Origin of the sequence: Aquabacterium sp. A3, from assembly GCF_038069945.1 — a bacterium.
Classification (GTDB): domain Bacteria; phylum Pseudomonadota; class Gammaproteobacteria; order Burkholderiales; family Burkholderiaceae_C; genus Aquabacterium.
This window is the reverse complement of the sequence record NZ_JBBPEV010000001.1, coordinates 1649121-1704968: the sequence shown is the minus strand read 5'-3', so window position 1 is coordinate 1704968 and position 55848 is coordinate 1649121. Positions and strand designations below refer to the sequence as shown.

The 55848-nt window shown below is 66.0% G+C and carries 53 protein-coding genes (2 of these 53 running past the window's edge); 29 read left to right on the top strand and 24 right to left on the bottom strand.

The annotated features are described in order from the left end of the window. From hemE to WNB94_RS07505, 11 genes are all read right to left on the bottom strand, one after another. On the bottom strand, nt 1-360 hold the beginning of the coding sequence (hemE, locus tag WNB94_RS07555; protein WP_341389430.1) for a uroporphyrinogen decarboxylase. It extends 750 nt beyond the left edge of the window; only the first 360 of its 1110 coding nucleotides appear in the window; the start codon lies at nt 358-360; the stop codon falls past the left edge of the window. A gap of 54 nt (nt 361-414) precedes the next feature. Then, on the bottom strand, nt 415-1155 hold the full coding sequence (locus tag WNB94_RS07550) for an START domain-containing protein (RefSeq protein ID WP_341389429.1): 741 nt from the start codon (nt 1153-1155) through the stop codon (nt 415-417). A gap of 90 nt (nt 1156-1245) precedes the next feature. Continuing rightward, on the bottom strand, nt 1246-2850 hold the full coding sequence (locus tag WNB94_RS07545; protein ID WP_341389428.1) for a methyl-accepting chemotaxis protein: 1605 nt from the start codon (nt 2848-2850) through the stop codon (nt 1246-1248). 29 nt (nt 2851-2879) lie between these two features. After that, entirely contained in the window at nt 2880-3374 is a 495-nt protein-coding gene (locus WNB94_RS07540; RefSeq protein ID WP_341389427.1) for a Cache 3/Cache 2 fusion domain-containing protein, read from the bottom strand. Between the two features lie 171 nt (nt 3375-3545). After that, nucleotides 3546-4616: a CapA family protein gene (locus tag WNB94_RS07535; RefSeq protein ID WP_341389426.1), complete on the bottom strand. Its 1071-nt coding sequence runs from the start codon at nt 4614-4616 to the stop codon at nt 3546-3548. A 3-nt stretch (nt 4617-4619) separates the two neighbouring features. After that, nucleotides 4620-5753, bottom strand: a complete 1134-nt coding sequence (locus WNB94_RS07530; RefSeq protein WP_341389425.1) for an ABC transporter permease — start codon at nt 5751-5753, stop codon at nt 4620-4622. A gap of 8 nt (nt 5754-5761) precedes the next feature. Continuing rightward, nucleotides 5762-6700: an ABC transporter ATP-binding protein gene (locus WNB94_RS07525; protein ID WP_341389424.1), complete on the bottom strand. Its 939-nt coding sequence runs from the start codon at nt 6698-6700 to the stop codon at nt 5762-5764. Beyond that, complete coding sequence (locus WNB94_RS07520; RefSeq protein ID WP_341389423.1) at nt 6697-7680, bottom strand: HlyD family secretion protein; 984 nt, start codon at nt 7678-7680, stop codon at nt 6697-6699. Before WNB94_RS07520 ends, WNB94_RS07525 begins: the two co-directional genes overlap by 4 nt. Nucleotides 7681-7741: 61 nt before the next feature. Continuing rightward, nucleotides 7742-8842 carry a GNAT family N-acetyltransferase gene (locus WNB94_RS07515; RefSeq protein WP_341389422.1) on the bottom strand — a complete coding sequence of 367 codons (1101 nt, stop codon included), beginning with the start codon at nt 8840-8842 and terminating at the stop codon, nt 7742-7744. A gap of 23 nt (nt 8843-8865) precedes the next feature. After that, nucleotides 8866-10494 carry a GH3 family acyl-acid amido synthetase gene (locus WNB94_RS07510; RefSeq protein WP_341389421.1) on the bottom strand — a complete coding sequence of 543 codons (1629 nt, stop codon included), beginning with the start codon at nt 10492-10494 and terminating at the stop codon, nt 8866-8868. A gap of 1 nt (nt 10495) precedes the next feature. Further along, a complete protein-coding gene (locus WNB94_RS07505) occupies nt 10496-11398 on the bottom strand; it encodes a hypothetical protein (protein WP_341389420.1) in 903 nt (300 codons plus the stop codon). 433 nt (nt 11399-11831) lie between these two features. Here WNB94_RS07505 and WNB94_RS07500 point away from each other — a divergent pair, with 433 nt between their 5' ends. From WNB94_RS07500 to ilvA, 11 genes are all read left to right on the top strand, one after another. After that, the gene (locus WNB94_RS07500; protein WP_341389419.1) at nt 11832-12356 is read left to right on the top strand and encodes an ATP synthase subunit I; all 525 of its coding nucleotides are present in this window, start codon (nt 11832-11834) and stop codon (nt 12354-12356) included. 13 nt (nt 12357-12369) lie between these two features. Next, nucleotides 12370-13251, top strand: coding sequence for a F0F1 ATP synthase subunit A (atpB, locus tag WNB94_RS07495; protein ID WP_341389417.1), 882 nt, complete (start codon nt 12370-12372; stop codon nt 13249-13251). Between the two features lie 69 nt (nt 13252-13320). Further along, nucleotides 13321-13578, top strand: coding sequence for a F0F1 ATP synthase subunit C (gene atpE, locus WNB94_RS07490; protein ID WP_161648757.1), 258 nt, complete (start codon nt 13321-13323; stop codon nt 13576-13578). 49 nt (nt 13579-13627) lie between these two features. Continuing rightward, on the top strand, nt 13628-14098 hold the full coding sequence (locus WNB94_RS07485) for a F0F1 ATP synthase subunit B (protein ID WP_341389414.1): 471 nt from the start codon (nt 13628-13630) through the stop codon (nt 14096-14098). Nucleotides 14099-14100: 2 nt separating this feature from the next. Next, a complete protein-coding gene (locus WNB94_RS07480; protein ID WP_341389412.1) occupies nt 14101-14634 on the top strand; it encodes a F0F1 ATP synthase subunit delta in 534 nt (177 codons plus the stop codon). Nucleotides 14635-14752: 118 nt separating this feature from the next. Then, nucleotides 14753-16306: a F0F1 ATP synthase subunit alpha gene (atpA, locus tag WNB94_RS07475; protein ID WP_341389411.1), complete on the top strand. Its 1554-nt coding sequence runs from the start codon at nt 14753-14755 to the stop codon at nt 16304-16306. 11 nt (nt 16307-16317) lie between these two features. Next, a complete protein-coding gene (gene atpG, locus WNB94_RS07470) occupies nt 16318-17184 on the top strand; it encodes a F0F1 ATP synthase subunit gamma (protein ID WP_341389410.1) in 867 nt (288 codons plus the stop codon). Between the two features lie 35 nt (nt 17185-17219). Further along, nucleotides 17220-18632 (top strand): F0F1 ATP synthase subunit beta, encoded by a 1413-nt coding sequence (gene atpD / locus WNB94_RS07465; protein WP_341389409.1) that lies wholly within the window; start codon nt 17220-17222, stop codon nt 18630-18632. 169 nt (nt 18633-18801) lie between these two features. Next, nucleotides 18802-19218, top strand: a complete 417-nt coding sequence (locus tag WNB94_RS07460) for a F0F1 ATP synthase subunit epsilon (protein WP_341389407.1) — start codon at nt 18802-18804, stop codon at nt 19216-19218. A gap of 222 nt (nt 19219-19440) precedes the next feature. Then, nucleotides 19441-20721: an oxygenase MpaB family protein gene (locus tag WNB94_RS07455; RefSeq protein WP_341389406.1), complete on the top strand. Its 1281-nt coding sequence runs from the start codon at nt 19441-19443 to the stop codon at nt 20719-20721. A gap of 41 nt (nt 20722-20762) precedes the next feature. Beyond that, a complete protein-coding gene (gene ilvA / locus WNB94_RS07450) occupies nt 20763-22331 on the top strand; it encodes a threonine ammonia-lyase, biosynthetic (protein ID WP_341389404.1) in 1569 nt (522 codons plus the stop codon). A 25-nt stretch (nt 22332-22356) separates the two neighbouring features. Here ilvA and WNB94_RS07445 read toward each other — a convergent pair whose 3' ends face one another. Beyond that, entirely contained in the window at nt 22357-22941 is a 585-nt protein-coding gene (locus tag WNB94_RS07445) for a hypothetical protein (RefSeq protein WP_341389402.1), read from the bottom strand. A gap of 165 nt (nt 22942-23106) precedes the next feature. Between WNB94_RS07445 and gspG the strand changes: the two genes are divergently transcribed. The 12 genes from gspG (at nt 23107) to WNB94_RS07385 (ending at nt 34693) form a co-directional block, all read left to right on the top strand. Next, nucleotides 23107-23565, top strand: a complete 459-nt coding sequence (gene gspG, locus WNB94_RS07440) for a type II secretion system major pseudopilin GspG (protein WP_341389401.1) — start codon at nt 23107-23109, stop codon at nt 23563-23565. Beyond that, on the top strand, nt 23540-24043 hold the full coding sequence (locus tag WNB94_RS07435) for a pilus assembly FimT family protein (RefSeq protein ID WP_341389400.1): 504 nt from the start codon (nt 23540-23542) through the stop codon (nt 24041-24043). Before gspG ends, WNB94_RS07435 begins: the two co-directional genes overlap by 26 nt. Further along, nucleotides 24030-24410 (top strand): type II secretion system minor pseudopilin GspI, encoded by a 381-nt coding sequence (gspI, locus tag WNB94_RS07430; protein ID WP_341389398.1) that lies wholly within the window; start codon nt 24030-24032, stop codon nt 24408-24410. The genes WNB94_RS07435 and gspI overlap by 14 nt, the downstream gene beginning before the upstream one ends. A 1-nt stretch (nt 24411) precedes the next feature. Next, nucleotides 24412-25113, top strand: a complete 702-nt coding sequence (locus tag WNB94_RS07425) for a PulJ/GspJ family protein (RefSeq protein WP_341389397.1) — start codon at nt 24412-24414, stop codon at nt 25111-25113. A gap of 3 nt (nt 25114-25116) precedes the next feature. Continuing rightward, on the top strand, nt 25117-26145 hold the full coding sequence (gene gspK, locus WNB94_RS07420; protein WP_341389395.1) for a type II secretion system minor pseudopilin GspK: 1029 nt from the start codon (nt 25117-25119) through the stop codon (nt 26143-26145). A gap of 144 nt (nt 26146-26289) precedes the next feature. Then, the gene (gene gspL, locus WNB94_RS07415) at nt 26290-27573 is read left to right on the top strand and encodes a type II secretion system protein GspL (protein WP_341389394.1); all 1284 of its coding nucleotides are present in this window, start codon (nt 26290-26292) and stop codon (nt 27571-27573) included. Beyond that, on the top strand, nt 27570-28082 hold the full coding sequence (locus WNB94_RS07410) for a type II secretion system protein M (RefSeq protein WP_341389392.1): 513 nt from the start codon (nt 27570-27572) through the stop codon (nt 28080-28082). The genes gspL and WNB94_RS07410 overlap by 4 nt, the downstream gene beginning before the upstream one ends. Nucleotides 28083-28094: 12 nt before the next feature. After that, complete coding sequence (gene gspN, locus WNB94_RS07405) at nt 28095-29012, top strand: type II secretion system protein N (RefSeq protein WP_341389390.1); 918 nt, start codon at nt 28095-28097, stop codon at nt 29010-29012. 3 nt (nt 29013-29015) lie between these two features. Next, a complete protein-coding gene (gene gspD, locus WNB94_RS07400; RefSeq protein ID WP_341389389.1) occupies nt 29016-31271 on the top strand; it encodes a type II secretion system secretin GspD in 2256 nt (751 codons plus the stop codon). Between the two features lie 19 nt (nt 31272-31290). Further along, entirely contained in the window at nt 31291-32709 is a 1419-nt protein-coding gene (gene gspE, locus WNB94_RS07395) for a type II secretion system ATPase GspE (RefSeq protein WP_341389981.1), read from the top strand. A gap of 54 nt (nt 32710-32763) precedes the next feature. After that, the gene (gene gspF, locus WNB94_RS07390; protein ID WP_341389388.1) at nt 32764-33987 is read left to right on the top strand and encodes a type II secretion system inner membrane protein GspF; all 1224 of its coding nucleotides are present in this window, start codon (nt 32764-32766) and stop codon (nt 33985-33987) included. A gap of 4 nt (nt 33988-33991) precedes the next feature. Further along, nucleotides 33992-34693: a response regulator gene (locus WNB94_RS07385; RefSeq protein WP_341389387.1), complete on the top strand. Its 702-nt coding sequence runs from the start codon at nt 33992-33994 to the stop codon at nt 34691-34693. Nucleotides 34694-34801: 108 nt separating this feature from the next. Here WNB94_RS07385 and WNB94_RS07380 read toward each other — a convergent pair whose 3' ends face one another. Next, on the bottom strand, nt 34802-37228 hold the full coding sequence (locus tag WNB94_RS07380; RefSeq protein WP_341389385.1) for an ATP-binding response regulator: 2427 nt from the start codon (nt 37226-37228) through the stop codon (nt 34802-34804). Nucleotides 37229-37392: 164 nt separating this feature from the next. Between WNB94_RS07380 and WNB94_RS07375 the strand changes: the two genes are divergently transcribed. After that, nucleotides 37393-38400, top strand: a complete 1008-nt coding sequence (locus WNB94_RS07375; protein ID WP_341389384.1) for an AAA family ATPase — start codon at nt 37393-37395, stop codon at nt 38398-38400. A 52-nt stretch (nt 38401-38452) separates the two neighbouring features. On the opposite strand, the gene WNB94_RS07370 is transcribed toward WNB94_RS07375, so the two are convergent. Together WNB94_RS07370 and WNB94_RS07365 are read right to left on the bottom strand one after the other, a co-directional pair. Next, nucleotides 38453-39265 (bottom strand): PEP-CTERM sorting domain-containing protein, encoded by an 813-nt coding sequence (locus tag WNB94_RS07370; protein ID WP_341389383.1) that lies wholly within the window; start codon nt 39263-39265, stop codon nt 38453-38455. A gap of 122 nt (nt 39266-39387) precedes the next feature. After that, nucleotides 39388-40179 (bottom strand): PEP-CTERM sorting domain-containing protein, encoded by a 792-nt coding sequence (locus tag WNB94_RS07365; RefSeq protein ID WP_341389382.1) that lies wholly within the window; start codon nt 40177-40179, stop codon nt 39388-39390. 208 nt (nt 40180-40387) lie between these two features. On the opposite strand from WNB94_RS07365, the gene WNB94_RS07360 reads away from it, so the two are divergent. After that, the gene (locus tag WNB94_RS07360; RefSeq protein WP_341389381.1) at nt 40388-41350 is read left to right on the top strand and encodes a 5'-nucleotidase; all 963 of its coding nucleotides are present in this window, start codon (nt 40388-40390) and stop codon (nt 41348-41350) included. After that, on the top strand, nt 41331-41654 hold the full coding sequence (locus WNB94_RS07355) for a hypothetical protein (protein ID WP_341389380.1): 324 nt from the start codon (nt 41331-41333) through the stop codon (nt 41652-41654). The genes WNB94_RS07360 and WNB94_RS07355 overlap by 20 nt, the downstream gene beginning before the upstream one ends. A gap of 13 nt (nt 41655-41667) precedes the next feature. Here the strand turns inward: WNB94_RS07355 and WNB94_RS07350 are convergent, their stop codons facing one another. From WNB94_RS07350 to WNB94_RS07335, 4 genes are read right to left on the bottom strand one after another with little or no spacing between them, the layout of a single operon-like run. Further along, nucleotides 41668-42276 (bottom strand): MOSC domain-containing protein, encoded by a 609-nt coding sequence (locus WNB94_RS07350; RefSeq protein ID WP_341389379.1) that lies wholly within the window; start codon nt 42274-42276, stop codon nt 41668-41670. Between the two features lie 37 nt (nt 42277-42313). Next, the gene (locus WNB94_RS07345) at nt 42314-43471 is read right to left on the bottom strand and encodes an ATP-binding cassette domain-containing protein (RefSeq protein ID WP_341389378.1); all 1158 of its coding nucleotides are present in this window, start codon (nt 43469-43471) and stop codon (nt 42314-42316) included. Beyond that, nucleotides 43468-44187: an ABC transporter permease subunit gene (locus tag WNB94_RS07340; protein WP_341389376.1), complete on the bottom strand. Its 720-nt coding sequence runs from the start codon at nt 44185-44187 to the stop codon at nt 43468-43470. Before WNB94_RS07340 ends, WNB94_RS07345 begins: the two co-directional genes overlap by 4 nt. A gap of 5 nt (nt 44188-44192) precedes the next feature. Next, complete coding sequence (locus tag WNB94_RS07335) at nt 44193-45023, bottom strand: hypothetical protein (RefSeq protein ID WP_341389375.1); 831 nt, start codon at nt 45021-45023, stop codon at nt 44193-44195. A 295-nt stretch (nt 45024-45318) separates the two neighbouring features. Between WNB94_RS07335 and WNB94_RS07330 the strand changes: the two genes are divergently transcribed. After that, a complete protein-coding gene (locus WNB94_RS07330; RefSeq protein ID WP_341389374.1) occupies nt 45319-47178 on the top strand; it encodes a phosphoenolpyruvate carboxykinase (GTP) in 1860 nt (619 codons plus the stop codon). A 95-nt stretch (nt 47179-47273) separates the two neighbouring features. On the opposite strand, the gene WNB94_RS07325 is transcribed toward WNB94_RS07330, so the two are convergent. Beyond that, nucleotides 47274-48542: a pectin acetylesterase-family hydrolase gene (locus tag WNB94_RS07325; RefSeq protein WP_341389372.1), complete on the bottom strand. Its 1269-nt coding sequence runs from the start codon at nt 48540-48542 to the stop codon at nt 47274-47276. Nucleotides 48543-48753: 211 nt separating this feature from the next. Here WNB94_RS07325 and WNB94_RS07320 point away from each other — a divergent pair, with 211 nt between their 5' ends. Beyond that, on the top strand, nt 48754-49572 hold the full coding sequence (locus tag WNB94_RS07320; RefSeq protein ID WP_341389370.1) for a substrate-binding periplasmic protein: 819 nt from the start codon (nt 48754-48756) through the stop codon (nt 49570-49572). Nucleotides 49573-49590: 18 nt separating this feature from the next. Here WNB94_RS07320 and WNB94_RS07315 read toward each other — a convergent pair whose 3' ends face one another. From WNB94_RS07315 to WNB94_RS07305, 3 genes are read right to left on the bottom strand one after another with little or no spacing between them, the layout of a single operon-like run. Next, a complete protein-coding gene (locus WNB94_RS07315) occupies nt 49591-52416 on the bottom strand; it encodes an ATP-binding protein (RefSeq protein WP_341389368.1) in 2826 nt (941 codons plus the stop codon). 57 nt (nt 52417-52473) lie between these two features. Further along, nucleotides 52474-53799 (bottom strand): pectin acetylesterase-family hydrolase, encoded by a 1326-nt coding sequence (locus WNB94_RS07310; RefSeq protein ID WP_341389366.1) that lies wholly within the window; start codon nt 53797-53799, stop codon nt 52474-52476. Between the two features lie 5 nt (nt 53800-53804). Continuing rightward, a complete protein-coding gene (locus WNB94_RS07305; protein ID WP_341389365.1) occupies nt 53805-55037 on the bottom strand; it encodes a DAPG hydrolase family protein in 1233 nt (410 codons plus the stop codon). 77 nt (nt 55038-55114) lie between these two features. On the opposite strand from WNB94_RS07305, the gene WNB94_RS07300 reads away from it, so the two are divergent. Next, complete coding sequence (locus WNB94_RS07300; protein WP_341389363.1) at nt 55115-55714, top strand: TetR/AcrR family transcriptional regulator; 600 nt, start codon at nt 55115-55117, stop codon at nt 55712-55714. Here WNB94_RS07300 and WNB94_RS07295 read toward each other — a convergent pair whose 3' ends face one another. Further along, nucleotides 55715-55848, bottom strand: the 3' portion of a protein-coding gene (locus WNB94_RS07295) for a hypothetical protein (protein ID WP_341389362.1). It continues 601 nt past the right edge of the window; 134 of the gene's 735 nt are visible here — the last part of the coding sequence; its start codon lies beyond the right edge, outside the window; the stop codon is at nt 55715-55717.

The window sequence follows — 55848 nt, the reverse complement described above, 5'->3', positions numbered from 1 at the left end:
CAGTTTGGCCACGGCGGCCTCGTCGCGCACCACGTGGGCAAACTTCGGTCCTTCGCCCGCCGCAAAGCTCAGGCCCAGGCCCATGGCGTCGGGCACGGTCAGGATGTCGGAAAACAGGATGGCTGCGTCCAGGTCGTAGCGGCGCAGCGGCTGCATCGTCACCTCGCAGGCCAGCTCGGGGTTGGTGGCCAGGCCCATGAAGCTGCCGGCCTGATCGCGCGTGGCGCGGTACTCGGGCAGGTAACGACCGGCCTGCCGCATCAGCCACACCGGGGTGCAGTCGGTGGGCAGGCGCAGACAGGCGCGCAGGAAGCGGTCGTTGTGCAGCGGGGGCAGGGGGGCAGCGGGATGAGCGTTCATCCCTGGATTGTAGGCAGCGTCATCCCTTGTCTGCCGCCGCCGCCTTCATCTGCATCAAGGTGTGCTGGTTTTGAGGTGGCCGGCAGGCACAAAGGGCGCCGGCCCATCAAACAGGTGCATGGCCATGTCTTTGAGTGTGCGCTTCTGGTAGGCCGGCTTGGGCAACTGCGCGCGGATGCCCTGCAAGGTCAGCAGGGGCGCGCGCGTGGACACCAGGTTGGCCAGCCAGGTGGGCACGTGTCCGCCCAGGTCCACCTGCGTCTGGAACTCGATCCGGGTCCATTCACCAGGCATCGGGGTGAGGGTGAAGGTGTTGCTCAGCATGGGCATGCGCACACGGTCCGGGTCGGGTGGCAGGCCGTCCACGGCTTCGCTGCGCACGTGCACGATGCCATCGGGGGTCTGGCTCACGCGGGTGCGCAGCAACACGTCGCGCGGCGACGCCGGCCAGATGCCCTTGAACTGCAGGTACATGCGGTCGGCGGGCAGGCCTTCGGGGGACGATGAGGTGCTGCACTGGAACACCCAGTGCTTCATGTTGGGCACATCGGACAACAGCGCCAGCACCGACAGCACGGAGTACGGCACCTCGGTCTCGCCCCGGAACTGGTTGACCGCCTGGCCCGGCACCGAGCGCGACCAGGTGCGGATGCCCTCGCGCCCTTCGCCTTGTTCCAGCGGCTGCCAGGCCTGCGCGCAGGCGACCGACATGGACAGCGCGCCCAGGCCGCCGACGATCCATTGGCGGCGGGTGAGGGCACGGGTGAAGGGGTGGGGCGTGGTGGTGTTGCGCATGAGATTCCTCCTGAAGGTGGCCGCATCGGGCCTTGGAGGCATCCTAGGCCCCGGGGCGCTCGACGTCAGCCCCGCAAGCCCCGTGAAGTCTCATGCATGGGTTGAATGTGCGTCGCTGTCGCTCACGCGGAACACCGCCACGGCGCGCACGAGGGCATCGGCTTGCTGACGCATGCTGTCTGCTGCCGCAGCGCTTTGTTCAACGAGGGCGGCGTTTTGCTGGGTGCTCTGGTCCATCTGGCTGATGGCATGGCCCACCTGCTGCACGCCGTCGCTCTGGTCCTTGCTGGCCATGCTGATCTCGTTGACGATGCTGGAGACCTGCTGGATGGCGCGCACCACCTGTTGCATGGTGTCGCCCGCCCGGTCGACTTGGGTGCTGCCCGCCTGGATCTGCTCCACGCTGGTGGAAATCAAGGCCTTGATTTCTCGTGCCGCGGTGGCGGACCGCTGGGCCAGGCTGCGCACTTCGGCGGCCACGACCGCGAAGCCGCGTCCCTGCTCGCCGGCACGTGCAGCCTCCACGGCGGCGTTGAGCGCCAGGATGTTGGTCTGAAACGCGATGCTGTCGATCACGCCCGTGATGTCGGCGATGCGCCTTGAACTGTCGTTGATGCCCTTCATCACGGCCACCACTTCATTGACGGCCTCGCCGCCTCGCTGGGCCACCGTGCTGGCTTCCTGAGCCAGGGTGTCGGCGTGGCGCGCACTGTCGGCGTTTTGCACCACGGTCGATCCCAGTTGCTCCATCGATGCGGCGGTTTGCTGCAAGGCACTGGCTTGCTGCTCGGTGCGCGACGACAGGTCGCTGTTGCCCTGTGCGATTTCCGCGCTGGCGGTGGCCACGTGCTCGGAGCCCTGGCGCACATTGCGCACCACGTCGGCCAGCGCCTGCTGCATCGCCTGGAGGCTGGCCATCACGCTGTCGTGATCGCCGGGCTTCAGCTCGATCCGCTGGGCCAGCTGGCCCTGGGCTACCCGCTTGAGCACCTGGGCCACGGCCGTGGGCTCACCGCCCAGTTGCCTCAGCAGGTTGTGCGTCAGCGCCCAGGCCAGCAAGCCCCCCGCACACAAGGAGATCATCAGCACGGCCGCCAGCGCCACCAGGGTGCGGCTGTAAACCGCGTGCGCGTTATGGCCATCTTGCCTGGCTTGTTCGAAGGTGTAAGCCGACAAGCGGTCCAGCGCCAGGATGGCATCGTCCATGTTGGACTTGCCCGCGCCTTCGCTGATGTCGCGGGCATCGTCTTGCAAAGACTGCCTCCCCAGGGTGAGCACCTTCTGGTGGGTGTCCTTGTAGGCCGACCAGGCCTTGTCAAGGGCGCCTCTCAGCTCGCGCTCTTCCGCACCTTCCAGCAGGGCGTGGTGTGCCTCAAAGGCCTCTGTCACCCGGGCCATGGCGCTGGCCGTCTTTTCTTCATATTCCTCCATGTAGCCTTCGTCTTCGGCGCGCGTGTGGCGCACTTCGAAGTCGCGTGTCTCCAGCATGGCAATGCGCGCTTTTTCAAGGTGGCTCAATGAAGGCAGCCAGCGCTGTGCCAGGTGCTGCGCATCCTGGTTCACACGCTCAAGCGCCCACAACCCGGCGGCGCCCAGCGCCCCTGTCAGCATGATCATGACGGCGAAGGCCGCCCCCAGCTTGGACGCTGTGCTCATCCGGTCCAGCGTCTGACCGATTTGCCGCAGGGGCTTCATGGCTGTCTCCGCGTCAGGTCAACCGATCATCACTTCTTGTAACCCACGTAGGTCAGGCCGATCACCTGGCCGGCGCCATCCTTGATCGGGTTGTAGCAAGTGCTGAAGGCGGTGCCCAGCACATCGGCATCGCCGCAGTACGCCTGGCCTTTGCTCACGGCCTCGTACACCTTGTTGCGTGCCAGCTGGGTGCCCACGCCACGCTTGCCTTCGGGCGTCAGCACGTTGGTGCTCACGCGCACGAACTCGTCGCCGTCTTTCACGAACACGGTGGCCGTGGCGCCCGACTTTTTCTTGATCTCGTCGACCACGTCGTAGTTGCCATTGATCTTGCGCTTGCCAAAGAAGATCACCGGGGCTTCGCGGTCGCCCACTTTGGTCACTCCATCCAGGCGGGCCGCCCCCAGCTTGTTCAGCCGGGCATCCAGCTCGGCTATGGTGGCTTTGGGGTCGTTGGCGTATGCCCCAGTGCAGGTGAAGGACAGGGTCAGTGTGGCGATGCTCAACAGGCGCAGTTTCATCATGGGCTCCTCAGACGCGAAAGTGGGTCGTGAGGACTCTTTCGGTCAGTGGCGCCGCAGGCTGAGAGGGTGTGCCCACGCCGCCGCGCACTTTTTCAGTGGCGGCGCGCAGGAATGCACAGGCTTTTGCCGGCGCGCACCTTCACGGTGCGTGCCCTGCCTGGGCCAGTCTGATCAGGCCGAGGGGATCAGCTCAGGCGCAAAGAACTTGCAATGCTCCACCAGCCGCGTCTCGAAGCCAGCCTTCTTGGGCAGCGGAGAGCATTCGACAAATGACCATGTCAGATCACCAATGGCCCATTGATCGGGCCGGTCCACCAGCGGGCCGATCGTCACGCGGGCGATCGCACCCAGGGTCAACTGGCTCAGGCCGGGCACATGCCGATAGGCCATGCCAAACGCCAGGTTGCCCAGTGAATAGGCCGCCAGTTTCCGCACGCCCGAGGCATCGGTCTCTGCGGTGATGGGCTGGGGGTTGTGGCTGTGGTGGCCCAGCACGGCGTCGAAGTGTCCCAGCCACGAGCGCATCAGCGCCACCATGCTGGGCCGTGGGAACAACTCCAGCTCGTAGCCGCAGTGCGGGAACAGCACATTGAACGCGCCGGGGCGCACGTGTCGCTCGACCCCGTCGAGCCAGGCCAGGTGCGGCCCCTTGCGGTTGCTCCACTGCGTGCCGGTGGTGATGCGCACCTGGGGCGACAGGTCGATGAACGGCGTGTCGATCACGCCGAAATGGGTGAAGCCTTCGCGCTCCAGCAGCTTCAGGCATCGGCGGCACTCGGCTTCGCCATAGTCGGCCGTGTGGTTGTTGGCCATGGACAGCACCAGCTTGTCCTTGGGGGCCAGTTGCGCCAGCGAGTCCAGCACGGGGCGGGTGTGCTTTTGATCGGGGGCGTACTGCGCGTGGTCGGTGATCACGCCTTCAAAGTTCAGGATGACGTGATCACAGGGCGCGAAGAAGTCCACCACCCCACGGTCAAACCGCAGCGGCTTGCCCCACATGGACATGGCATCGCCCGTGAAGCCCAGCGTGGACTGGGGCGTGATGCGGTTGAGCTGCACCTGCCGTGGCAGAAAGCGCAAGCCCTCGGGGTTGGCCTTGCTGCCACCGATGACGAAGCGCCACATCATGTGCAGCCCCTCGGCCAGCGTCGGGTAGGGGTTGGCCGTGAAAGGGCGCACCATGCGCTGATGGAACCATGACGGGTTCCAGTCGTCCGTCGGTGAAGGATCTGTGCGTGACATGGGTCAGCTCAAGGTGCGTTTGTAGCTCTTGACGGCCAGCAAGGTGAAGACCAGCCCGGCCAGCATGATGGGCCACAGGTGGGGCCACATGTCCATCATCGTGAACTCTTTGAGGAACACGCCCCGTGAGCCCACCACGAAGTACGACATGGGCAGCCCCTTGGAGATGACCTGGGCCCAGCCCGGCATGCCGCTGTAGGGGAACATGAAGCCCGACAACAGGATGGAGGGCAGGAAGTAGAAGAACGACAGCTGCATGGCCTGCATCTGCGACAGGGCCAGGGTGGAGATCAGGATGCCCACCGACATGGTGGTGATGCCATACGCCAGCAGCAGCACCAGCAGCGCCAGCGGATCGCCGGTCAAGGGCAGCTTGAACAGACCGAAGGCGATGACCAGGATCATGATCACCTGCGCCACACCCGCCAGGAAGGTCGGGATGGACTTGCCGATGATCATTTCCCACGGCCGCAGCGGCGTCACCAGCAGGAACTCCATCGTGCCCTGTTCTTTTTCCTTGGTGATCGACATGGCCGTCATCATCAGCACCGACACGTTCAGGATCATGCCCACCAGCCCTGGCACGATGAAGAACGTCTGTTCACCCTGGGGGTTGAAGCGCCGCTGTACCCGCACTTCCAGTTGCGGGCTGCCATCCATGGCGGGCTCGATCCCGTCTTGCCGAAACACGTGGGCCGCCGTCATGCGGGCCACCTCGCTGGTGGAGCTGATCGCCCCGTTGAGCGACACCGGATCGGTGGCGTCGGCCTCCACCAGGATGGTGGCGGGCAGGCCGCGCATCAGGTTGCGCGTGAAGTCGGGCGGGATCTCGATCACCACCGAGGTCTGCGCCTTGCGCAGCATCTCGCTGGCCTGATCGGACGTCAGTTGCCGGGGGTCGATCTCCAGGTAGACCGACTCTTGCAGGGCCGCCCTGTACAGCCGCGAGAACTCGCTCTTGTCGTGGTCGACCACCACGGTGGGAATGTGTCGCGGATCGGGGTTGATGGCGTAGCCGAACACGACCACGTACAGCACGGTCATCAGCATCAACGAGCTGAAGGTGAGCCGGTCACGCACCATGTGGTGCATTTCTTTGGTGGCGATGGCGCGGATGCGCTTGAACGACGAGAGCATGGCCTACCTCAGAACCGCGTACCTTCACCCTGCTGGCGCAGCGTGAGGTAGAAAAACACATCTTCCAGTCCTACATCGATGTCGATGGGCGTGCCGACCTGGTCGCCCAGGTCGCGGCACCACGAGCCGATGTCTTCGTGGCTGCGTGCCACCACGCGCAGGCTGTTGCCTTGCAGGGACAGGCGCACCACCCTTGGGTCGTGCGACATGGACCGGTCATTGAACGGCCGGGTCAGCGGGATCTGCGCCGCCACCAGCTCTGACTTCTGCAGCACCAGCTCCGGCGCATCGTCCACCAGCAGCCGGCCGTACAACATGTAGGCAATGCGGTTGGAGCGCATGGCCTCATCCATGTAGTGGGTGCTCACCAGCACCGACACGCCCGAGGCCGCGATGTCTTGCAGAATGTCCCAGAAGGCCTCACGGGCCTTCGGGTCCACGCCGGCGGTGGGTTCGTCCAGCAGCAGGATGCGCGGGCGGTGCGCCATGGCACAGGCCAGCGCCAGACGCTGTTTCCAGCCGCCCGACATGGTGCCCACACGCTGGTTTTCTCGACCCTCGGTGTTGAAGGCGAACTGCTTGACCAGTTCATCGACGCGAGCCTTCGGGTCTCGCAGCCCGTACAAGCGCGAGACGAACAGCAGGTTCTCGCGCACCGTCAGGTCCTTGTACAGACTGAAGTGCTGCGTCATGTAGCCCAGCAGCGGCTTGATCTTGTCGGCCTGACGGGCGATGTCGAAGCCCAGGCAGTGGCCCTGACCCGAGGTGGGCGGCACCAGGCCGCACATCATGCGGATGGCCGTGGTCTTGCCCGAGCCATTGGGGCCCAGGAAGCCATACAGCTGGCCCGGCGCAATCTGCATGTCCAGCTGGTCGACCACGGTCTTGTCACCGAAGGTCTTGGTCAGGTCCTTGACCTCGATGATGTTCTCGACGGCGGCGGTCACGATGCCTGCTTCCCCTGCTGCGGCACCAGCACACCCACCGGCGTGCCCGGCGGGGCCGTGCAGGTGGAAGACGCGGCCAGTCGGGCTTCGGTCAGGAAGCTGAGGCGGTCACGCAGATCTTGGCTGAACATCATGGGTTGTGTGTATTCGGGGCGTGCGCTCACCCGGGTGATGGTCGCCTCCAGCGGCGTGTCGCACCCCGAGATGCTCACCTTCACCTTGGCGCCGGGCAGGTACTGAGGCCGCAGGTCGTTGGGCACAAAGAACCGCACCCGCAGCGTGTCGCTGTGCAGGATGGTCATGGTGGTGGCGCCTGGCTGCGCGTACTCGCCCTGCCGCACATACAACTCCTGCACCACGCCGGCCACTGGCGCCGTGACCTGCTTTTGCTTGAGCAGCCACTCCACCTGCGCCACCCCGGCCGCGGCAGCGTCCACGCCGGCGTCGGCTGCGGCGCGTTCATCTTCACGGGCGGCCTGTTGGGCCGTGCGCAGGGCGGCATTGGCGTCTTCCACCTGGGCTTGGGCCAGTTGCACCTGGGTGCGCTCTTGCAGGCTCTGGATGTCCGACACGAAGCCGTTGTTGCGCAACTGTTCGGTGCGGCGCAGCTGCGTGCGTGCCTGCTCCAGTTGGGCTTCGGCATAGCGCACCTTGGCGCGCAGTTGTTCGATCTCGGCCGCGCGCGCGCCCTTGCTCAGGTTGCGGCTCTGGGCGGCCGCCTGGGCCTTGACGGCCTGGGCTTCTGCCAGCTTGGCCTCTTCCTGGGCAGACTCCAGTACATACAGCAGATCGCCTGGCTTGACCAGTTGCCCTTCTTTGACCTGCATCTGCTGCAGCGTGCCCGCCACCGGCGTGGCCACCGCCGTGATGTCGGCCTCCACATAACCGGGCAATTCCAGGGTGGGCGCCCCTTCCAGGCAGCCCGTCAGGCTCAGGCACAGGCCAGCGGCCACGGCCGTGGTCGCTGCGGTGCGGTTCATGATTCGGTACTTCATCGTCGGCCTTTGAGGCATGTGCATGTGTTCTGTGGGCCCGGCGGACTCAGAGCCGGCCCAGCTCCATGTAGAGGGGTCGATCATCAATGCCGGGGCGTGGATCGTCGTCACCGAAGGTCAGCCACAGGTGCTCGGAAAACAGCTTCTGGCGCTTGTAGCCGCGAGGCACCTCCACCAGCGGGTCGCCATGCGTCACACAGGTGGCCAGGGCATCCACCTTCTTGCCCTGGTGGGCCATCACCCAGTCGATCAAGGCCTGGTAGATGGCCGGCTCGTCCTTGGCGATCAGCACGTTGGCCAAGGTCAGGTAACTCAGGATCCCGCCGACGGGCGGCAGCTTGAAGCCGCCCACCACCCCGACGTACAGGTTGTACAGCGGGCGCAGCACGCGTGCCGCCGGATGAAAGCCCATGATGCGGGTCTGTTTATAGGCTTTCTGGTTCCAGGCCGCCAGCATGCCCACGATCTGCCCGTCGCGCAGCGCGAGCGTGTAATCACCAATCGACAGGCCCGCATAGTACGGATCGCCCGCCATCAGCTTGCTGAAGTCATACGCCGGGTAGCCATGGCGGCGAGGGGCCTCACGGTCTTGAAATGCCTGCATGGCCGGCACATCCGCGGCCGTCGCGGCACGCAGCGTCACGCCCGCCGGCACACGGGGCGCGCCCTTGCGGATGAACATGAAGCTGGTTTCGATGGTGTGGGTCAGCCAGAAGTCGAAGATCTTGTTGTCGGCCACGCGGCGGCCTGCTTCCAAGGCCCGGGAGTTGCCCTTGATGATCACGCCTTGCACCAGGTCGGTGGGCTGGTGGTGCTTTTTCTGCTCGACGAACATGCCCCCGCCGATGCCTCTGCGGCGGTAAAAGGGGTCCACCCGGGTGTCGCCCGAGTAGTACACGTAACGCTTCTCGCCGTTGATGAAGACGTGGCGCCCGGAGATCACCGTGAGGCCGGCCAGGGCATCGGGGCGCTCATCGTCGTCCACCACCACGATGGTTTGCGATTCACCGATCACCTTCGCCCCGATGAAAAAGTCGGGCTGGCGTTGAAAGCACATCTCGGCCGGGCCGGGCATGGTGATCTTGGCCACCAGATCCTGCATGCGGGGGTTGTCGGACGGTTGGGCCAGTCGGTAGGTCAAGGCCATGAAAAAAACTCCTCGGAAGCAGGTCAGGCACGCAAAAGCGGCCGCAGTGAGTCAGGCAGGGTGCCAGGCCAGTGTCGCAGGGGCTCGACCTTGATGTTGCCCTCGATCATGCCGCGCTGGCGACACAAGTCCAGGTACAACTCACGCATGTCGGCGCACAGCAGGCATTGTGCCGGTTGCAACTGCCCCAGCTCGCGCGCCAGTTTGTAGTGAAAATGCCCTTGCAGGGCAGACTCCAGATGGTCTGACAAGGCTTGCGCTTTCGTCGCAACCGCTTGGTTCCCAAAGCTCTCGGCCAGCAGCACATAGCCCGGTCGCCCGCCCTCCATCTGATCGATGGCCAGCAGGGTGACGGGCAGCACGCTGTCGTCTTCGGGCAGCCCGTCCAGGATGGACTGCGCCGTGGTGGCGCTGATCTTCTCGCCCACCAGGTCCACCCCATCGTTGCGGCCCAGGAAGGTGAAACACGGCACCTGGCCGAGGAAGTCGCTCACGCGCAGCACATCGTTCATGCGGTAGCGTGCCAGGCCGCTGCCGGTGGTGAACACCGGAATCACGTCCTGACCCTCGCGCAACTGCCAGGGCGCCAGCACGCGCTCGTCCTGCGCATCGATGAACTCGTAGACGTGGCTCAGGTAGGCCAGCGGGTACTTGCCCTGGAAGGGGAAGGTCACCACGCCTTCGGTGGCCCACAGGCCCTTGCCCTGGAAGCCCGCGTGGGGCAGCTTGTTCTGCAAGGCCTTGGCCCAGGGGGCCGCCGCGGCCGTGTCCCAGGCGCTGACCACCGCCAGCTTGGGCCACAAGGCCTGGAAGAACCCTGGGTCCAGCTCGCCATTCCATTGGCGCAGCAGCCGAGCGGCGCGGTCGGACCGGGGGCAGCGCACCCCGGCCATCCGTGCGGTGCGCGCGCCCCACTGCCCATGCAACAGCGCTTCGGCCAGCTCCTGGCGCCAGGCCGACATGTGCTCCAGCAGGTTGAGCCCGAAGGTCGGGCTCCACACCGAAATGAACCCCAGGCTCTCATCGGCGCACAGGTACGCCACCGTGGCAAACAGCGAGTCTTCCAGCGTCTCCGCCAGGGCCACTTCCTGTGGCACGGCTTGTGTCAGGTAGGCCAGCGCACGCTTGCCCCACGACAACATCTTCATGTCGTCGTTGATGTCACCGGCCGTCTGGGCGCGCAAGGCGGTGGGGATCCATGACAGCGACCAGTAATGGGTGCCACCGGCTTGCCCCGGGTACTGCGCGTACAGGTCGCCCACCCATGCGCTGATCACCTGGTCCAACTCGTCCAGGAACAGCTTGGTGTAGGGAATCCACTTCACGGCCGATGTCGAGCCGCTGGTGGGCTGATAACGGGCCACCGGCGAATCGATCAGCCAGGACTGCTGGCGCTCGCGCTGCTCGGCCAGCCCCTCGGCGTAGTCGGCGTAGGTGGAGATGGGAATGCGACGGACAAACTCTTCCCACGACCAATCGGCGCGCAGGCCGTGCTTCTGCCAGGCCGGGGCGCGCGATGCTGCCGCCAGCCAACGGCTGAGCCTGGCGCGCTGCACCGATTCCAGTTCACCCAGGTGCCGCTCGAAGCGTTGGCGACCCGGGTTGACCAGCAGTTTGAGGAGGTGGTGTCCGAAGGTGATGCCGGCCCCCATCTCAGGAGGCCCCACCTTGCTTCAGGCTGTCTTCGTCGTCTGCCAGCCAATCGGCCTGGGCGGGGGCGGGAGACTTGGCGGCGGCGCGGTTGCGTGCCAGCTTGGGGTCCAGCTCGGTGCCAGGGCGGCGGTGCGTGCCCAGGATGTGCTTCTTGATCCACTTCCATGGCACATCGACGATCGAGCGGAACAGGCTTTCGTAGTCGCAGGCCGCCAGGCAAGGCACCTCGTGGCCCTCGCGCCAGCCCGGATTCACCTTGTCGAAGAAGCCGATGTGCTTGTTGGCGGCGGCCAGCTCGGGCGTGATGTCGGCCACGTCGCCCTTCAGGCGCACATAGGTGTTGCCGAAGTCCAGCACCATCTTCTCGCGGTCAAAGGCCTCCGGGAACAGGGCTTCGCAGTAGGCCTCGGTGATGCGGCGGAAGCGCTCGTCCATGCCAGGGCGGTTGCCGTTGACCTTGGGGTAGTAGTTGTAGAAGTTGTTCGTCATCAGCAAGTAGGTCTTGTAACCCTTGGAGATGAGGAACCAGTAGAAGGGCACGAACGGCTGCTTGATGCGCTCGATGATCAGGCGGCGATAGAACGTGTTGGCCAGGGCATTGTTGCCCCAGTAGGCGGGCTCGACGATGGTGTCGCCACTGAAGATGCCGCGCACGCGCTTGCCATCGACCACCAGGTTGAAGAAGGTCTGCGTGGAGAAGCCCACGATGCGGTTGTCTTCCTTGCGCGACACCAGGATCACGCCGGACTTCTTGGCCAGGTCGGTCAGGAAGATGTCCAGCGAGGTGTTTTCATAGAATGAAGAGTACAGCCCATACATCTGCTGAATTTCGCGCGCCCCGATGCGGTCGATGGGGCAGAAGTAAGTGCGGACGGGATCTTTCTTGGCCTGGACGGTAGACATGCTGTACTCCTGGTGCACGCCGGTGGGGGTTGCTCAGCGGGCGGTGCCTGAGGGTGGGGCGCAAAGCGCTGAACAATCAAAGAAGGCGTTGGTGACGTGTGCCCATTGTTTGGTGTGCGATGCCGCAAATGTCACCGGGCTTGCCCTAGAGCTCCCTTACATGGGGGATGTGTAACGGTTTGGGTTAACCCCTGTTTGTGGTCCCTGGGCCACGCTGATGTCGCCCGGTGACCCGCACATCCGGGGGTGTTTGCGTCCGTTTGGGTGTAGGGGCTTGGTGTCTTGCGGGTAAGTGCTTATAATCTTTAGGTTTTGCCGACGCGTGGTCGGCGTTTTTGTGTCAGTTCGCCAGCGTGGGCGTGCCGTCACCCGGTTGAATATCGGGTTGAGGTGCTTGCGCTGGAGGGCGGATCGTTCAGCGGTTACCAAGCGCATGCAGCAGCCTCCACAGCACAACGCCGCGGCTGGCCAGGGCAGGCAGCGTTGGCAGACCTTTGAAGAATCCGACCTGGACGACTGGCACAAGGATGCCGAAACCCCGGTCCGGCCGCTGACGCGGTCAGAGGCGCAAGCCTTGATCGCCAAGCACCCTCGAGTGTCGGTGTGGCGCGTGATCGCCATGCAAGCCGCCTTCGGGGTGCTGGTCGCGCTGGTGTGGGGGGCGCTCACGAATCGGGCCGAGGCCGTGCTGTCTGCGTTGTACGCGGTGGGCGTGGTGGTGCTTCCCAGCCTGTTGATGGCTCGGGGGGTGTTTGGCCCGAATGCGGGGCGCAGCGTCGGTGGCCTCCTGTTCTGGGAGGTGGCCAAGCTGGGGTTGTCCGGCGCCTTGCTGGCGCTGGCGCCGGTGGTGCTCAAGCCCGTCGACTGGGCTGCGCTGCTGGTCACCCTGATCTTGTGCCTCAAGGTTGTGGTGGTGGTGCTGCTCTTCGGGCTGCGCCGCTCAAAGAATTCGGTTTGACTAGAGTTTGACGATGGCTTCTGAACACGCACCTACCGCGCCCGAGTACATCGGGCACCACCTGCGCCACTGGCAGAACCACGCTGAGCCCCAGGCCATCGTGGACTGGTCGTACATCAACTACGACTCGGTTTTCTGGTCTTTCGTCATGGGTGCACTGGCTGTCTTCCTGTTGTGGCGTGCCTCGCGCAAGGCCACCTCCGGCGTGCCGGGCAAGTTCCAGGGCTTTGTCGAGCTGCTGGTCGAGATGGTCGACACGCAAGCCAAGTCCATCATTCCCAACGCCACGTCGCGCAAGGCCGTGGCACCGCTGGCCCTGACCGTGTTCGTGTGGATCTTCTTCATGAATGCCATGGACTTGATCCCGGTGGACCTGCTGCCGCGCCTGTGGACCGAGTACTACGCCGCCACCGGCCACGACCCGCACCATGCCTACATGCGTGTGGTGCCCACCGCCGACCTGTCCATCACCCTGGGCATGTCCATCTCGGTGCTGCTGGTCTGCCTGTACTACAACATGAAGATCAAGGGTGTGGGCGGCTGGATCAAAGAGCTGTTCACCGCACCGTTCCACGCGCACGGCGCCGTGGGCACCATCTTGCTGATCATCCCCAACTTCTTCCTGAACATGGTGGAGTTCGGCGCCAAGACCATCTCTCACGGCATGCGGCTGTGGGGCAACATGTACGCAGGTGAGCTGGTGTTCATGCTGATCGCCCTGCTGGGTGCGGCTGTGGGCACGGCCCTGACAGCCGGCGGCGCTGGCCTGTGGGTCCTGCACCTGCTGGCCGGCTCGGCCTGGGCGATCTTCCACATCATGGTCATCACCCTGCAAGCCTTCATCTTCATGATGCTGACCCTGGTGTACATCGGTCAGGCTCACGAAGGCCACTGATCTCTGTTTCTCTCGTTTTCTTTCCTGTCCCTTTCCTTTTCTTAACCAACCTTTCTTTTAGGAGCAATCATGGAACTGGTGTTGGCAAACGTCGCTCTGGCTTGTGGTCTGATCATCGCCCTGGGCGCCATCGGTGCCTGTATCGGTATCGCCCTGATGGGTGGCAAGTACTTCGAAGCCACCGCTCGTCAGCCTGAGCTGATGAACGAACTGCAAACCAAGATGTTCCTGCTGGCTGGTCTGATCGACGCCGCCTTCCTGATCGGCGTGGGTATCGCCATGCTGTTCGCCTTCGCGAACCCCTTCATCGCTTCGCTGCCCCAGTAATCGGTCTTTCTCGACTGAACATCCCATTTAAACGAGAAAGGTCCGAGCCGTGAATCTGAACGCAACGCTGTTCGCGCAGATCGTGGTCTTCGGGATCCTGTGGTGGTTCACGATGAAATTCGTGTGGCCGCCGATCACGAAGGCGCTCGACGAGCGCGCCAACAAGATCGCGGACGGTCTGGCTGCGGCCGACAAGGCCAAGCTGGAACTGGCGAACGCCAACAAGAGCGTCCAGGAGCAGCTCTCCCAGTCCCGCGACGAGATCGCACAACGTCTGGCTGACGCTGAAAAGCGTGCGGCCGCGATCGTGGAAGAAGCCAAGGCCCGCGCCTCGGCCGAAGCCGCCAAGATCGTCACCGACGCCAAGGCCGAGGCTGATGCCCAGGCCGTGCAAGCCCGCGAGGCCCTGCGCGAGCAGGTCGCCGTGCTGGCCGTCAAGGGTGCTGAGCAAATCCTGCGTCGCGAGGTGTCAGCCGAGGTCCACGCCGACCTGCTGTCCCGCCTGAAGACGGAGCTGTGATCATGGCTGAGCTCGCCACCATCGCACGGCCCTACGCCGAAGCCCTCTTCAAAGCCACCCCGGTGGCTGAGCAGGCCGCTTGGCTGGAGCAGGCGCAAGCCCTGTGGGTGGTCGCTCGCGACCCCCAGCTGCAGGACTTCGCCGACAACCCCAAGGTCACGCAGGAGCAGGTCTTCGACGTGATCGCCGGGGCAGCCAAGGTGGCTCTGGCACCAGCCGTGGCCAATTTCCTGCGTACCGTTCTGGAGAACGGCCGTCTGGCGGCGCTGCCGCTGATGGTCGAGCAGTACCAGTCGCTCGTGCAAGCCCGTCAGGGCGTGTCTGAAGCGCACATCGTCAGCGCCTTTCCGATCTCGGACGCCCAGGTGGCCGAGATCCTGGGCCCCCTGTCGACGCGTTTCGGTCGCCAACTGACTGCCAAGGTCGAGGTCAACCCCGACCTGATTGGTGGCGTGCGCGTGGCCGTGGGCGATGAGGTGCTCGACACCTCCGTCAAGGCCCGTCTGGAACGCATGAAGTCGGCTCTCCTGGCGTGAACCAGCCTCCGACCTCCAAGCAAGAACCGTCGCTAACCCCGCCGGCGGCGAACCCGTCGCCGGCTGTTGTCAACGAGGTATGCCTGAGTGCAGCCCTTGACCAGCCTGGGAGCAAAGCATGCAACTGAATCCCGCAGAAATTTCCGAACTGATCAAGAGCCGCATCGAAGGTCTCGGCGCGGCTGCCGACATTCGTAACCAAGGTACCGTCATCTCCGTGACCGACGGTATCGTGCGCGTCCACGGCCTGTCCGATGCGATGCAAGGCGAAATGTTGGAGTTCCCCGCCGACGCCTCGGGCGTCCCCACCTACGGTCTGGCCCTGAACCTGGAGCGTGACTCCGTCGGCGCCGTGATCCTGGGCTCGTACGAGCACATCTCCGAAGGCGACACCGTGAAGTGCACGGGCCGCATCCTGGAAGTGCCCGTCGGTCCCGAACTGGTGGGCCGCGTGGTGAACGCCCTGGGTCAGCCCATCGACGGCAAGGGCCCGATCAACGCCAAGCTGTCTTCTCCCATCGAGAAGATCGCCCCCGGTGTGATCGCGCGTCAATCCGTGGATCAACCCCTGCAGACCGGCATCAAGTCCATCGACTCGATGGTGCCGATCGGCCGTGGTCAGCGCGAGCTGATCATTGGTGACCGTCAGACCGGCAAGACCGCCGTCGCCATTGACGCGATCATCAACCAGAAGGGCCAGGGCGTCACCTGTATCTATGTCGCCATCGGTCAGAAGGCCTCGTCGATCAAGAACGTCGTGCGCTCGCTGGAGCAAGCCGGCGCCATGGACTACACCATCGTGGTCGCCGCTTCGGCCTCTGACTCGGCTGCCATGCAGTTCGTGTCGGCCTACTCCGGTTGCGCCATGGGCGAGTACTTCCGCGACCGCGGTCAAGACGCCCTGATCGTGTACGACGACCTGTCCAAGCAGGCCGTGGCCTACCGTCAAGTGTCGCTGCTGCTGCGCCGTCCGCCCGGACGCGAAGCCTTCCCTGGCGACGTGTTCTACATCCACTCGCGCCTGCTGGAGCGTGCCGCTCGTGTGAACGCCGACTACGTCGAAGCCTTCACCAACGGCGAAGTGAAGGGCAAGACCGGTTCGCTGACCGCCCTGCCCATCATCGAAACGCAAGCCGGTGACGTGTCCGCTTTCGTTCCGACCAACGTGATCTCGATCACCGACGGTCAGATCTTCCTGGAAACCAACCTGTTCAACGCTGGTATCCGTCCCGCCATCAACGCCGGTATCTCGGTGTCGCGCGTGGGTGGTGCTGCTCAGACCAAGGTCATCAAGAGCCTGTCCGGCGGTATCCGTACCGACCTGGCCCAGTACCGTGAACTGGCTGCCTTTGCGCAGTTCGCTTCCGATCTGGACGCGGCCACCCGCAAGCAGCTGGACCGCGGTGCCCGCGTGACCGAGCTGCTCAAGCAGGCCCAGTATCAGCCCCTGTCGGTCTCGACGATGGCCGCCACCCTGTTTGCCGTGAACAAGGGCTACATGGACGATGTGGACGTCAAGAAGGTTCTGGCCTTCGAAGCCGGTCTGCACCAGTTCCTGAAGACCAGCCACGGCGCCCTGCTGGCCAAGATCGAAGAGAAAAAGGCCCTGGACAAGGACGCCGAAGCTGAACTGCAATCGGCCGTCGTCGCGTTCAAGAAGACCTTCGCCTAAAGGAGCGCACCATGGCCGTAGGCAAGGAAATTCGCAACAAGATCAAGAGCGTCGAGAACACCAAGAAGATCACCAAGGCCATGGAAATGGTCGCGGCTTCGAAGATGCGCAAGGCGCAGGATCGCATGCTTGCGGCTCGGCCCTACGCTGAAAAGGTGCGCAACATCACGGCGAACTTGGCCAAGGCCAACCCCGAGTACGTCCACCCCTTCATGCTGCCCAGTGCGGGAGGCAAGAAGGTGGGCTTCATCGTGGTGAGCACGGACAAGGGTCTGTGCGGTGGCTTGAACACGAACGTGCTGCGTGCCGTGACCAACAAGCTCAAAGAGCTGGACGGTCAGGGCATCAAGGCCGACGTGGTCTCCATCGGCAACAAGGCCACCGGCTTTTTCAACCGCATCGGTGCCAATGTCGTCGCGCAAGTCGTCGGCATGGGCGACACGCCGCACATGGAAAAGCTCATTGGCCCGGTCAAGGTGCTGCTCGACGCTTACACGGCGGGCGAACTCAGCGCGGTGTACCTGTGCTACACCCGCTTCATCAACACGATGAAGCAAGAGCCTCAGGTGCAGCAACTGCTGCCCCTGGGTGCCGACGAGTTCGCAGGCGAAACGACTCATTCATGGGAATACATCTATGAGCCGGACGCCAAGCTGGTGATCGACGAGTTGATGACCCGTTACGTTGAGGCGCTGGTTTACCAGTCTGTGGCAGAGAACATGGCTTCGGAGCAGTCGGCTCGCATGGTCGCCATGAAGGCCGCGACCGACAACGCTGGCAATGTGATCAAGGAACTGAAGCTGGTCTACAACAAGACCCGCCAGGCGGCGATCACGACCGAGCTGTCCGAGATCGTGGCCGGTGCGGCTGCGGTCTGATCCGAAGATTTTGATTTGAATTGAAGGAACGAAAAATGGCTGACACGCAAACAGTGGGCAAGATCGTTCAGTGCATCGGCGCCGTGGTGGACGTGGAGTTCCCGCGTGACCGCATGCCCAAGGTGTACGACGCCCTGAAGATGGACGGCTCCGCGCTGACCCTCGAAGTGCAACAGCAGTTGGGTGACGGCATCGTCCGCACCATCGCGCTGGGCTCGTCCGACGGCCTGCGCCGTGGCATGCAGGTGTTCAACACCAACGCACAGATCACCGTGCCCGTGGGCCAGGCAACCCTGGGCCGCATCATGGACGTGCTGGGCAACCCCATCGACGAACGTGGCCCCGTGGACCAGACGCTGACCGCGCCGATCCACCGCAAGGCCCCGGCCTACGACGAACTGTCGCCCTCGACCGAGCTGCTGGAAACCGGCATCAAGGTGATCGACCTGGTCTGCCCGTTCGCCAAGGGCGGTAAGGTGGGTCTGTTCGGTGGCGCCGGTGTGGGCAAGACCGTGAACATGATGGAGCTCATCAACAACATCGCCAAGGCTCACTCGGGTCTGTCGGTGTTCGCTGGTGTGGGCGAGCGTACCCGTGAGGGCAACGACTTCTATCACGAAATGTCTGATGCAGGCGTCGTGAAGCAAGACAACCTGGCCGAATCCAAAGTGGCCATGGTGTACGGTCAGATGAACGAGCCGCCGGGCAACCGTCTGCGCGTCGCCCTGACCGGTCTGACGATGGCCGAATCCTTCCGCGACGAAGGCCGTGACGTGCTGTTCTTCGTGGACAACATCTACCGCTACACCCTGGCCGGTACCGAAGTGTCCGCGCTGCTGGGCCGCATGCCTTCCGCCGTGGGTTACCAGCCCACCCTGGCCGAAGAAATGGGTCGTCTGCAAGAGCGCATCACCTCGACCAAGGTCGGCTCGATCACCTCGATCCAGGCCGTGTACGTCCCTGCGGACGACTTGACCGACCCGTCGCCTGCCACCACCTTCGCCCACTTGGACTCCACCGTGGTGCTGTCCCGTGACATCGCTTCGCTGGGCATCTACCCCGCTGTGGACCCGCTGGACTCGACCTCGCGTCAGCTGGACCCGCACGTGGTGGGCGACGAGCACTACACCGTGGCCCGCGCCGTGCAGAACACCCTGCAGCGCTACAAGGAACTGCGCGACATCATCGCCATTCTGGGCATGGACGAACTGGCTCCGGAAGACAAGCTGCTGGTGGCCCGCGCTCGCAAGATCCAGCGCTTCCTGTCGCAGCCTTTCCACGTGGCCGAAGTGTTCACCGGTGCCCCTGGCAAGTACGTGCCCCTGAAGGAAACCATCCGTGGTTTCAAGATGATTGTGAACGGCGAGTGCGACAGCCTGCCCGAGCAAGCCTTCTACATGGTTGGCACGATCGACGAAGCCTTCGAAAAGGCCAAGGCCCTCAACTGAGCGGCGCGCTCGGCCGTGACTTGGCGTTGCCGTGCGCACCGTAGCCTCAGCTACGGTTGTGTGCGGCGCCTTGATTCACGACCGATCGCTTGCTCAGTTCGGCGCTTCAAGTACCCCTCGGGGCTTGGATGCCGGGCGCAGCAAGAACCGCATTTTTTGAAAGCACGATATGTCCACCATTCACGTTGACGTCGTCTCGGCCGAAGAGTCGATCTTTTCGGGCGAGGCCACGCTGGTGTCCCTGCCAGGTGAAGTGGGCGAGCTCGGCATCCTGCCGCGCCACACCCCGCTGATCACCCGCATCAAGCCGGGCGCCGTGCGCATCCAGCGCGCCGACAACAACGAAGAAGAGTTCGTCTTCGTTGCAGGCGGCATCCTGGAGGTGCAGCCTCACTGCGTGACCGTTCTGGCCGACACCGCCATCCGCGGCAAGGACCTGGACGAAGCCAAAGCCAACGAGGCCAAGCGCCTGGCCGAAGAGGCCGTGCAGAACGCCAGCGGCGAACTGGACCTGGCCAAGGCCCAGAGCGAACTGGCCGAACTGGTGGCCCAACTGGCTGCCATCCGCCGCCTGCGCAAGAAGTGATGACCGTGGGGCTTGTGTCCCACCGATCGCGCCTCATCAGCCCGCCTCCTGGCGGGCTTTTTTCTGGGCGAGCCGCGCGCCTTCGTTTCGCCATTTGTTCCACCGCGCTGTGCGCGTCTGTGACGATTGCATCAGGGTGTTTCCGCATGGTGTTAATCGGCAGGGACAGGCGTGGCGGGATGCGTCAAGATCCGTGATCAAATTCACGAACACGGAGTGGGCATGCAGTCAGCGCAGGAGCGCAGCGCCATGGGCACGTCACCGAGGGACTCGGTGGCGCTGCCTGTCGCCCCTCAGCAGCCCCCCAGGCGCCACGGTGCCGACCTGAAACGCAGTCGTGCCATGGCGGCCCGCCTGCGGTGGATGATCGACGGCGATCCTGAGCCCGACGCCAGTGACTGGCAGGCCATGGGCATGGCGCTGTGGGACGGTGACCCGCTGGCCGACGAGGTGGCGGCATGGATGCTGGCGCAAGGTGGTGCACGGGCGTGGCCCCTGGTGCAAGAGGCGCTGGGCATGGACCCGGCCTCCGCGGCGCAGGATGCGCGGGTGCCGGGCTGTCTGGCTCGCCTCATCAGCCGGGTGCACGCCCGGCCGGCCTGGCTGGACGAGGCCCGGCTGCGGCGAGGTGCACGTGTGTTGCAGACCTCCGGACGCTTGGGCACGATGGTCTTGCGCGACGCCGCCCTCATGGCCGGCTACCAGGCGTCGGCCATCAACCAAACCTTGTTGCGCACCGGCCAGCTGCAGCGTGGCGCGCCCCAGCGTATCGCCGAAACGGCGCTGTGGTGGTTGATGTGCACCGACGACGGTGGTCTGAATCCCGGGGCGCCGGGCCATGTGATGACCGTCAAGGTGCGCCTGATGCACGCGCTGGTGCGGGTGCGGCTGCAGCGCGCCCCCGACTGGGACGCGGCCGAACTGGGCGTGCCCATCAATCAGCTGGACATGCAAGCCACTTACCTGGCGTTCAGCGCTGTGCAATTGCTGGGCTTGCGCATGACCGGCGACATCTTCTCGCGCCAGGATGCCAATGCCGTGATGCACCTGTGGCGTTACGTGGGCTGGCTCATGGGGGTGGACGAGTGCTGGTTGTGTGACGATGAGCAGACCGGGCGGGTGCTGCTGTACCGCAATCTGTTGAGCCAGGCGCCATCGGATGCGTCGAGCGTGGCCCTGGGCCGGGCCCTGATGGACGAGCCGCTGTCTCGGCCCTATGCCTGGGGTGCGCGCTGGCGCGGGCGCTGGGACCGGGCGTGTCACCTCAGCCTGGTGCGCTGGTTCATTGGCGGGCAGGGCATGCACAACCTGGGCTTGCCGGCGGCCTGGCCTTGGTACCCGCTGCTGTTGTGGGGGCCGCGCTGTCTGCGGTCGCTGAGCATGCGCCTGCTGCCGTTCACGCGGCCGTGGTGGCGTCGGTGGGGTCGCTGGCAACAGCAGGCGTTTCGGCGCGCCACGGCCCAGGCGCTCAATGAGCATGGATTGACGCGGCCGGTGCCTTAGACTTGAGCGTTTTGCTCGTCCATTGTCCGGAGCTCTTGTCCATGCCTGCTGCGCGCACCACCAAGAAGAAGACCGCGCCTTCGTCGCTGAGCCTGCACGATTACCTGCAGCGCATCCTGACCACCCGGGTCTATGACGTGGCCATTGAGAGCCCGCTGGAAGAGGCGCGCACCCTGTCGCGCCGCCTGGGGCACCACATCTACATGAAGCGGGAAGACCTGCAGCCGGTCTTCAGCTTCAAGCTGCGCGGGGCTTACAACAAGATGGCCAAGCTCAGCCCTGCCCAGTTGGCCAAGGGCGTGATCTGCGCCTCGGCGGGCAACCACGCGCAAGGGGTGGCCCTGGGGGCCAAGCGCCTGGGCTGTCAGGCCACCATCGTCATGCCGGTCACCACGCCCCAGGTGAAGATCGACGCGGTGCGGCACTTTGGCGGCGAGCATGTGCAGATCGTGCTGCACGGCGAAAGCTATTCGGATGCCGCGTTGCACGCCAAGGCGCTGGAGCGCAAGAAGGGCATGACCTTCGTGCACCCCTTTGACGACCCCGACGTGATCGCGGGCCAAGGCACGGTCGCCATGGAGATCTTGCGCCAACACCAGGGCCCGATCGACGCCATCTTCGTGGCCATTGGCGGTGGCGGCCTCATCAGCGGGGTGGCGGCCTACGTGAAGGCCGTGCGCCCCGACATCAAGGTGATTGGTGTGCAGACGAGCGATTCAGACGCCATGGTGCGCTCGGTCAAGGCGGGTGATCGCATCACGCTGAGCGATGTGGGCCTGTTCTCTGACGGCACGGCCGTGAAGCTGGTGGGCGAAGAAACGCTGCGCCTGACGCGCGAGTTGGTGGACGACTTCGTGGTGGTCAACACCGACGCGGTGTGCGCAGCCATCAAGGACATCTACCAGGACACGCGCGGCATCGTCGAGCCGGCCGGCGCCTTGGGCGTGGCGGCCATCAAGCAGTACGCGGCACGCCATGGCGGGCAGGGCAAAACCTACATCGCCATCAACTGCGGCGCCAACATGAACTTCGACCGCCTGCGCTTCGTGGCCGAGCGGGCCGAGGTGGGTGAGGAGCGCGAGGCCTTGCTGGCCGTGAGCATCCCGGAGGAGCGTGGCTCGTTCAAGCGCTTTTGCGAGGTCATCGGGCCCCGCAGCGTCACCGAGTTCAACTACCGCATCTCGGATGAGCGTGAGGCGCATGTGTTCGTGGGCCTGAGCACGCGTGAGAAGGGCGAATCACGGCAGATCGCCAAACAGTTCGAGGCCGAGGGCTTCCGCACGGTGGACCTGACCCACGATGAGCTGGCCAAGACGCACATTCGCCACATGGTGGGTGGGCGCTCCAGCCTGGCCGAGGGCGAGCGCCTCTACAGCTTTGTCTTCCCGGAGAAGCCGGGTGCCTTGATGAACTTCCTGACCAGCCTGCCGCCGGGCTGGAACATCAGCCTGTTCCACTACCGCAACCAGGGTGCGGATTACGGCCGCATCCTGGTGGGCCTGCAGGTGCCCAAGGGCGAGGTGGCCCGCATCGGGCAGGTGCTGGACCAGCAGGGTTACGTGTACGTGGACGAAACACGCAACCCGGTGTACCGGCTGTTTTTGCGCTGACCGTTCTTGACGCCGCGTTGGCGGCTCAGGATTCGCCATCCGGGCCGGGAGGCGGCTCCGGATTGTCGGGCGGGGTGGCGACCGGCGGCATGGCCGGTGGCGGCGGCACGGCGCTCGGCGGGGGGGTCAGGGTTGCGCCGCTGGGCGGAGGCAAGGTGCTGGTGGCCGCCGGGCTCAGGCGCGGCAGGTCGATGCGCGCCAGTGTCGGCCCGCCCGTCGGGCCGATCTCGGCCTGGCGCTGGTTGAGGGCCAGCAACACCATGTCGCCATCGATGGTCTGGCCGATCTTCACCGCCCGTGCGGGCTTGCCATCCAGCGACAGCAGCGCCACGCCGTCATCACCCGAAGGCGTGCCGGGCGCCACCGCGCCGATGATGCGGATGCGGGACAGCAACTGGCTGGCCGCGCTGGGATCGATCGCCGGCCCTTCGTCAGCGGTCGTGGCGCTGGCAAACAGCCGACGGAAGTCGCCAGGCACCTGGCCGCCCAGCTTGACCGAGGTGGCCGAAGCAGGCACGCCCACCTGGGGCGCCAACCAGCGCAGGCCCCAGTAAGCGATGCTGGCGGCCACGGCGGCCCAGATGATGAATGCAAAGAAGCGAGATGCCATGATCAGGCCATTATGATGGCTGTTGAACGTTTTCAGCATGGTGAACTGCCCGAGGATCCCCGGGTAGATCCTGCGTCTCGGGCCCGGTGGGCTCAGGCATGCTGTTGGCCTGGGGGTGGCCGGTCTGGCGCCCCCCGTTTTTTTCTCAGACAGCTGGTATTGGACATGACGATGTTTGCGCGCTTTTCGGGTCGCGTCGGGGGATTGGCCCGGCAGGTACAACGTGGCTTTACCCTCATCGAGTTGATGGTGGTGCTGGTGATCATTGGTTTGCTGGCGGCCCTGATCGTGCCCAATGTGCTGGACCGTGCCGACGACGCTCGCGTCACGGCGGCGCGCACCGACATCGCCAACCTGATGCAGGCCCTCAAGCTGTACCGTCTGGACAACCAGCGTTATCCCACGGCAGAGCAGGGCCTGGAGGCGCTGGTGGCGCGGCCTGCGGCACCGCCCGTGCCCGGCAACTGGAAGCCCTACCTCGAAAAGCTGCCCAAAGACCCGTGGGGCAGCGCTTACCAGTACGTCAACCCCGGCGTGAAGGGGGCGGTGGATGTGTTCAGTTTTGGCGCAGACGGCCAGACCGGCGGCGAAGGCAGGGATGCCGACATCGGTTCCTGGGAGTGAGCGCGGCGGGCGTCATGCCCGTGGCTTCACCCTGCTGGAACTCATGGTCGTGGTGGCCATGATCGCCATCACCACGGCGGTGGTGAGCTTTGCGGTGCCCGACCCGGCCGCCACGCGCCTGGAGCGTGAGGCGGCCCGACTGGTGGCCCTGCTGGAATCCGCCCGCACGCAGGCCCGGGCCGGTGCCATGACGGTGCTGTGGATTCCCCAGGGCCAGGAGGCCGAGGCCGACTACCAGTTCCTGGGCCTGCCGCCCGCCATGATGCCGTCCCTCAGGTGGCTGGAGCCCGAGGTGCGTGCCGAGGTGGTGGGCGGGCGCAGCATCGTGCTGGGGCCCGAACCGGTGATTGGCGCACAAAGCGTGATCCTGCGGCTGGATGCCCGCCAGATCATCATCGGCACCGATGGGCTGGGGTCTTTTGACGTGATCAATGGCGACGGTGACACCACGGCGGAGGGCCGCAATGCGAGCCGATGAGCATCGGGTGACCCCGGACAGCGGCATGACGCTCATCGAGGTGCTGGTGGCGTTGGCCATCGTCGCCATCACCCTGGCGGCGGGCATCAAGGCCGCGGGCGGGCTCACCGTCAATGCCCAGCGCATGGACGATCTGCTGGTGGCGCAGTGGTGTGCCGAGAACCAGCTCTCGGCGCTCAAGCTGGGCAAGATGTACCCGCCGGTGGGCGACAGCGATTTCGCCTGCGTGCAGCTGGGCCGCCAGTTGCCGGGCAAGCTGGTGGTGCGGCCCACGCCCAACATCAACTTCAGGCGGGTCGATGCCCAGGTGCTGGACGAGCAACAACAACCCATCGTGCGCCTGTCCACGGTGTTGTCGAGGTTCTGACATGGCGATGCATCGTGGGCACCTTCCGCCTCATGGCCGTCACCCCGAACCCGCCAGCGTGCAGGGCTTCACGCTCATCGAGGTGCTGGTGTCGCTGCTCATTCTGGCCGTGCTGGCGGCCACCGCCTGGAAGGGCATGGACGCCATCGCCACGTCCCGCCAGGTGGCCGATGGCAAGCTGCGCGAAACCCTTCGGCTGCAGTCCGTCATGACCCAGTGGGAGGCCGACCTGGGGCAGGTCATCGACACCCTGATCGTGCCAGGCCTGCAATTCGATGGCGGGCACTTGCGCATGACGCGCCGCACGACCGGCGGGGTGCAGGTGGTGACCTGGCTGGTGCGCGGTGAGCGCCTGCTGCGCTGGGCCAGCCCCGAGACCACGCGCGTGGGCGACCTGCAGGATCACTGGCAGCGGTCGTTCCAGCTTCAGGGCACCGAGCCCGGCACCTTGGTGGCCCTGCAGGGCGTGGGCCAGTGGCAGGTGTTCTGCTTTCGCAATGCATCGCTGAGCAACTGCCAGTCGAGTGGCAATCTGGCCCAGGCGTTCCAGGGGACGCCCACGCCGGGTCAGCCTCCGGTGCCCACCGTGGTGCGCGAGCAATTGCCTCAGGCTGTGCGTGTTCAGCTCAGCCTGGGGCCTGGCAGCGGGTTTGCCGGCAACCTGTCGCGCGACCTCCCGGTGGCCCCTCAGATGGTGAACTGAACGATGCCGCGTCATTGGCCCTCCTCATTCAGCCGCCAGCGTGGTGCCGCGTTGTTGTCGGCCATGGTGATCGTCACCCTGGTGGCCACCCTGGCCTCGTCGATGGTCTGGCAGCAGTGGCGTGCCGTGCAGGTCGAAGGCGCCGAGCGCGTGCGCAGTCAGGCCGGATGGGTGCTGCGCGGTGCCCTGGACTGGGCGCGCCTCATCCTGCGCGAAGACATGCGCAGTGGCGGGGCCGATCACCTGGGCGAGCCCTGGGCCATTCCGCTGGCGGAGGCCCGGCTGTCCACCTTCCTGGCCGCCGACAGCAACAACAACGCCGACCAGGGCGACGACAGCGTCGAGGCCTTCCTGTCGGGGCGGGTGGAAGACGCCACCTCACGCTACAACCTGCGCAACCTGCTGGACGCCGACGGCAATATCATCCCGGAAGAGCTGTTGACGCTGCGTCGCTTGTGCGAATACGCGGGCCTGTCGCCCACCCTGGCCGAAGCCGTGGCCGATGCCTGGCGGCGGGGCAGCCTGGCCGTGCAGGCCGTGCAACTGGACGACCCTCAATTGCTGGCGACGCTGGGCGGCTCGGATGGCTTGCGCAGTGCGCCCTTGTTGCCGCAGACGGCCGAGCAACTGACCTGGCTGGGCCTGGACGCGGCCACGGTCGAGCGCCTTCGCGCCGTGGTGACCGTGCTGCCTGACGCCACCAAGGTGAATGCGAACACCGCCCCGCGCGAGGTGCTGGCGGCCGTCGTGGAGGGGCTGGACCTGGGGCAGGCCGGCCGCATTGTGCAGGCCCGCCAACGCACCCCCTTCAAGGCCACGAGCGAGCTCAACAACGTGCTGGGTCCTCGCAACTGGAATTTCAACCGCCTGGCCGTCACCTCGGATTTTTTCGAGGTGCGGGGTCGGCTGCGTTACGAAGATCACGTCATCGAGCAGCGCCACCTGGTGCAGCGCAGCGGCGGCGATGTCGTCGTGTTGCACCAGTCGCGTTTTTCAGGCATGGACCTTGGGCCTGCTGCGCCCCCCCAATAGGGTTAGACGGGGGCGCATGGGTTGCTGTAATGACACTGAACGCAGGTATTCATCCTTAAAGGGTGTTTATTTCCACGCTCCTACAATCCGAATGCCAATAAGCTTGGCACCATTTCACGTTCCCCAGAGCTTCACCACCCGGGCATGAGCACTCTCATCATCCAATTGCCAGCGCGACCGCGCCTGAGCACCGAGCCCGACGGCACCGACCGGGCGTCATCGGGCGGGCCGCGTGAGTACGCCTATGTGCTGAGCCCGGATGGCCTCAGCCTGGGTCGCCAGGGGCACTGCGTGGCGGCCATGCTGCCCCGCGCCGACAACGTGGTGGCCGTGATGGCCCCCCAAGACCTGAGCTGGCACCGCCTGACCTTGCCCAAGGCGCCAGCCGCCCGGCTGCGCGCCGCCCTGGCCGGACTGCTCGAAGAAGCGGTGCTGGACGACACCGAAGACCTGCACCTGGCCGTCTCGCCGCAGGCCAAACCGGGGCAGGCCTGCTGGGTGGCCGCCTGTGATCACACTTGGCTGACCAGCCAGCTCATGGCGCTGGAAAAAGCCAAGCTGCGCGTGGACCGCGTGGTGCCGGGCCTGGCGCCCGACGAGCCCGCCACGGCCTTTTTTCATGAAAGCGAATACAGCGACGCCGACCCGGGTGCCGACCAGGGCGGGGGCGTGCTGCTGAGCTGGTCCACGCCAGAGGGCGTGGCGTCCTGGCCCTTGCAGGGCACCTTGTCGCGCAGCCTGTTGCCCGACCCCCTGCCGCCCATGACCCGCGTGCTGGCCACCCCACCGGTGGCCGCCCCGGCCGAACGCTGGCTGGGTCAGGCCGTGACGGTGCAGGCCCCGGCCGAGCACATGCTGCTGGCCGCACGCTCGCTGTGGAACATCCTGCAGTTCGAGCTGGCCCCGCGCAGCAAGGGCCTGCACGCCGTCAGTGACCAGTGGCGCCGTTTGTTGAGCCCGCAATGGCGGGCCGCCCGCCTGGGCGTGGCGGCCCTGGTGGCCGTGCAGGTGCTGGGTTTGAACCTGTGGGCCTGGCACCAGGAGCGCGAACTCGATGGCCAGCGCCGACAGATGACCGCCTTGCTCAAGCAGGCGCATCCGCAAGTGCGGGTGGTGCTGGACGCCCCCGTGCAGATGCAGCGTGAAACCGAGGCCTTGCGCCTGGCCGCGGGCGTGCCTGGTGAGCGAGACCTGGAGTCGCTGTTGTCGGTGGTGGCGCGTGCGTGGCCCGACGACCGCGTCGTGCCTGCCTGGCGTTACGACGCCTCGGGTTTGACCGTGGCCTTGCCGGCCACCTGGGGCGGTGGTGAGCGCGATGGCTTCTTGCAGCGCGTGGTGCGCGCGGGCCTGACCGTGCAGGACCTGGGCGATGGCCGGGTTCAGATTCAGGCGCCCGTACGGGCTGCCACTGACAGGGGGCCCGCATGACGACCTCTCGTGACACCCTGGCGCAGTGGCGTCAACAGTTTGATGAACGCTGGTCGGCCATGGCGCCCCGTGAACGGCTCATGGTGCGGCTCATGGCCTGGTCCCTGTTGATCGTGCTGGTGGTGATGCTGGGACTGCGACCCGCCTGGCGCAGCCTCACCGAAACCCCCGCGCAGTTGCAGGCGGTTGAGGTTCAACTCGAACAGATGCGTCGTTGGGCCCAGGAGTCTCAACAACTGCGTCAGCGGCCGCCTGTGCCGCCCATTCAGGCCGAGGCTGCCTTGCGTGCGGCATCGGCACGCTTGGGGGCCTCGGCCAGGCTGAACATCCAGGCTGACCGCGCCACCCTGAGCTTCTCGGGGGTGTCGGGCGGCGTGCTGGCCGACTGGCTGCAAGAGGCCCGAAGCGCGGCGCGTGCGCGGGTCGTGGAGGCCGATGTGCAGGCCGTGGGCAACGGGTTCAATGGGTCGTTCGTGCTGGCGCTGTCGTCGGCACCGACGGGGCAGTGAGGACGCAGCCACATGGCCGGAATACCTTCGTTCAAGCGCCGCCCCGCCTGGTTTGATGGCGCCACGGCCCTCACCACCCGGTGGCTGGAATCCACCCTGGAGGTGACCCGCTGGGAAAACATGCGCAAAGCCGGCCGTCGCTGGGGCTGGTGGGGCGTGGGCGTGGGCGCACTGCTGGGGGTGGTGGCGTATGCCCCTGCCGCCTGGCTGGCGCAGGGCGTGCACTGGCTGACCAGCGGGCGCCTGCTGCTGGCCGAGTCGCGCGGCACTGTCTGGCGCGGCGATGCTGTGGTGGTGCTCACGGGCGGTGCGGGCAGCCGCGAAGCGCGCGCCCTGCCGGGCCGCATGACCTGGCAACTGGGCCTCGGATTGCAGGGGCCTCGCCTGACCTTGCAGCAAGACTGCTGTGTGACGCAGCCTCTGGCTTTGCGCTTTCAGCCCCGCTGGGGTGGTGTGCACGTGGCGGTGGGGCCGGCCCAGGCGTCGGCAGAGGCAGCAGGGCCGGCCGAGCTGGGGCGCTGGCCCGCGGCATGGTTGTCAGGCCTGGGCACGCCCTGGAACACGCTGCAGTTGCAGGGCGTGGCACGGGTGTCGGCCCAGCAATTGAGCTTCGAATGGGTGCAGGGCCGCTTGCGCATGCAGGGGGCAGCCGAGCTGGCCCTGGACCATGTGTCGTCCAGCCTGACCACGCTGGACGAGCTGGGCTCGTACCGCCTCGTGGTGCAGGCCGGCGGCCAGGGCCAGGCCCTGATGCGCCTGGACACCGAAGAAGGCGCTTTGCAGCTCTCGGGTGAGGGTGAATGGCGGCCGTCGGGGGTGTACTTCCGTGGCGAAGCCCGCGCGGCGCAGGCCGAACGCGAGGCACTGGACAATTTGTTGAACATCATCGGGCGCCGCCAGGGCGAGCGCTCGATCATCTTGATCGGATAAGGCATGAAGCACCACCTCCTGACACGCCATCGCACCACCGTGCTGCTCACGGCGTTGGCCATGGGTCTGGGATCTGCCGGCCTGGTGTCGCTGAGCAGTCCGGCGCTGGCCGCCCCCGTGGTCAAAAAGGGCGGCCCCTCGGTGACGCTCAATTTTGTGAACGCCGAGATCGAGGGTGTGGCCCGGGCGATGGGTGCCATCCTCAATCGGCAGATCATGGTGGACCCTCGTGTCAAGGGCGCCATCACGCTGTACAGCGACCAGCCGCTGACCCCGCGCGAGGCCTACCTGAACTTCCTGGCCGCCTTGCGGGGGCAGGGCTTTGCGCTGGTCGAGGTGGCCGGACTGATCAAGATCGTGCCCGAGGCTGAGGCCAAGCTGCAAACGGGCACGGTGGACGTGGGTACGGTCAAGCGCAGCGGCGATCAGGTGCTCACCCAGATCTTCCGCCTGCAGCATGAAGCGGCCAACAGCCTGGTGACGGTGCTGCGCCCCCTCATCAGCCCCAACAACACGATCAACGCGAACCCCTCCACCAACACCCTGGTGATCACGGATTACGCCGACAACCTGCAGCGCATCGGCCAGATCATCGCGGCCATGGACGTGCCCTCTGTCAGTGACACCGAGGCCATTCCCTTGCAGTACGCCATCGCGGCCGACATCGCGCCGATGGTGCAGCGGCTGGCCGACGGCGGCGGCACGGCGGCGCCAGGCGCTGCGGGCACCCAGGCCACCCTGGTGATGGCCGACTCGCGCACCAACACCTTGCTGGTGCGATCGCCCAGCGCGGCCCGCATGGCCCTGGTGCGCCAGCTGGTGCGACAGCTTGACCGCCCTGGCTCGGCCGGCATCGGCGGCAGCGGCATTCACGTGGTCTACCTCAAGAACGCCGACGCCGTGAAGCTGGCCCAGGTGTTGCGCGCCGCCTTCCCGGCCAGCGGAGGCTCATCAGGTGGTGGCGGCTCAGGGGCCTCGCCCACGCCCAATTCCACCAACCCCGCAGCGGGTGGTGCCAACAGCAGTGGCGCCGGCAACACCGGGGCGTCGTCGCAGTCCACCGCGCCGGTGGCGGCGTCTGCCCAGCCGTCCACCGGGGGGTTCATCCAGGCCGATCCGGCCACCAACTCGCTGATCATCACGGCCACCGACTCGCTGTACCGCCAGTTGCGTGCGGTCATCGACCAACTGGATGGCCGCCGTGCCCAGATCTACATCGAAGCCATGATCGTGAAGGTGGATGCCAACAAGGCCGCCCAGCTGGGGGTGCAGTGGGCAGCAGCCTCGGGCGATCGCAATGTCGTGGGGGCGGCAACGAACCTGCCCTTGAAAGGCTCCTTGACGAACATCCCGGGGCTGGCCTCCACGGTGGCCGGGGGCGCATCTGCGTTGACAGGGCTGGAAGGTTTCAGCGTGGGGCTGGCCCGCAGGCTCAGCGATGGCACTTACAGCCTGGGGGCCCTGGCCACCTTCCTCAAGACCGAAGCTGGCGGCAACATCCTGTCCACGCCCAACCTGGTCACGCTGGACAACGAAGAGGCCAAGATCGTGGTGGGTGAAAACGTGCCCATTCCGACGGGCAGCTTCACCAACACCGGCACCAGCAGCGGTTCGGTCAACCCCTTCCAGACCATCGAGCGCAAGGACGTGGGCCTGACCCTGCGCGTGCGCCCGCAGGTGGGCGAGGGGGGCACCGTGCGCATGACCATCTTCCAGGAAGACGCCCGCGTGAATGCGGCCACGGCCACGGCCACCAACGGGCCGACCACCTCCAAGAGCTCCATCGAAACCACGGTGGTGGTGGACGATGGGCAGGTGCTGGTGCTGGGTGGGCTGATGAAAGACGAGTATGGCGATGGCGAGTCCAAGGTGCCGTTGCTGGGCGACATCCCCGTGCTGGGCAACCTGTTCAAGAGCCAGCAACGCAGCCGGGTCAAGTCCAACCTGATGGTGTTCTTGCGCCCGGTGGTGATGCGTGACCAGGATGCGGCCAACGCCCTCACGATGGACCGCTACGACTACATGCGCCAAAAGCAGATCGACAGCACCCCGCAGGCCAGCACCGTGCTGGGCATCAACGAGGTGCCCGTGATGGACCCGCTCAAGCTCAGCAACCGCTTGAGCATGCCTTCGGTGGCCCAACCGCTGGACGAACCCGGTGCGCCAGCCCCCACGGTGGTGATGCCGGCCGAGTCGGGCTACACCCCTCGCCTGGTGCCAGTGACGCCTCCGGCGGCCAGCGGCGCCACGGCGCCTTGAGTGCGGAGGCCCCATGCCGGTGAGACATCCCCTGCCATACGCCTATGCCCGCGCCAACGGCATGTTGCTCGAGCATGACGGCGAGCGCCTGACCTTGTGGGCCAGCACGGCGGTGTCGTCCGCTGCCTTGTCCGAGGTGATGCGCAAGCACAGCATCGACGCCATCGAGATGGACCCGCCCGAGGCCATCGGTCAGCGCATTGCCACGGCCTATGCGGCCGGTGAGGGCAGTGCCGCGGCGGTGGTGGGCGAAGTGGAAAGCGCCGTCGACCTGTCGCGCATGATGCAGGACTTGCCGGCGGTGGAGGATTTGCTGGAAGCCAGCAACGACGCGCCCATCATCCGCATGCTCAACGCCTTGTTGACGCAGGCGGCCAAGGACGGCGCGTCAGACATTCACATCGAGGCTTACGAGCGCAACTCGGTGGTGCGCTTTCGGGTGGACGGCACCCTGCGTGAAGTGGTGCAGCCCAACAAGGCCTTGCACGCGGCCTTGATCTCGCGCCTGAAGATCATGGCCGAGCTGGACATCTCTGAAAAACGCATGCCGCAAGACGGCCGCATCAGCCTGCGCATTGGCGGGCGGGCGGTGGACGTGCGGGTGTCCACGCTGCCCTCGGCCCACGGTGAGCGCGCCGTGCTGCGGATTCTGGACAAGGGCGATGCCAGCAAGTTCACGCTGGAGGCCCTGGGCATGAGCGGCGAGACGCTGGACCAGTTCAAGCGCCTGCTGCGCCAGCCGCACGGCATCGTGCTGGTGACCGGCCCCACCGGCTCGGGCAAAACCACCACGCTGTACGCGGGTCTGGCCACCGTCGATGCGGCCACCACCAACGTGCTGACGGTGGAAGACCCGGTGGAGTACGAGCTGCCCGGCATCGGCCAGACCCAGGTCAACCACAAGATCGACCTGAGCTTTGCCAAAGCCCTGCGCGCCATCCTGCGGCAAGACCCGGACGTCATCATGATCGGCGAAATCCGCGACCTGGAAACGGCCCAGATCGCCGTGCAGGCCTCGCTGACGGGCCACTTGGTGCTGGCCACGCTGCACACCAACGACGCGCCGTCGGCGGTGGCGCGTCTCATCGACATGGGCATCGAGCCCTTCCTGTTGTCCTCTTCATTGCTGGGGGTTCAGGCCCAGCGCCTGGTGCGCAAGCTGTGCGTGCATTGCAAGCGCCAGGATGACCAGGGCCGCTGGCACCCGGTGGGCTGCAGCGAATGCGGCATGAGCGGTTACAAAGGCCGTACCGGGGTCTATGAGCTCATGGTGTGTGATGACGAGATCCGCGCGCTCGTGCATGCGCAGGCGCCCGAGTCCAAGCTCTTCGAGGTGGCGCAGCTCAACGGCATGAAGACCATGCGCGACGATGGCGACCGCCTGGTGGCCCAGGGGGTCACTTCGCTGGAAGAAGTGTTGCGCGTGACCAGAGAGTGATGTGCCTTGGCCTGTGACCTGACCGTTTTCTGACGCCCCGACCGGACCTGCCCCATGCCCGCCTTTCGTTTTGAAGCCCTGGACGCCAACGGCAAGACCGTCAACGGTCTGGTGGACGCCGACAACGCCAAGGCCGCGCGCGCGCAGCTGCGGGCCCAGGCCCTGGTGCCCCTGCAGGTCGATGCGGTGATGGTGCAGGGCGGGGGCAAGTCAGGCGCATCGCGGCAGTTGTTTCAGCGCCGGGTGTTCAACCCCACGGCCCTGTCCATCTGGACCCGCCAGCTGGCCGGTCTGGTGGTGGCCGGATTGCCGCTGGAGCGGGCGCTCACGGCCCTGGCCGATGAAGCCGAAGACCCTCGCCAGAGCGAACTGGTGGCCCACCTGCGCGCCGAGGTCAATGCCGGATCGCCCTTTGCCAGGGCCCTGTCCAGTTCGCCGCGCGAGTTCGACGAAGTGTATTGTGGCGTGGTGGCCGCAGGCGAGCAAAGCGGTCAATTGGGCACTGTGCTGGACAAGCTGGCCACCGATCTGGAAGAGCAGCAGGCCCTGAAGTCCAAGCTCATCGGGGCCACGCTGTACCCGGCCATCGTGTCGGTGTTTGCCGTGGTCATCGTGGTGGCCTTGCTGGTGTTTGTGGTGCCCCAGGTGGCCCAGGTGTTTTCCAGCAGCAAGCGGGCCTTGCCCATGCTCACGCAATTCATGCTGGGCCTGAGCGCGTTCATGCAGAACTGGGGCTGGCTGCTGGGCTTGTTGCTGGTGGCGGGCGGCGCCGGCCTGGCCGTGGCTTTGCGCAATGAAGACTTTCGTCAGCGATTCGATGCGGGCTGGCTGGAGCTGCCCGTCATCGGGCGCCTGTCCCGAGGGTACAACGCCGCGCGCTTTGCCGGCACGCTGGCCATGCTGGCCGGTTCGGGCGTGCCCATCCTGAAGGCGCTGCAAGCGGCCGCTGAAACCTTGTCCAACCGGGCCATGCGCGCCGACGCCATGGATGCGCTGGTGCAGGTGCGCGAAGGTGCACCCCTGGCCTCGGCCCTGGCCGCCAAGAAACGGTTTCCGGGCCTGTTGTCGATGTTTGCGCGTCTGGGCGAGCAGACGGGGCAGTTGCCTCAGATGTTGCAGCGGGCAGCGCAGCAGTTGTCCACCGAGGTGCAGCGCAAGGCCCTGGCCATCGCCACCGTGCTGGAGCCGCTGCTGATCGTGTCGATGGGTCTGGTGGTGATGTTGATCGTGATGTCGGTCATGATGCCGATCATGCAGATGAACACCTGGGTGAAGTGAGTGAATGAAGCTTTTGCTGGTTGACGATCATGGACTGTTCCGGGAAGGGCTCAGCCTGCTGATCCAGCAGCAGATGACGCTGCAGGACAAGCGCTTGCCCCTGTGCCACGTGCTGGAAGCGGGCAGCATGCGTGAAGCCGTGGACACGGCGCACCGCCATCCGGATCTGGGCCTCGTGTTCCTTGACCTTGGTCTTCCCGACGGGCAGGGCCTGGACACCCTGGCGCAGTGGCGCCAATGGCTGCCACAGGTGCCGGTGGTGATCTTGTCGGCGGACGACCGTCATGACACGGTCATGGCCGCGATCGAGGCCGGGGCGTCGGGCTTCATCTCCAAGACGGCGCGATCGGCGGACATGTGCGACGCCGTGCAGACCGTGCTGTCTGGCGGGGTGTACCTGCCCGCCGTGACCCGAGCGGCCCATGACGCCGGGATGGTGGGACTGGGCGCGGGTGACGATCGCACCGAGTCGGACCTCGGCCTGTCGGCGCGGCAGCTGGACGTCCTGCGTTTGCTGGTGGATGGCCGGCCCAACAAGGACATCTGCCGGGTGCTCAACCTGACGGAGTCGACCGTCAAGACCCACCTGGCGGCCATTTTCCGCAAGCTGGGCGTCAACAACCGCACGCAGGCGGTGGTGGCGGTGGCGCGCCGTGGGGTGCGTTTGCCCATGTCACCGGGTGACGACCTGATCGGCGGCGCCTGAGCGCCTCTGCATGGGCGCTCGCGATGGGCGCAGGCATTCGGCCAAACGGACGATGGTTGGCGCACTTTGCACGGTTTACAGTTCGTGCACGTTTCATCAACGCTGTCATCACGTCCTCAGGGCCATGGTCTCCTCGACCATGGCCCTTATTTTTTCAGGCCTGAACGGCTTGTGCAACACCGGCACATTCAGGGCGGCGAGCTCGCGCAATTGCTCGGGCGCGGTGTCTCCCGTGATCACCAAGGCGGGCAAGTCAGGCTGCTGCCGTCGGGCCCATCGCAGCACATCGCCGCCAAAGCCATCAGGCAGCCGGTGGTCGCTGACCAGCAGCTGCCACGGGCCCTGCGCCTGTTGCTTCAGTTCGCTCAGGCTCGCGCAGGCATCCACCTGCCAGCCCCAGTCCTGGAACAGCAGGGCCAAGGCCTGACGCAAGGGGGCTTCGTCTTCCACCAGCAGCACGCGACGCCCTGATGCGGGCTGGGCCGACGATGGTGCCGTGGGTGTGTCAGAGGGTGCGTCAGATGGCGCCTCAGATGCCGAGGTGCGCGGCAGCGCCGAGCGTGGTGTGCGGACGCCCAGGTCTCGTGGCACGTCCAAGCTGAAGCAGCTGCCACGGCCAGGCCTGGAGCGCAAAGACAATCGGGTACCCAGCAGGATGGCGGCCCGGCGCGCGATCGCCAGGCCCAGGCCCAGGCCCTGGCTGTGGCCTGACCCGGTGCCCAGTTGCACGAACTCGTCAAAGACCCGTCGCTGGTCGTCCACCGCGATGCCTGGTCCGGTGTCCCAGACCTCCACGCGCAGCCTGTTGCCCTGCGTCCTCACCCCCACCAGCACGCCGCCGCAGCGCGTGTGCCGCACGGCGTTGCCCACCAGGTTGCGCAGCACCTGTTCCAGCAAAACCGGGTCTGCCCAGGCTTGCAGGTGCTTGGGCGCGTGAGCGCGCAGCCGCAGGCCTTTGTCACGTGCGTTGAGTTGCTCGTGGCTGAGGATGCTCTGGCACAGCGTTGACAGGCACACCCTTTGCGGGCGGGCCACGATGTCGCCGGCGTCCAGCCTGGACAGGTCCAGCAGGCCCTTGAGCTGGTTCTCCATGGAGATCACCGCCTCCGACAGCCGCTGGGTCAAGCCTTGTTGCTCGGGGGTCTGTACCCGTTGCGTCAGCAACTCGGTCATCAGGCCAATGGCCGCCACCGGTTGCCGCAGGTCGTGGCTGGCCGCCGCCAGAAACCGGCTCTTGGCCAGGTTGGCCTGTTCCAGCTCACGTGTGCGTTCGGTCACTTGCTGCTCGAGCGACTGGTTGATGTGTTCGAGTTGGTTGAAGGCTTGCACCACCCTGGCCAGCAGCATGGCCGAGAAGGCAGGCATGATCGTTGGTATGCCCCAGATCAGCCAGTTCCTGCTGCTGATGTCGCCTTCCATGCGAAGCGTTACAAAGTCATGGACCCCACTGATCAGGATGATCGCTGCACCGATCATCAAGCCCAGCAGTAAAGGCTCCATCCGAAACTGCCGACGCGATTGCCACAGCAGCCACAGGGTGGGCAACATCAAGCCAATCAGGATGGGCTGCAGCACGTTTCTGGTCTCAACCAAGGCGGGGTCCCAGGGCAAGGCCAGCAGAGACACCACAGGGGCCCCCACGCTGACCGCGATCAGTGTGCGACGCAGCCACAGGGGGTGGCGGTTGGTGATGTGCATCACCAGCCATCCCTGCGTCACCGCGGTGGCCGTGTGCGCCATGAAATAGAGCCAAGAGCTGAGTGCCAGTGGCAGCCCGATGTCTTCAATGACAAAGTGGCTGACGTTGCGCGCAAAGGCCACACCGATGAGCAGGCCGAACAGGCCGGCGGCCACCTCTTGCCGCCGCACCCACCATAGAAACAAGACGAACGTCGAAAATGCAAAACTGGCCAGGTTGACCGCCAGCAGTGCATGCCGGTGAAACACCTCTTGCCACAGGTGAGTGGTCCACATGGCGCTTTTGGGCGCCAGGCTCGGAGCGCTCAGCCCACCCTGGATGTGGTGCCAAACCTCTAGCACCAACTGGTTCTGTCCTTTGTGCAGCAGCGTGGGTGGCACAGCGATCAACTGGGTGCTCATCCCGTCACCCTCTTGGCGTGCAGTGGTGTTGTCTGACAGCAGGTGCCCGTTGAGCCACAGGCGGTGCTCGTGACTGACGTCCTGAAACCGCAGTGCCCACAGCGTTTGCGTTTCATCAGCATCGGCAGGTGTCCATGTGAAAGACACCGAGTACCTCGCCGCACCCCACTGGGGGTGTCCGTGATCGGTCCACTGGTCTGGCAAGGAGATGATTTCAGTGTGCCCTGCCTTGGCGTTGGGCGTGTCGCTCAGCCAGGTCCTGCTGATGTGTCCCCACTGAATGCTGGGGCTGGACGGCGGGGAGGGCATGAGCGCCCCGATCAGCCAGAGGCTGGCGATCAGCGACATCAATAGCCAGGTGCCGCGATGCAACCATCGTGGGGCATGCTGATCTGACAAGGAGGGGGCAGCCGCTCGCTGATCGTGAACTTCCATTGACGGCATTATTCACGGACCAGGCCATGGCCCGGGCGTCAGCGCCAATGACTGTGGACTCAGTTGGTGATAAACAGGATTTCGTCCCCCCTGTTCAAGGGCTCGCACCCGGGCAGGCTTTGTTGCAATCATCCATACCAAGCGTGGTTGTCTGGAGGGCTGATATGAGCAGCTGTACCGATCTCGTTCCCGTGCAACGGGACGACTTCCAAGGGCGCATTCCGATTGCCCACATGCGGCATGTCTACAGCTTGGATGCGGTGGAGAAACGCCTGGGCAAACTGCCCCCTCGCGAGCACGAATCGCTGCGCGCCACCTACGAGCGCATGCTCGAGAAGGGGCCCGAGCGCTTCCAGGTCAAGCCCTCGGGCCTGCCGGCCATGGAGCACCTCTACGACGAGCTGCCTAACTTCCACGAGGTGCTGGACGATCTCAAGCGCCAACTGGCGCTGTGCACCGACAGCAGCGACGCGCTGGAGATCACGCCGATGCTGTTGCTGGGCCCGCCCGGGGTGGGCAAGACCCACTTTGCGCGCGAGGTGGCCCGCCTGCTGGGCACGGGGCATGGCTTTTTGTCGATGAGCGCCATGACCGCCGGATGGATCTTGTCGGGCGCCTCCAGCCAGTGGAAGGGCGCCCGCCCAGGCAAGGTGTTCGAGACCCTGGTGGATGGGCAGTACGCCAACCCGGTGATGGTGGTCGATGAGATCGACAAAAGCAGCGGCGAGCACAGCTACGACCCGCTGGGGTCGCTCTACAGCCTGCTGGAGCACGACACGGCCGGCAACTTCACCGACGAGTTTGCCGAAGTGCCCATCGACGCCAGCCAGGTGATCTGGGTGGCCACGGCCAACGACGCACGCGGCATCCCTGACCCCATCCTCAACCGCATGAATGTGTTCGAGATCGAGATGCCCGACGCCGAGGCCGCGCGCAAGATCGCGGCCAAGTTGTACCGGGGCATTCGCGCCGACCACGCTTGGGGCCAACGCTTTGACGAAGAGCCCGGTGAGGCGGTGCTGGAGGCGCTGGGCAGCCTGGCGCCGCGCGAGATGCGACGCGCCCTCATGGTGGCCTTTGGCAATGCCAAGCTGGATGGGCGCGGCGCGCTGGAGGTGCGTGACCTGCCGGAGCAGGGGCAGCGCCGCACGCCGATCGGGTTTGTGCAGTGAGGTAAGGCCCGCGACGTGGTGAGGCGGGCCTTGCGTGCGTGCGCTGATCGATTCAGCGAGCTGATTGAGCGAGCTTGCGGCGGGCGCTGAGCGCCACGCCAACCAGGCCTGCAGCCAACAGGGCCCAGCTGCTGGGCTCAGGGACGGCCATCGCCATCGAGGGTGGCGAGAATGCGAACGGTGGCGCGTCAAGTGTGCTGTCGGTGATCCAGACGTTCAGCGACCCGTAGTTCGACGCGGTGGCGGCAAACCCGGCTTTGAGCAAGGCCAGGGCATCCAGGGACGAGGTCATTGCATTGAGGGCGTCACCACTCAGCGCCAGCTCAGACAGCTGGATGTTGAACTGTCCCTGAGCCCACTCGGTCGGGTTGTAGGTCATCGACGGGAGATTGAACAAGACGCCAGCGTAGGACACGCTGATGCCGCTGTCGGTCTGGCCCTGGATGGTGCCTTCGATGCGTTGATGTTGAAAATCGATGTTCAGGTTGTTGACTTCGAACCAGCCGCCGCCAGAGACGCCGGTCATCTTGTTCGTCTCGACGCGGTAGCCGAACGTGGTGCTCAGGCTCAGCACTTCGCCGGTGCTGCCCTCGTAGCTGAGTGAGGTGCCGCTCAGTGGGAGCTGTGCCGAGGTGTAGTCCCCGGGGTGGCCAACGATGCCCACGTTGAAGTAAGGCGGCACGGCGGTCAGCGTGGCGGCTGCGATATCGAACGAACTCAGCGTGTTGTCGCTCAGCGTCAAGGTGGCGCCGGCCACGATGGGCGACAGGCCCGACGAGAGGTCGATGGTTTCGGTGGCGGACCACGCCGACGAGGTGCTGGCGAATGCGATGGCGGCCGCCATCAGCGAGTGTGATGTACGCATGATTTCCCTTGTGTGAAGTTGAGTGCGCGGATGATCCGCGCGTTCATCTTAGGGATATCGGTCATGCCCGGGCAGGCACTGTGGCGCCTTTTCACCCAGCCCTTTGGCCGGTGAGTGTCGTATCAAATGTGTGCGCGCGTTACTTGTTGTGGATGGTGACGGCGCACCGCCACCACACCCATCAGCCCCAACCCCATCAAAGCCCAGGTGCCGGGTTCAGGCACGGCCACCGCCAGGGTCGGAGGGGTGAACAGCATGGTGTCGGGTGGATCCAGGGTTTGGTCAAAGATGGAAACGTTCATCGAGCCGAAGTTGAATGGCATGCCTTCTATGGGCAATGTCCCGAGCAGGCTGCCCAGTGACGAGGTCATCGCTCCCATGGCTTGCGGATCCAGCGTGATGGCATTCAGTTGAACACTGTATGTGGGCGACTGCCATGACGCCGGGTTGTACGTCATGAGGGGGATGTTGAAAATGGTGCCGGTGTAAGACACCGTGGTGCCGCCGTTGGACTGTCCCTGTATGGTGCCGTCGACACGTTGCGCGCTGAAATCGATGGCCAGACCACTGACCTCGAACGAGCCGCCAACGAGGATCCCAGCCACAGGGCCGGCCTCCACGCGAAAGCCTCCTGAGGTGCTCAGGCCCATGATTTCCTTCGTTTCGTCGTCATAGACCAAGGAGGCGCCCGGCAGACTGAAGCTGGCCTGGGTGTAGCCTCCGGGGTATCCAATGATCTCGCCTGTGCCAGGGGATACCTCAGACAGTTGGGATGCGCTGATGTTGAAGAGGGTGTCCAGCGCGTCCGCTGAGAGCGTCAATGTTGCAGAAGCCGAGGTGCTGAACGAGAGGTCGTCGGTGGTGGGGGCAGCCCCCGCAGTTGAACTGACGGCCAGGATGGTGATGGATGCCATCACATGGCTTGGTGTGCGCATGCGATCCCCGTTGACGTTGATTGAATGGTTCGCGAGGCACGCCCGAGGTTGTGCTCCGCCCTTGAATCAAGTGTCGCAACACCATCTTGTCAAGGCAAGCGCCAGAAAGGCGCAATGTCGCGTTTGCTCCCGTGTTTGGGGCATGATCTGGATCGCGCGCTTGTGCGCGAATGACCTGCCTTGAGCCATGCCCGCCAGCCTCACCGGCCGCCTTGTGGTGGCCATCTCATCCCGCGCCCTGTTCGACTTCGAAGAAGAAAACCAGGTCTTCGAAGGCTCGGACGACCGCGCCTACATGCAGCTTCAGCTGGACCGGCTGGACGTGCCGGCGCGGCCTGGCGTGGCGCATGCGCTGGTGCGCAAGCTGCTGGCCTTCAACACGCCCGAGCTGCCGCTGGTGGAGGTGGTCATCCTGTCGCGCAACGACCCAGTCTCAGGGATGCGGGTGTTCCGCTCGGCCCAGCGCGATGGCCTGCCCATCGACCGGGGCGTGTTCACTCGCGGGGCCAGCCCCTGGCGTTATCTGAAGCCCTTGGGCGCGCATCTGTTTTTGTCGGCCAATGAGGCCGATGTGCGCTCGGCCTTGGCCGCCGGGGTGCCCGCCGCGCGTGTGTTGCCGCACGCAGCCAGGGCGGGCGATGCGCACCCGCATGAAGTGCGCATTGCCTTCGATGGCGACGCCGTGCTGTTCTCGGACGAGGCCGAGCAGGTGTTTCAGCATGGCGGGCTGGACGCTTTTCACCACCACGAGGTGGAGCGCGCGGCCCAGCCGTTGCCGGACGGCCCCTTCAAGCCTTTGCTGACGGCCTTGCACGAGTTGCAGCAACGCGCCGCTCAGGGGGGCGTCATGCGCGTGCGCACGGCGCTGGTCACGGCGCGCAGCGCGCCAGCGCACGAGCGCGCCATCCGCACCTTGATGAACTGGAACATCGACGTGGACGAGGCCATGTTCCTGGGCGGGCTGCCCAAGGGGGCTTTTTTGCGCGAGTTCGAGCCGGACTTCTTCTTTGACGACCAGACCGGCCATGTCGAGAATGCCGCGCCCCATGTGCCGTCCGGGCACGTGGCCGCCGGGGTCACCAACGTGGCGCGTCTGCAGGCCGTGACCGCAGCCAGCCAGGAGGGTGAGCATGAGCGACGAGCTGTCTGACTTTTTTGCCCTGCCGCCTTTCAAGGCGGATGAAGCCCTGGTCAAGCTGCGCCGCGACCTGCGCGAGCTCAAGTCCCTGCAAGAGCAGGGCTCTGGCGCCACGCCTGCGCGCTTTGCGCTCAAGGGCGTGACGGTGATCGAGTTGCAACGGGCGCCAGAGGCCACAGCGATCCAGGCCCGTGTGGCCAAACGGCCGTCGCCACGCCCCGAGTGGGTTGTGCACACCTTGGGCAGCAGCGCCGAGGTGCGCAAGTGGCTGGATGGCGTGCGGCTGGCCGTGAAGCGCTGGGACGACGAAGACTGATCCGTTCAGGGCGTCAGTCGGCCTTGCGCCCGCGCATCTTGGTCTGGAACAGCTCGCGGATGCTCACGTCGCGCGGGCCGGGGATGAGCTCATAGGTTTCGCCCGCCGCGATGGTGCCGGGCTGCCGCACGGCCAGGTAAAAGCCGCAGTAGCCCGACTGGGCCATCATCTTCACCGCTTGCGGAAAGCCCATGACGGCGGCGAACTTGAAGCACGGCTGGCGGGGCTCGCTGATGGCCAGGGCGCAATCAGGAAACGCCAGCACGTCGCCGATGTAAGCGTCTGCTTCCAGCAGGCCGGTGATGGTGAGGTTCTCGCCCAGCATGCCGTGGGGCACGGTCTCGTCCCAGAGCTGTGCTCGGGCTTGAGCGCGCACCGTCTGCCAGAACGCGTAGTGTTCGTGGGGGTAGGCGTACACGGCCTTTTGCAGGCCGCCGTGCACCGTGGCGTCGGCCTGCTCGTCGCCGGCCAGGCCCAGGGGCCGCACCTCGATGCGCTGTGGGGCCTCGGGGGTGGACACCGCGCGCTTGCCAATCGCGCTCATCACGCGACGACCGTTGATGTTCAAGGCGGTGGCGGCGGCCACATTGACCGACAGCAGTTGGCGTTTGGGCAGTGACATGTGGCGCAGTGTAGGCCAGTGCGCGCAGCGGTGCCGCTCAGCGCCAGGCCGACACCGCCAGTGCCATGGCCTTGAAGCTCACCACACAGGGCTGGCCGGGCGACCAGCCCATCTGCTGGATGGATTTGCGCGTGAGCAGCCCCCACAGCGGCAGGCCGGGCAGCACTTGCGGGTTGAGTGGGTCGACCGAGCGGTCCAGCTCGATCCCCACGGCGCCATACACGCCATGCTCGCCGGCCAGCATGATCTGGGTGATGCGGCCACGGACGTGGTTGGTGCAGCTCGTGTCGACGGGGACGTCTCGGTGCAGGGTCACGTCGCGGGCCCTGAGCTTCACGCGCACCTTGGTGCCCACCGGGTGCAGCATGGCCGGCACGCTCACGCGCTGGCCCCCCAGGTCGACCTCGCTGAGCAGCCATTCGATGTCATGGCGCTTGACCTCGCCTTCGAGCACGCTGCCGGCGTGCAGTCCCTCCAGGAAGGTGGACAGCGACACGTCCGACAGGATCTGTGCGGTCGGGCCTGCGCTGGCCACGCGGCCTTCGTGCAGGATGACGACGTCATCGGCCAGGCGGATGACATCGTGCATGCGCGGGCTGACCAGCACCACCGGCAGCCGGAAGCGCGCGGCCACGTCGGCCAGCAGGTCGAGCAAGGCGTCGTGCTCGGCCTCGGGCACCTGGCCCAGCGGATCGTCCAGCAGCAAGGCGTTGGGCGACGAGATCAGGGCGCGGCCCAGGGCCAGTTTGAACCGCATGGCCGCGGGCAATTGGTGTGGCCGCTGCCCCAGCACCCCGCCCAGGTCCAGCCAGTTGACGATGTCGTCGGGCACCACCGTCAGGGCGCCCACATGCGGGCTGCCCTGGGCGCCAAACAGCAGGTTCTGGCGCACGCTGAGGTGGGGCACCAGGTGCCCATGGCCATCCAGCCAGGCCAGCTTGCGCTGATGGGCCGGCAGGTCGATGCGCGCGGCCGAATCGTAGACCGCATCGGCCCCCAGGGCCACCCGGCCGCCCTGCGCGGGCATCATGCCGGCCACCGCCTTGAGCAGACCCGACTTGCCCGAGCCCGCGCGTCCCACCAGGGCGCACACCCGCCCGGGTGCCACCCGGAACTGGGCCCGCACGTCCAGCCGGGAGGCGCGCAGGCGCAGCTCCACGCTCAATGGCTTCATGGGTCGGGTGCCCACGCTCATGCCATGCCCCGTTGCGTGCGGCGCTGCCGTCCCAACTGGCGACGCCAGGCCCGCCGGCTCCATTCGCTCAGCGTGATGCCCAGCAAGGACACGGTCAAGGCCACCGCACCGAGGGCCCACCAGGTTTGCTGGTGCGTCAGCAGCAGGCGCAGGCCACGGGCCAGGCTCAGCCAGTCCGGGCTGGCGCGCAAGGTGTCCGGTGTGAGGGCCGCCATCACCAGCAGGGCGATCAGGGATTCGCTGAACGACAAGGCGAAGCCCATGGCCATGGCCGAGGCCAGGGCCGGGCGGGCCATGGGCAGGGAGATGCGCCACCACGTGCGCCAGGGCGACAGGCCCAGGGTGCGTGCGGCGGGCACCAGCCAGGGGTCGACCTCTTCAAACGCCGGGCGCAAGAGGCGGATCATCCAGGGCAAGGTCATCAGGCAGCAGGCCAGCAGCGTGGTCAGCATGAAGTGCGCGGGCGTCCATCCCGCCAGCGCCTCCCACAGCCAGGCCAGGTCCTGCTGTCGCCAGCCCAGCCACAGCGCCAGCGCCACCAGGGCGGGCGGCAAGCCGGCAGGCAGCAGCACGGCCACGTCCAGCAAGGCGCTGGTGCGCCACCGCTGGCGTCCCATCCAGGTGGACCAGGCCAGTGCGGGGGCGGCGCACAACAGCACCGTGGCCAGGGCGATGAGGCCGCTCCAGCCCAGCACGCGCAGCACGCCAAAGTCCATGGTGCTCAGGCCCCCGGCAGGCGCCAGCCCGGGGCCAGGGCGCGCACCTGACGGCGCGCCAGCGGCGCCTCCAGCCACTTGACCAGCAGGCCGGCACCGGGGTGACTGCTGCGGAACGAGCGCGCCACCTGCAGGCTCAGGGCCTGCTCGGGGGCCGTGCTCAGCCAGACCTTGCGATCGCGCTCGGCCGAGGCCCGCCAGGCCGCACGAGGCACCACCGTGTAGGCCACCGAATCGGCCGGCGCGGGGCGGCTGGCCGGTCGCACGAGGGCGCCCTGCCGCGTGAAGCCCTGGCTCCACTGGTCGATCCAGGTGGCCAGGGCATGGCTGGGCGGCGGTGCCTCCCAGTCGGCCACGCCCGCCACACGGGCAGACAGCACCTGCATGATGGCGCGCGCCCAGTCGGATTCGCCGCGCAGGCCCGCCAGGTCGTCCTTGGGGCCCACCAGCAGCACATCGGTCAGGGCCAGGGTGCGCCGGTCGTGGATGAGGCCGGAGCGGTCCAGGGCGTCGGCCTCGGGGCCGCCCAGGAAGACCGCCATCGGCAGCGAGCCATCTTCCAGCATGCGCAACAGCACCAGGCTGTCGTGGGCTTGCCATTGGGCCTTCCAGCCCATGTCCTGGCGCATGGCCGTCGTCCAGCGTGCCGTCAGGCCAGAGCGCAGGACCAGCGAGTCCACCCCCACGGGCGGGCTATCGGCCCGGGGAGGAACGCGGGGCGCTGCCAGCACCGGTGTTTGCGCGCAGGCCAGCAAACTGAGCGCACCCTGCAGCCACCGTCGGCGGTCCAGAAGCGTGGGCACGGCCGCCGGGGGCATGTCGTGAAGGTATGTCATCAGGCCACCAGCATACAAAAAATGTCGCGCTTCGTGACCGGGTGCTCACCCGGGCGCCCCTGAAGTGACGCAGACCCTCGGACGAGGGGGGAACCAGAAAATCCCAGTCTGGACTAAACTACGCGGTTACCACTGTGACGTTTGCGTGACGCGAAATGAGGCGTTGGCGCATCGTATCAGGCGGTGAATGCGGGGTGTCGACAGCGTTGATGAGCCGGATCGGTGGCAGGCGTTGCACGCAGATCAAGGCCACAGAGCGTTGTCGAGACCCTGTTTTTTACTTTTGGAGCTTCTCATGACGACGACTGCTGCACAGGTGAACGCACCTGCCTACGTCAAAAACACCAAGCTGATCGCCTGGGTGGCCGAGATGGCCGCGCTGCTGCAACCCAAGGACATCGTCTGGTGTGATGGCACCACCGAAGAGTACGACCGCTTGTGCGCCCAACTGGTGGCTGCCGGCTCGTTCAAGAAGCTCAACCCCGAGCTGCGCCCCAACAGCTACCTGGCCTGGACCCATCCGTCCGACGTGGCCCGCGTGGAAGACCGCACCTACATCTGCTCGGCCCGCAAAGAAGACGCTGGCCCCACCAACAACTGGTGTGACCCCGCCGAGATGCGCGCCAAGCTGCAGACTGGCGAGCAAGCCCTGTTCAAGGGCGCCATGGCCGGCCGCACCCTGTACGTGGTGCCGTTCTCGATGGGCCCCCTGGGCTCCGACATCGCCCACATCGGTGTGGAGCTGTCTGACTCGGCCTACGTGGCCGTGAACATGAAGCTCATGACCCGCATGGGCAAGGGCGTGATCGACGTGCTGGGCACCGATGGCGAGTTCGTGCCGTGCGTGCACACCGTGGGAGCGCCGCTGGCCGAAGGTCAGAAGGACGTGGCCTGGCCTTGCAACCCCGACACCAAGTACATCGTTCACTACCCCGAGACCCGCGAAATCTGGTCCTACGGCTCGGGTTACGGTGGCAACGCGCTGCTGGGCAAGAAGTGCTTCGCCCTGCGCATCGCCTCGACCATGGGACGCGATCAGGGCTGGCTGGCCGAGCACATGCTGCTGCTGGGCGTGACCAACCCCGAAGGCCAGAAGTTCCACGTGGCGGCCGCCTTCCCCTCGGCCTGCGGCAAGACCAACTTCTCCATGCTGATCCCGCCCGAGGGCTACAACGGCTGGAAGGTCACCACCATCGGCGACGACATCGCCTGGATCAAGCCCGGACAAGACGGCAAGCTGTACGCCATCAATCCCGAGGCCGGTTACTTCGGCGTGGCCCCTGGCACCAACCTGCACACCAACTTCAACTGCATGAAGTCGCTGGACCGCGACGTGATCTTCACGAACGTGGCCCTGACCGACGACGGCGATGTGTGGTGGGAAGGCATGACCGACACGGCGCCTGCGCACCTGATCGACTGGCAGGGCAACGACTGGACCCCGGCCATCGCCAAGGAAAAGGGCACCAAGGCCGCCCACCCGAACGCACGCTTCACCGTGGCCGCCACCAACAACCCGGTGCTGGACCCCGAGTGGGACAACCCCGCTGGTGTGCCCATCGACGCCTTCATCTTCGGTGGCCGCCGCTCGACCACCGTGCCGCTGGTGACCGAGGCCCGCGACTGGACCGAGGGCGTCTACATGGCCGCCACCATGGGCTCCGAGACCACCGCTGCGGCCTTTGGCCAACAAGGCGTGGTGCGCCGCGACCCCTTCGCCATGCTGCCCTTCATGGGCTACAACATGAGCGACTACTTCCAGCACTGGCTGAGCCTGGGCGGCAAGCTGCAAACCGCTGGTCACGCCTTGCCCAAGATCTTCTGCGTGAACTGGTTCCGCAAGGGCGCCGATGGCAAGTTCGTGTGGCCGGGCTACAGCGACAACATGCGCGTGCTGGAGTGGATGCTGGGCCGCCTGCAAGGCAAGGCCAACGGCGTTGAAAACGCCTTCGGCATCAGCCCCACCTATGAGGACATCAACTGGAACGGCCTGAACTTCACCAAGGAACAGTTCCAGTCGGTGATCGGCATCGACACGGCCGCCTGGCAGCAAGAACTCAAGCTGCACGACGAACTCTTCACGCAGCTGTCGTACAACCTGCCTGCCGAAATGCCGGCCACCAAGGCCAAGCTGGCGCAGCGTCTGGCGGCTTGAGCCGCTGCGGCATCGCTGCCGCATCCATGAACAAGGGGCCCGACGGGCCCCTTGTTCGTTGTGGGCCACCCTGGTGTGGGTGGCCGCAGGCGGGCTCAGACCAGGTCGCCCAGGATCACATCGGCAAACCAGTCACGCAACAGGATGCGTTGCGAGGTGGGGTTGTCCTCAAAGGCGCGGATGGGCGTGCCTTTGCCGTCCAGCAGGTTGTCCACGAAGGTGCCCACCGACAGCAGGCCCTTGTCCAGGATGCTGGTGCCACCGAAGGTGACGATCGTCAGGCAATGCGAGCCGTTGAGTTCGCGCTTGTTCGGGATGTAGTAGCCCACATTCGGCTGCGTGTTCATCTGGGCGATCCACGGCGTGATCTCCTGGCGCCACTTCTGGTTGAGCAGCGACAGGCGGGTGGCCTCGTCGGGTGCGTTGGCGATCTCGGGGTAGAACTTCTGGTACGAGAAGGCAGAGAAGTTGGTGTCTTCCTGGAAGTTGGCGTAGCCGATGCGGTCGTTCGGGAAGATCTTGCCGATGCCGGCGGTGATGCTGCCCAGGTTGTCGGCGGTACCGGCGTTGGGGTACTTGCCGATCAGTTTGGTGACCAGCCCGTTGGGGCCGTCCAGTCCCCACACGCCACGGATCTTGTTGTGCAGCAAGACCGAGGGCGCCTGCTCGGGGGTGGCGTTGCGCGGCACGTCAAACAGCGGGCCGGAGTCGGCCAGCAGGGCCATCTTGCGCGGTTTGATGGTTTCGCGGAAGTCGGCGTACAAGGCCGTGGAGCCCACGCCGCCAGCCGAGAAGCCCGTCAGCAGCAGGTGAGCGGGTTGCTTGGGCAGGTTGTTGGCCATCCACTTGGCCACGGCCTGCGCGTTGACGGCGCCGCGGTGGTAGTAGCTCAGGGGCTGGGCAGGATCGACGTTGTCGTACACGGCGATCTTGTTGCCGGTGTGCACGTCGCCGGTGCAGTACGTCAGGTAGACGATGTTCCAGCTTTGGGTCTGCACGCTTTGCAGCGGGTGCAGCCGGGCCGTGAACGGCGTGACCAGGCCGAGCTTGGCCTGGCGGTTGAAGTCGCTCATGTAGTTGGTGGGGATGCCGTCGGGGTTGACGGCGTCCAGCAGCGTGCCGCCCTTGCAGGCCGCCTGGTCCCAACAGGCGCCGCCGCCTTCAAACATCACCACCGCCTTGCTGGTGAAGGGGGTGCGGTTGACGAAAAAGCGGTACGGGGTGCCGTTGCCGCAACTGGCGCCACTGGAGGCGGGCAGCTCGACCATTTCCCATTGGAAGTAGCCGGCGTGGGCTGCGAGGCTGAAGGCCAGGCTGGCCCCAAGCACCTGGCCGGTGCGGCGGATGATGGATGGCAGGGTCATGGGGTACTCCTCGGTACGTGGTCTGGTGGTCGTTGCACCCAGTGTGGTCGCCCGGCGGGCGCCGCTGTGGTGTGGTCATCCCGGGTGCTGGCGTGATCCTGCACCCCGTTCACGGGGGATGACTGTCGGGCGCTTGACGCTTGGCGTCATTGGCGCCTCGGGTTTACACCGTGGATGCACCGCAGGCGGCTTCATGGCACCATGGCGCACCATGACAAATCACGCCGCAGTGGAAGGCTGCTCGCGACGCTGCTGGGTGCTGGGCGCCGGTGCGGCGGTGCTGGGCGCCTGGGCGCCGCGTGCCGCAGCGGCCGAGGCCTTGCCACTGGCCTTCGATGCCGCCAGCCCGCCCACCATGTACCTGGATGAGGCCGGACGCTGTGCCGGCGTCTACCCGGCCATCGTGGGCGCGGCCCTGACCCTGATGGGCGACAACGCCCGGCTGGAGGGCTGGCCATTCAACCGCGTGGTGCAGGCCTTTCAGCAGGGGCGGATGGGCGCAGGTGCGGTCATCGCCACCCCGGCGCGGCAACAGATGGCTGATTTCAGTGCGCCGTATTTTCAGGAGCGCCTGCGCCTGGTCGTGCGCCCGTCATGGTCGGGGCGGGGCATCTCTCTGGAAGCCTTGCAAGACCAGGTGTTGGGCGTGATCCGTGGCTGGTCGTATGGCCAGGCCTTTGACGAGGCGCGGCAACAGGGGCGTTTGCGCTGCATCGAGTTCAACAGCGACCTGGCGGGCCTGATGGCCCTGAAGCGCCAGCGCATCGACGCCATGGTGTGCACCGAGCCGGCGGCCCTGGTGTGGTTGCGCTGGCCTGCCTTGTCGAGCCTGTGGATGGCCGAGGGCGAGCTGTTGAGTTTTGGCATGCACGTCGCCTTCCGCAAGGGCTTGGCGCAGCAGGACTGGCTGCGCCGTTTTGACGAGGCTGTGGTGCAACTCCGGGGCAGCGGCCGTCTGGACCAGGTGGTGGCTGCCGCCTTGCAGCAAGCCACGCTGCACATGCATGAGCGATTGCTTGGCCCGCCCTGAGGCGGGCGTGGCCGGCACTCAGAACGGGTTGACCGCCGGCCGTCGTTGCAGCACCCCGATGGGCGGCGCCCAGCGCGCGCCCTTGGGTTTTTTGGCCGTCACCAGGGTGACGTCGGCCGGCTCGAACACCTCGACGTTGTGCGTGATGGGCGTGGTCAGCACGTACTGCGCGCGCGTGCTGCGCAGGAAGTGGCCCACCAGCTGGATGTTGCGCACGTCCAGGTGGGCGAAGGGTTCGTCGATGAAGACAAAGCCGCCGGGGGTTTCGTCGTCCTTCATCAGCCCTACCAGCAAGATGAGCGACTTGATCACCTGTTGGCCGCCCGAGGCCTCGCCGTCGTTCAGGCCAATGGCCCCCTTGCCGTCGAAGTTGAAGTGCACCTTCAGCTCGGCCTGGCGCAGCAGGCCGTCGTCGCCGTCCAGGTGGGGCAGCTCGGCGTTCACCTCCACGCCGGCCAGTTGCCCCAGCTCGACGATGTTCTTGCGGTAGCGACGCACCGTGGCCTTGAGCACATCGGTGTAGCGCTCGCGGGCGTTGTCCACGGCGATGCCGGCGGCCACGTTGCTGGCCTTGCGCTGGCCCAGCTCGTCTTCCTGGCGCATGACGTTGGCGTTCATCAGCGTGAGTTGCTCGATGACGGTGGCGTCCGTCTCCCACTGGCCCTCGTGGAGCTCGCGTTCGACCGCCTCGGCCCGCAGGCGGGCCTGGGTGGCGTTGCCATAGTGGTCCAGCATCTCGCGCACACGCTCGGGGCGGCGCCAGTGCGCAGGCTGTGAGAGCTTGACTTCGCGTGACATCACGGCCTGGGCCATGAGGTCGTCAAAACGTTGCTGCCACTCGCGCTCGTGCTGGGCGCTGCGCCCCTCCAGGTGGGCCAGACGCTCCTGGGCTTGTTTGTAGGCGTGCTGCGCGTTGGTCTGCTCCACCACAGCGTGTTTGAGCTGGCGCTCGGCCTCTTGCCAGCGCTCGCCGGCGTCCACGCGGGCCTGCTTGAGCACGGGCAACTGGCGGCGGGCCTCGTTGAACTCGGCCTCGCGCTCCAGCAACTCCGCGGCGGCGGTGAAGCCTTGTGCGGCCTGTCGGGCGTCTTGCAGTTGCCGCTCAAAGAAGGCCTGATCGCGCACCACGCGCGTCATCTCTTCATCGAGCTGCGCCAGGCGGGCTTCGATGGAGTGGCGACGCGCGGCCACGGCCGAGGCACCGAATTGGTACTGGCCCGGCTCGACCCACACGCTGCGGCCGCCGCGGCCATCGCGGTGGTAGGCCTCAGGGGTGATCCATTCGCCACCCAGCTTCACGCCCGCCTCGGTGTTGTCCACACGGCGGATGTTGGCCAGTTGGCGCAACAACCAGTGGGGCAAGGGCGCGCTGACCTTCAGCACGGCCAGCAAGCTGCTGCTCTCGGGCTGGGCGGGGGCGTCTTCGGCATCGGCCACGATGTAGTGGCGATAGCGCTCTTTCTCGGCCAGGGCCATGGCCTGGGCTTCGTGGCGCGGGTTGGCCAGCACCACCACCCAGCGGCTGCCGCGCAGCACGCCTTCGGCGGCGGCCCGCCAGCGCTCATCGGCGATCTCGATCACATCGGCGATCACGTGGTGGGCGATGCCCGCCTCATCCAGCACACGGCGAAATCGCTGCACATCGTGGGGCGGCGGTGCCAGGCGCTGGCCACGCAAGCCGTCCATGGCGCGCTGCGCATCGTCGCGCTGGTCTTTGAGGCGCTGCCACTGGGCCGAGAGCTTCTGCTTGTGTTCGCTCAGTTCGGTAATCCGGGTGGTGAGCTTCTCGGCATCACCTTCGACCACGGCCAGGCCCTGCAGCTCGTCGGCGCGCTTGACCAGGGCTTCCACCGGGCGCTCGGCATCGCGGGCTTCTTCTTGCAGGCGGCGGGCGGTACGAACCTGGGCTTCGAGCGCTTCCACGCGCTCGGCGGCCGCGGTCTGGTCGTGCAGGCGTTGCAGCAGGTCGGCTTTCACCTGGGCATGCTGGCGGCGGTCGTCGGCCGATTGCAGGCGCTGGCGGTGCAGCTCGCGCAGCTTGTTCGCCAGTTGCTTGCGCGTCTCCACATTGCTCAGCACGGGCACCACCTCGGTGGCCAGGGTTTCGCGCTCGGCGCACTTCAGCTCGTACTGGCGGTACAGGTTCACGCGGGATTCGAGCTCGGCGCGCTGGGCCTTGCCGTGCGAGAGCTCGCGCTCGGCGGTCTCCACCTCTTGCAGCAACTGCTTCTGGTGGGTGCGGGCCTCGTCGTAGCGGTCCAGCACCTCCTGGTCGCCGAACACATCGAACACCAGGCGCAGCAGTTCTTTGGGGCTGTACTCGCACAGGCGGTCGGTCTGGCCCTGCTCCAGCGCCAGCACCTTGGCGATGGCGCGGCTCAAGCCGGCGCCCTCCAGGCGCTTGCGCCAGTTGTCGATGCCCAGCCAATCCCGCTCGCCGGGGCTGCCGCGCTCGATCAGCTGCTCGATGCTCACATCGCCTTCGACCATGATGTAGCGGCGCGTCCAGTCGCCGCCATTGCGGTCGATGCGGCACACGAGGGTGACCACATCGGCGTACAGCAGGCAGCGCGCAAAGGGCCGGTTGCTGGACTGGCGGTTGCGGGGGCGGTTGTCCACCGTGGCGCGCAGCCAGGCGCTGTCGGCGTTGGCGTGGCGCGCGTAGGTTTTGTAGCTGCGCCCGCCCGAGCACTCCAGGCCCAGCAGGGTGCGCATGGCGTCCAGCAGGGTGGTCTTACCCGAGCCATTGGGCCCGGCCACGGTGATGATGCTGCCGTCCAGGGGCAGGGTCAGGCGCTGGCAGTAATCCCAGTGCAGCAGTTCGAGGCTTTGCAGGTGAAACATGGGGCAGGGAGTCCGGACATCGCGGCGAACTGGCGATTGTGCCGGACTCTGCTGGCGTCACAGTCCCAGGGCTTCAAACACGCTGTCTTGCAGGCGGCGGCTCAGGCTGCCCCACCAGCTACTGTCGGGCTCGCTGGGCGAGGCCTCGGCTTTCATCACAGGCCCCTGACCGTCGATCAGGTCGTCGATGAAGTCGGTCACGCTGTGCGTGCCAGCCTCTGGGATGCCGGTGTGGTCGAACGTGAGCATCGTGGTGGTGTGCGACTTCAGCACCCGGTCACGGCGGTATGGCACATACAGGCCGATGTTGCTTTCTGCGCGCAGCGGTGTCGCCCAGGCCTCGACCTCCTGGCGCCAGCGGCGCAAGCGCTGGGCGTCGCGTTCGGCGATGGTGCTGCCGGCGCGGATGTCCGGATGAAAGTTGTCGTAGGCAAAGGCTGCAAACAAGGCGTCGCTGCGCGTCAGCGAGTAGCCGATGCGGTCTTGTGGAAAGACCCGGGCGATGGCGGTGTTCAGGGACCCCAGGTTGTCCGGGTCACCACCGGCTTGAGGGTAACGCGCCAGCAGGCGGGCGATCAATCCATCGGCGGCGTCCAGGCCCCAGGCGTCGCGGATGGTGGCGTGCAGGGGGGCTGAGGGGGCATCGGTCGGCGAGGCCTGCCGCGGCACGTTGAACAAGGGCCCCGAGTCTGCCAGCAAGGCTGACCGCTGAGGGTTCATCTGTTCGCGCACATAGGCGTAATTGGCGGTGGCGCCGGCACCGCCGGCCGAGAACCCGGTGACCAGCAGGTTCTGCGGACGGCGCATGTTGGCACCCAGCCACCGGGCCATGGCCTCGGTGTTGATGTTGCCGCGGTGGTGATACACCAGGGGCTCGCCGCCTTCGGGGTCGGGGTAGACTTTGATGCGGTTGCCGGTATAGACGTCGCCGGTGCAGTAGGGGGCGTACACGATGTTCCAACCCTGCGTCTGTACGCGCGAGGTGTTCAGGCGTGACGCCAGGGGCGTGATGTAGCCGAACAGGGCCGAGTTGAACACGCCCAGGGTGGTACCCGCGTCGTTGGGCAGGCTGGGTGTCAGGCGCGTCATGTAATCAGTGGGCACGCCATTGGGGTTGATGGCGCCCAGAAAGCCGTCCTTGTAGAGGCAGGCGTTCTTGTCATAACAGGCGCCGCCGCCTTCAAAGATCACGATCGTCTTGCTGGTGAAGGGCGTGCGGTTGACGAAGAAGCGGTAAGGCGTTCCGTTGCCGCAGGTGGCGCCCGTGGAGGCTGGCAGTTCGACCATGTCCCATTTGAAGTAGCTGGCGTGCGCCGCACCGGTGATGGTGGTCAGGGCGGTGCCCAGGGCCAGGGCGGCCAGGGTGTTGATGGTGTGTTTCATGGTGATCACTCTCCGAGGTGTTCGCGTCGGTACAGGCGCGGTAAAAAATAGGGCAGCATCTGGAACTCGCGCAGGGCGTGGCGGCCCAGATCGTCAAAGAAGGTGCGGCTCAGCAGTTGCACCAGCGCCGTGTTCTCGAACGTGGAAGTCAGCACCACGCCATCACCACGGGGGGTGGGCCGCCAGCTGTGCAACAGCCCGTTGGGTGGCAGCAAGCCACCCACCCAGGGCGGGTTGGCCAGGGCGTAGAAGTAACCTTCGCCAGCGGTCAGGGGCACAGGGGGCGGCCTGAGGGCCGGATCGGCCCCGGTGATGTCCAGCGACCAGGCGCTGCGACCGATGGTTTCACGCACGCGCTGCACCGCGCCGATGTCGTACTGCATGTCGGGCTGGGTGGGCGGCACGCGCCAGCTGAAGCTGAGGTGGTCGATGGGCTGCCACAGCTTGTAGCGCGCGGTGTTGCCAATGTGGTCCCACCACCAGGCCAGCATGTCGGGGGTGATCCCCTTGATCTCTTGCACCACCGTCAGGCGCTTGGTGAGTTGTTTGCTCAGCGCACCGATCTGGTAGCTGCCGCGCTGCAGAAAGACCTGGTTGAAGTAGCGCTGGTCCAGTTCGTTCATCACGGTGGGCTGCAGGCCTTGCAGGGTGCGGCCGATGACCTGGATGACCGCTGCAGCCACAGCGGGTGCCTCATGTGGGTTCAGGGCTTCGATGCGCACCGCGCAGTGCTCGAAAGCAGCCCCCGTGGCCTCGTAGTGCACCAGCACCTGCACGGCGGCGCCGCCATCCACGCGCACACTCAGGGCCAAGAAGCTGTAAGGCTTGGTGCCCAGGAAGTTGTCGGAGGGCACCTGGCCTTGCACCGACTGGTAAGGCAGGTAGGCCACGTCCAGCACGTGCTCGACACCTTCCCAGCGCACCCGGGCCTCGAAGCGGGCCCCGGCCGAATAACCCAGGTGCTCGGGTGTGGTGGGCGCTTGAATCCATCGGAAGCCCCGGTGGTCGGCGTGGGCGCGCTTGAACAGACCCTCGTCCAGGTTGTCCCACAACCAGTTCAGCGCTTCGGGCCGCACGCCCGACAGCGTGAAGGCGATGGTGGGCGCGCTGCTGGCGTGAACCTCACTGGTGGTGCTCAGGTTCAGGCCCACAGCCACCGGCGCCAGGGGCACGATGCTCAAGGCCAGGGCGCGCAGCCAGCGCTGGGGCCCGAAAGGCAGTCTGTCGAAAGCAGGCATGGGGTGTCCAGTTCTCTACAAAAGTAGAGGTCAACTCTACAGGTGTAGATGACGCAGGGTGATGGTGAAAACCCGTGGTGCAAAACCCGATACGCTTGCGCCTGATGGAACCCGACCGCAAGACGCTGATTGCCGATGCCGCCATGGCCATCCTGGGCACCCAGGGCGCCAGGGCGCTCACCCACCGTGCCGTTGACGCCCAGGCGGGCCTGCCGGCTGGATCAACCTCGTTTTATTGCCGTACCCGGCTCGAACTGCTCAAGTTGACGCTGGCTCGCCATGTGGCCCTGGACCTGGCCGATCTGGCCGCCGATGCGGCAGCATCACCAAGCCACGACACGCCTTTGGCCTTGGCTGATTTGCTGGCATTGCTGCAGCATCGGCTGCGTGATTGGCTGACGCCGCCCAAGCGGGTTCGGCTGGTGGCCCGTTTCGAGCTGTTCCTGGTGGCGTCCAGAGAGCCGGAGCTGTCGGCCATCCTGGGCCCGATGAGGGACCAGTTTCTGGCGGCCACTGAAGCCGCCCTGGCACGCTGTGGCCTGCGCGACACCGGCTCACGAGCCCGTTTGCTGCTCTCGGTGGTGGATGGCCACTTGCTGGACTGCGTGCGCAGCGGCAGTGACGCGCCACTCAGCGAAGGCCAGATGGCCCTGCTACTGCACGCGCTGCGCGAGTGATCAGGCAGGCGCGCTGTCTTCGTCCGCAGCCTCGTCTTCGATGATCTCTTCCAGCGGGGGCTGGGTCATGGCCTGGGGCAGGTGGGCAAACAGCTCGCGCGCCTGGGTGAGCACGTCGCTCAGCGCGCCTTGCA

Bases quoted from the DNA above. Each gene is read 5' to 3' on its own strand.
- ilvA (WP_341389404.1), top strand. From the start codon at position 20,763: ATGCCTGCTGCGCGCACCACCAAGAAGAAGACCGCGCCTTCGTCGCTG.
- WNB94_RS07550 (WP_341389429.1), bottom strand. From the start codon at position 1,155: ATGCGCAACACCACCACGCCCCACCCCTTCACCCGTGCCCTCACCCGC.
- atpB (WP_341389417.1), top strand. From the start codon at position 12,370: ATGGCTTCTGAACACGCACCTACCGCGCCCGAGTACATCGGGCACCAC.
- WNB94_RS07345 (WP_341389378.1), bottom strand. From the start codon at position 43,471: ATGAGCGTGGGCACCCGACCCATGAAGCCATTGAGCGTGGAGCTGCGC.
- WNB94_RS07330 (WP_341389374.1), top strand. From the start codon at position 45,319: ATGACGACGACTGCTGCACAGGTGAACGCACCTGCCTACGTCAAAAAC.
- WNB94_RS07445 (WP_341389402.1), bottom strand. From the start codon at position 22,941: ATGGCATCTCGCTTCTTTGCATTCATCATCTGGGCCGCCGTGGCCGCC.
- WNB94_RS07350 (WP_341389379.1), bottom strand. From the start codon at position 42,276: ATGTCACTGCCCAAACGCCAACTGCTGTCGGTCAATGTGGCCGCCGCC.
- WNB94_RS07500 (WP_341389419.1), top strand. From the start codon at position 11,832: ATGCAGCAGCCTCCACAGCACAACGCCGCGGCTGGCCAGGGCAGGCAG.
- WNB94_RS07320 (WP_341389370.1), top strand. From the start codon at position 48,754: ATGACAAATCACGCCGCAGTGGAAGGCTGCTCGCGACGCTGCTGGGTG.
- WNB94_RS07370 (WP_341389383.1), bottom strand. From the start codon at position 39,265: ATGCGTACATCACACTCGCTGATGGCGGCCGCCATCGCATTCGCCAGC.
- WNB94_RS07355 (WP_341389380.1), top strand. From the start codon at position 41,331: ATGAGCGACGAGCTGTCTGACTTTTTTGCCCTGCCGCCTTTCAAGGCG.
- atpD (WP_341389409.1), top strand. From the start codon at position 17,220: ATGGCTGACACGCAAACAGTGGGCAAGATCGTTCAGTGCATCGGCGCC.
- gspK (WP_341389395.1), top strand. From the start codon at position 25,117: ATGCCGCGTCATTGGCCCTCCTCATTCAGCCGCCAGCGTGGTGCCGCG.
- WNB94_RS07425 (WP_341389397.1), top strand. From the start codon at position 24,412: ATGGCGATGCATCGTGGGCACCTTCCGCCTCATGGCCGTCACCCCGAA.
- WNB94_RS07325 (WP_341389372.1), bottom strand. From the start codon at position 48,542: ATGACCCTGCCATCCATCATCCGCCGCACCGGCCAGGTGCTTGGGGCC.
- gspD (WP_341389389.1), top strand. From the start codon at position 29,016: ATGAAGCACCACCTCCTGACACGCCATCGCACCACCGTGCTGCTCACG.
- WNB94_RS07535 (WP_341389426.1), bottom strand. From the start codon at position 4,616: ATGTCACGCACAGATCCTTCACCGACGGACGACTGGAACCCGTCATGG.
- WNB94_RS07515 (WP_341389422.1), bottom strand. From the start codon at position 8,842: ATGGCCTTGACCTACCGACTGGCCCAACCGTCCGACAACCCCCGCATG.
- WNB94_RS07505 (WP_341389420.1), bottom strand. From the start codon at position 11,398: ATGTCTACCGTCCAGGCCAAGAAAGATCCCGTCCGCACTTACTTCTGC.
- WNB94_RS07530 (WP_341389425.1), bottom strand. From the start codon at position 5,753: ATGCTCTCGTCGTTCAAGCGCATCCGCGCCATCGCCACCAAAGAAATG.
- WNB94_RS07335 (WP_341389375.1), bottom strand. From the start codon at position 45,023: ATGACATACCTTCACGACATGCCCCCGGCGGCCGTGCCCACGCTTCTG.
- WNB94_RS07410 (WP_341389392.1), top strand. From the start codon at position 27,570: ATGACGACCTCTCGTGACACCCTGGCGCAGTGGCGTCAACAGTTTGAT.
- WNB94_RS07315 (WP_341389368.1), bottom strand. From the start codon at position 52,416: ATGTTTCACCTGCAAAGCCTCGAACTGCTGCACTGGGATTACTGCCAG.
- gspL (WP_341389394.1), top strand. From the start codon at position 26,290: ATGAGCACTCTCATCATCCAATTGCCAGCGCGACCGCGCCTGAGCACC.
- WNB94_RS07365 (WP_341389382.1), bottom strand. From the start codon at position 40,179: ATGGCATCCATCACCATCCTGGCCGTCAGTTCAACTGCGGGGGCTGCC.
- WNB94_RS07310 (WP_341389366.1), bottom strand. From the start codon at position 53,799: ATGAAACACACCATCAACACCCTGGCCGCCCTGGCCCTGGGCACCGCC.
- WNB94_RS07455 (WP_341389406.1), top strand. From the start codon at position 19,441: ATGCAGTCAGCGCAGGAGCGCAGCGCCATGGGCACGTCACCGAGGGAC.
- gspG (WP_341389401.1), top strand. From the start codon at position 23,107: ATGACGATGTTTGCGCGCTTTTCGGGTCGCGTCGGGGGATTGGCCCGG.
- WNB94_RS07480 (WP_341389412.1), top strand. From the start codon at position 14,101: ATGGCTGAGCTCGCCACCATCGCACGGCCCTACGCCGAAGCCCTCTTC.
- WNB94_RS07375 (WP_341389384.1), top strand. From the start codon at position 37,393: ATGAGCAGCTGTACCGATCTCGTTCCCGTGCAACGGGACGACTTCCAA.
- WNB94_RS07520 (WP_341389423.1), bottom strand. From the start codon at position 7,680: ATGAACCGCACCGCAGCGACCACGGCCGTGGCCGCTGGCCTGTGCCTG.
- WNB94_RS07380 (WP_341389385.1), bottom strand. From the start codon at position 37,228: ATGGAAGTTCACGATCAGCGAGCGGCTGCCCCCTCCTTGTCAGATCAG.
- WNB94_RS07460 (WP_341389407.1), top strand. From the start codon at position 18,802: ATGTCCACCATTCACGTTGACGTCGTCTCGGCCGAAGAGTCGATCTTT.
- WNB94_RS07545 (WP_341389428.1), bottom strand. From the start codon at position 2,850: ATGAAGCCCCTGCGGCAAATCGGTCAGACGCTGGACCGGATGAGCACA.
- WNB94_RS07305 (WP_341389365.1), bottom strand. From the start codon at position 55,037: ATGCCTGCTTTCGACAGACTGCCTTTCGGGCCCCAGCGCTGGCTGCGC.
- WNB94_RS07385 (WP_341389387.1), top strand. From the start codon at position 33,992: ATGAAGCTTTTGCTGGTTGACGATCATGGACTGTTCCGGGAAGGGCTC.
- WNB94_RS07435 (WP_341389400.1), top strand. From the start codon at position 23,540: ATGCCGACATCGGTTCCTGGGAGTGAGCGCGGCGGGCGTCATGCCCGT.
- WNB94_RS07360 (WP_341389381.1), top strand. From the start codon at position 40,388: ATGCCCGCCAGCCTCACCGGCCGCCTTGTGGTGGCCATCTCATCCCGC.
- atpG (WP_341389410.1), top strand. From the start codon at position 16,318: ATGGCCGTAGGCAAGGAAATTCGCAACAAGATCAAGAGCGTCGAGAAC.
- WNB94_RS07510 (WP_341389421.1), bottom strand. From the start codon at position 10,494: ATGGGGGCCGGCATCACCTTCGGACACCACCTCCTCAAACTGCTGGTC.
- gspI (WP_341389398.1), top strand. From the start codon at position 24,030: ATGCGAGCCGATGAGCATCGGGTGACCCCGGACAGCGGCATGACGCTC.
- atpA (WP_341389411.1), top strand. From the start codon at position 14,753: ATGCAACTGAATCCCGCAGAAATTTCCGAACTGATCAAGAGCCGCATC.
- atpE (WP_161648757.1), top strand. From the start codon at position 13,321: ATGGAACTGGTGTTGGCAAACGTCGCTCTGGCTTGTGGTCTGATCATC.
- gspF (WP_341389388.1), top strand. From the start codon at position 32,764: ATGCCCGCCTTTCGTTTTGAAGCCCTGGACGCCAACGGCAAGACCGTC.
- WNB94_RS07340 (WP_341389376.1), bottom strand. From the start codon at position 44,187: ATGGACTTTGGCGTGCTGCGCGTGCTGGGCTGGAGCGGCCTCATCGCC.
- WNB94_RS07540 (WP_341389427.1), bottom strand. From the start codon at position 3,374: ATGATGAAACTGCGCCTGTTGAGCATCGCCACACTGACCCTGTCCTTC.
- gspN (WP_341389390.1), top strand. From the start codon at position 28,095: ATGGCCGGAATACCTTCGTTCAAGCGCCGCCCCGCCTGGTTTGATGGC.